Raw genomic sequence first — 53,151 nt, 5'->3', positions numbered from 1 at the left:
TGATCCACTGCGGTATCCAGCACGGATGGCACGAGCATGGCGTCGTCATATTCTTCATAATGGGGGTTGCAGGTGTTGGCGCTGCGGCTCACCAAGTAAACCACATCGTCCACCAGCCGGGAGGAGACATAATCCCCCTGCTGCTCGAATGTGCGCTCGTTCACCGGGTTGGCCGGATCGGAGATATCGTAGACATCCACGCTCACCGCGGAGGTCGTTCGTGTCCCGACCTGTTTGACCCCGTCGGTGTACAGGGCATACCGCGGGAGCTCCGTGAAGTTGTAGGTGTTGGACAGAACCGCCAGCTTGCCGTCGGCCAGGAAGAGATCGATGGGGATGACGTCCGGCTGGATGGAGATGGTCGAAGCGAGCGTCAGATCGTCCGCCGCTAAAATGCTGATTTGCGGTTCCTCGCTGCCCTGGTTGGAGAGGTAATAGATATATTCCCCGTCGGTCTTGACGATGTCCGCCTCATCCACGTCCTGGGTCTGCACATTGGTGCTGTAGACATCGCCGCCGCCCGGCGCGCGTTCCCCGTCCCCGCCGGCGTCGGGGTGGGAATCGGCCGTCATGCCGTTGGCCGCGCCGCTTTCAAAGCCGGTATCTACGCCCACTCCGCCGGTCATCGGGTCCGACTTCTCATTGGCTACTTCTTCTTCCATTGGTTCGGGCTCCCACGCCCGGGGCGCGTCGATCACCAGCTTGAGGGTCTCGCGAACCTGGGCATAATCGCTGGCGTAGTAGGAGCGCATCGCCTCAATGTGTTCGAGCAGTTCCGCGCCGGGGTCATCCTCGGCGGTTGCTGCCGGCGCGCTTTCCAGCATCATGGCGGAATCGCAGGCAGTTGCGGCCGAGGACATCAGCTCCTGCGGCGCAGGGGCCTGTTTCCCCATCTGGTGGCCGATGACCGTCCAATACAGGCCGCCGCCGAGCAGCAGCAGGAATGCCGCCGCATAACCGGCGGCCCGCTGCCAGGTGCGTGGACGCACCACCCGGAGCCTCGGCGATTTTTCATCATTTTCCATGCGCTGTATCAGCCGGGATGCGGTGACCGATTCCGGAACCGGAATTTCCCGATCGATCTGCTGCAACTTTTCGGATATAAAGTTCAGGTTTTCCTGGTCTTGCTCGTAAAAATCAGTCATCGTATCACCCCATTTCTATCATTTTGCGCATCTTAATTAAGGCCCTGTGAAGTTTGGAACTCACAGTGCCGTGCGGGCAGCCCAGCATCTCGGAAATCTCACGGGTGGTGTAACCCTGGATGGCGGAGAGGACGACGATCATCCGCTCCTGGTTGGAGAGCTTACCCAGCGCTCCCAGAACAATAACTTTGTCGGAGGTCTCCCGTTCGATGTCGGTATCTGCAGTAAAGTCGCTTACAAAGTCCTCGATATTCAGCGTGTTTTTGCGTTTGATCAGATCGGCGATCTTCCGTTTCATGCGCACCGAGAGGATGCGGAAAATCCACGCCTTGAACGCGGCTTCGTCGCGCAGGTTGGATATCCCTCTCCAGGCCTCCACAAAGGTGTCGGCCACCGCATCCTCCGCGTCATGCGCGTTGCCAAGTGTGTACAACGCGTACTTGTACAGCTCATCCTGCACCTGCTCATAGAGCAGAGAGAAACTCTCTGAACTGCCGGCCTTCGCGGAAGCAACCGTCTGTAGATCAATATTCAATTCACCACACCACACTTTATGGGTTACACTTACTAGGTGCAACCAGATTGGGAAATTGTTGCAAGGTTATGTACAATTTTTTATAAAATAAATTCGGGCTCGTCCTTTACAAAGCCCGCTCCGCGAAAAACGGCGAAAATCCTCGACACCTTGCTTTTTTTCATTATATCGGAAAAGCTGCGGCAAGTACAAGGCAATCATTTCCTGGGCAGGCGGACGGAAAGAAGAGTATGACCAGTCAGCCATTTGCATAATTTCGGGTGGCGGGGTTTGCCGCGGTTGCCCTGAGTATACGAATTTGCCGAGAAAGGGAAAAAGCGCATTGAATTTGGCGACCGGTATGGTACAATAGAATAGAATTGATTTTAATCAGTGGGGAGGGCGCCGCAATGCTTTTAACGAGCATACACATCGGGTATTGCTATCGGCACAGCGGGTCCCCCTGCGCGCAGAAAAATGCGGACAAGGCGGAGGTGTACCACCTCGGAAATAACAGCATCCTCGGGAGAGGTGCAGGAAACTGGTAACGGTATGGCTGTAAGCAGAGGCGCTTGCAGTCCTTTTTATTTTGGAAAGGAGCAAGAAACTATGGCGGAACAGAAAAAGGTAGCGGTCATCATGGGCAGCGACAGCGACCTGCCGGTGGTAAAGGCGGCGATCGACACCTGCAAGGAGTTCGGCGTCCCGGTGGAGGCGCATGTGATGAGCGCCCACCGAACCCCTGAGCAGGCGTGCAGCTTTGCAAAAGAAGCGCGCGCGAACGGCTTCGGCGCGATCATCGCGGCGGCGGGCAAGGCGGCGCACCTTGCGGGCGTGTTGGCGGCCCACACCACCCTGCCGGTCATCGGCATCCCGGTGAAATCCTCCACCCTCGACGGGCTGGATGCGCTGCTCGCGACCGTGCAGATGCCCAGCGGCATCCCGGTGGCGACTGTGGCCATCGACGGCGCAAAAAACGCGGCGCTGTTGGCGATCCAGATTTTGGCGGTCTCCGATCCGGAGCTGGCGGGCAAGCTGGACGCGATGAAGCGGAGGATGGCCGACGAGGTGATCGCCAAGGACCGCAAGCTCCAGGAGCAGCTTTAATTTAGCTGAATATAAAATTTTAAGATAAAGAAGGATGGAAGATTATGAAAAAATGTGAACTGCTGTACGAAGGAAAGGCCAAAAAGGTCTATACCACCGAGGACCCCGAGCTGCTGATCGTCGATTATAAGGACGATGCGACCGCCTTTAACGGCCTCAAAAAGGGCACGATCTTGGGCAAGGGCGCGATCAACAACCGCGTCACCAACCATCTGATGAAGCTGCTGGAGAAAAACGGCGTGCCCACCCACCTGGTGGAAGAGATCTCCGACCGCGAGACGGTGGTGAAAAAGGTCACCATCGTGCCGCTGGAGGTGATCGTGCGCAACATCGCCGCGGGCTCGCTGGCCAAGCGCCTGGGTCTGGAGGAGGGCTACAAGATGAAGCGCACCGTGCTGGAATACTGCTACAAGGACGATGCGCTGGGCGACCCGATGGTCAACGAGTACCACATCATGGCGATGGAGTACTGCACCAAGGAGGAGCTCGACCTGATCGCCTCCTATTCGCTCAAAGTAAACGAGGTGCTCACCGACTATCTGAAGGACCTCGGCATCGAGCTGATCGACTTCAAGCTGGAGTTCGGCAAGACCAGCGACGGCACCATCGTGCTGGCGGACGAGATTTCGCCGGATACCTGCCGCTTCTGGGACAGCAAGACCCATGAGAAGCTGGACAAGGACCGCTTCCGCCGCGACCTGGGCGGCGTGGAGGACGCCTACCACGAGATCATGAAGCGCCTGCTGGGTGAATAAGTCTGCAAGGGTGCAGGATGCACTTCGGAGAGGATGAAGAAATATGTTTGATACAATTCATGAGGAATGCGGCGTGTTCGGTATCTATGAAAACCACACGGCTGACGTGGCCGCTTCCGCCTATTACGCGCTGTACGCCCTGCAACACCGCGGCCAGGAAAGCTGCGGCATCGCGGTGAACGACGACGGTGTGATCACAGCGCACAAGGACGTTGGGCTCGTGCCGGACGTATTCAACAGCGAGGTGCTGGCCAAGCTGGGCCAGGGCCAGATGGCGGTGGGGCATGTGCGCTACTCCACCACGGGGCTCGCCAGCCGCAGCAATGCGCAGCCGCTGGTGGTGCGCCACATCAAGGGCACGATGGCGCTGTGCCACAACGGCAGCCTGGTCAACGCGCAGGAGCTGCGCGAAAAGCTGGAGCTCTCAGGCGCGATTTTCCACACCACCAACGATTCCGAGGTGATCGCCTACCTGATTACCACTGCGCGGCTCAAGGCGGGCAGCATCGAGCAGGCGGTGGAGCAGGCGATGAACGAGCTCAAGGGCGCCTATTCGCTGGTCATCATGTCCCCCAAAAAGCTGATCGCGGCCCGCGACCCGCAGGGCTTCCGCCCGCTGGTGATCGGTGAGCTCGACGGCAGCTATATCTTTGCCTCCGAGACCTGCGCGCTCGATTCGCTCGGCGCGCACTATGTGCGCGACGTGGAGGCGGGTGAGATCGTGGTCGCGGATGAGAACGGCCTGCGCAGTATCCGCACCCACTGCGGCCAGAAGACCGCCATGTGCGTGTTTGAATTCGTCTATATCGCCCGCCCCGACTCGGTGATCGAGGGCGCGTCGGTCCATCTGGCGCGCCAGCGTGCCGGCGCCTACCTCGCGCTGGAGCATCCGGTGCAGGCGGATGTGGTGATCGGCGTGCCGGATTCCGGCCTGGACGCGGCCATGGGCTACGCCAAGCAGTCGGGTATCCCGTACGGGATCGGCTTCATCAAAAACCGCTATGTCGGCCGCACCTTCATCCAGCCCACCCAGGCCATGCGCGAGCGCGCGGTGCGCATCAAGCTCAACGCGCTGGGCGCCTGTGTCAAGGGCAAGCGGGTGGTGCTGGTAGACGACTCGATTGTGCGCGGTACCACCAGCCGCAAGATCGTCGACCTGCTGCGTGAAGCGGGCGCTACCGAGGTGCACATGCGCGTCTCCAGCCCGCCGTTCCTGCACCCCTGCTACTTCGGCGTGGATGTGGACAGCCGCGACAAGCTGATCGCCTGCCGCATGACCCAGGAGGAGATCGCCCGGGAGATCGGGGTGGACAGCCTGGGCTACCTGAGCGTGGACAACATTACAAAAATTGCGGAGGGTGCGAAGTGTGACTTCTGCGTCGGCTGCTTCACCGGGAAATATCCGATCGATGTCCCCGCAGAGATGCCAAAATGCCGCTTTGAGCAGAAAATTTCGGAGGGAAAACAGCCATGAATAACAGCTACAGCAACTCCTACAAGGAAGCGGGCGTGGATGTGACCGCCGGCTACAAGGCCGTGGAGCTGATGAAACAGCACGTGAAACGCACCGTGACCCCCGGCGTGCTCGACGGCATCGGCGGGTTTGGCGGCCTGTTCGAGCTGGATCTCACCGATATCCGTAAGCCGGTGCTGGTCTCCGGCACCGACGGGGTGGGCACCAAGCTCAAGCTCGCCTTCCTGCTGGACAAGCACAACACGGTCGGCATCGACTGCGTGGCCATGTGCGTCAACGACATCGTCTGCTGCGGCGCGAAGCCGCTGCAATTCCTCGACTACATCGCCTGTGGCAAAAACGTGCCGGAGAAGATCGCTGCGATCGTCTCCGGCGTGGCCGAGGGCTGCGTGCAGGCCGGTTGCGCGCTGGTGGGCGGCGAGACCGCCGAGATGCCCGGCTTCTACCCGGCGGATGAATACGACCTGGCCGGTTTTTCGGTCGGCGTTGTGGATAAAGACAAAATCTTCGACAGCTCCGCCATCCAGGCGGGCGACGCGATCATCGCGCTGGCCTCGTCCGGGGTGCACTCCAACGGCTTCTCGCTGGTGCGCAAGGTGTTCGACATCGAACACTGCGACCTGTCCGCCTACAGCGCCGAGCTGGGGCGCGGCCTGGGCGAGACCCTGCTGACTCCCACCAAAATCTATGTGAAACCCATTCTGGAGCTCGCAAAAGCGGTGACCATCAAATCGGTTTCTCACATCACCGGCGGCGGCTTCTACGAGAACATCCCCCGCGCCCTGCCCGAGGGCAAGCGCGCGGTGGTCGAGCGCGCGGCGGTCCGCGTGCTGCCAATCTTCGACCTGATCGCCAAGGTGGGCGGTATCGACGAGCGCGACATGTTCAACACCTTCAACATGGGTGTGGGCATGTGCGTCACCGTGCCCGCCGCGCAGGCGGATAAGGCCCTGGAGGTGCTCAATGCGTGCGGCGAAACCGCCTATCTGCTGGGCGAAATTCAGGACGGCGAAAAGGGTGTTACGATATGCTGAAGATCGCAGTTTTGGTGTCGGGCGGCGGCACCAACCTTCAGGCGCTGATCGACGCGCAGGGCCGGGGCGAAATCCCGGGCGGAGAGATCGCGCTGGTGGTGGCCTCGCGGCCGGACGCCTACGCGCTGGAGCGCGCGGCGAAGGCGGGCATCGAGCGCGCCGTGGTGCGCCGCAAAGATTTTGACGACCCAGCGGCGTTCGACCACGTCCTGTGCGAGACGCTGCGTTCCCACGGCATCGATCTGGTGGTGCTCGCGGGCTTCCTCTCCATTTTGGGGCCCGAGGTCCTCGCTGAGTATGAACGGCGGATCATCAACGTGCACCCCTCGCTGATCCCCTCCTTCTGCGGGGACGGTTTTTACGGGTTGCGCGTACACGAGGCGGCGCTCGCGCGCGGGGTCAAGGTGACCGGAGCGACCGTCCACTTTGTCAACGAGATCACCGACGGCGGGGAGATCATCCTGCAAAAGGCGGTGGACATCCTGCCGGGCGACACCCCGGAAGCGCTGCAAAAGCGCGTGATGACCGAGGCGGAGTGGGTGCTGCTGCCCAAGGCGGTGGCCCTGTTCTGCGCGGGCGAACTTTGACTAGGGAGGAAAACCGATGAAAACAGAACAGCTTGCAATGCTTCTCAGCGAGAACAGCTACCCCGGCCGCGGCATCGTGATCGGCCGCAGCGACGACGGCGAGCACGCGGTGATCGCCTATTTCATCATGGGCCGCAGCGAAAACAGCCGCAACCGCGTGTTTGTCGAGCAGGGGGACGGCATCCGGACCCAGGCGTTCGACCCCTCCAAGCTCACCGATCCGTCCCTCATCATCTATGCGCCGGTTCGGGTGTTCCGCAATGAGGACACCAGCGTGACGATCGTCACCAACGGCGACCAGACCGACACCATCTACGATGCGTTTGCGGCGGGCAACACTTTTGAGGATGCGCTGCGCACCCGCACCTTCGAGCCGGATGCGCCCAACTACACCCCGCGCATCTCGGGCGGGGTGGAGGGCTTCGACTACAAGCTCTCGATCCTCAAGAGCGCGGACGGCGACCCGTCGAGCACCCGCCGCTACTTCTACGAATACCGCAACCCGCTGGCCGGCCAGGGCCACTTTATCCACACCTACCGCTGCGACGGCAACCCGATCCCATCGTTTGAAGGGGAGCCCGAGCAGGTGGAGCTCGTTGGAGATATCGACGAGTTCACCGACCTGGTGTGGAACAACCTCAACCCCGATAACAAGGTGAGCCTGTTCACCCGGTACATCAACGTGAAAACCGGCGAGGTGCAGACCCGCATCGTCAATAAAAATCAGTAGGAGGCGTTTGGATCAATGGCAAAGGAACTGGAGCTGAAATACGGCTGTAACCCCAACCAGAAGCCCTCCCGCATCTTCATGCAGGAGGGGGAGCTGCCGATTGAGGTACTCAACGGCAAGCCCGGTTTTATCAACTTTTTGGATGCGTTCAACAGTTGGCAGCTGGTGCGCGAGCTGAAGGCGGCCACCGGCCTGCCCTGCGCCGCCTCCTTTAAGCATGTCAGCCCCGCAGGTGCAGCGGTGGGCACTCCGCTTTCTGAGGTGGAGAAGAAAATCTACTTTGTAGATGACCTCGAGCTCTCCCCGCTGGCCTGCGCCTATGCGCGCGCCCGCGGCGCGGATCGCATGTCCAGCTACGGCGACTGGGTCGCCCTGTCCGACGAGTGCGACGAGCAGACCGCCCGGATGCTCGCCCGCGAGGTGTCCGACGGCGTGATTGCGCCCGGCTACACCGATAAGGCGCTGGAGATTTTAAAGACCAAGCGCAAGGGCGGTTACAACGTGGTCAAGATCGACGAAAGCTACGTCCCCGCGCCGATCGAGCACAAGGACGTGTTCGGCGTCACCTTTGAGCAGGGCCGCAACGATCTGAAGATCGACAGCGACATGCTCCAGAACATCGTGACCGACAACAAGGAAATCCCCGAGAGCGCCAAGCGCGACCTGGTGCTGGCCCTCATCACCCTCAAATACACCCAGTCCAACTCGGTCTGCTACGCCAAGGACGGCAAGACCATCGGCGTGGGCGCGGGCCAGCAGAGCCGCATCCACTGCACCCGCCTGGCGGGCAACAAGGCGGATATCTGGTATCTGCGCCAGCACGAGAAGGTGCTGAACCTGCCGTTCAAAGCGGATATCCGCCGCCCCGACCGCGACAACACCATCGACGTGTACATCTCGGACGATTACATGGACGTGCTGGCCGACGGGATGTGGCAGCAGTTCTTCACCGAACAGCCCGAGCCGCTCACCCGCGAGGAGAAGCGCGCCTGGCTGGATACCCTCACCGGCGTGGCCCTCGGTTCGGACGCGTTCTTCCCGTTCGGGGACAACATCGAGCGCGCCCACCGCAGCGGCGTGCAGTATATCGCACAGCCCGGCGGTTCCATCCGCGACGACAACGTGATCGAGACCTGCAACAAGTACGGCATCGCGATGGCGTTCACCGGCATCCGCCTGTTCCACCACTGATCGGCGGCGGATGCCGCACCAATTTTGGAATGGAGGGAATCCCCCTATGAAAATACTGGTAGTCGGCTCGGGCGGCCGCGAACACGCGATCATCCGCAAGCTGAAGGAGAGCCCGCAGGCGCCGGAACTCTATTGCGCCAGCGGCAACGGCGGCATCTCGGCGGACGCTGTGTGCGTGCCGCTCAAGCCCACCGACCTCGACGGGATCACGGCCTGGGCGGAGGAGAACCGCCCCGACCTGGTGTTCGTCGCGCCGGACGACCCGCTGGTGGCGGGCCTTGTGGACCGGCTGGGGGAGCGCGGCATCCCGGCGTTCGGCCCGCGCGCCAATGCCGCTATCCTGGAGGGCAGCAAGGTGTTCTCCAAGGAGCTGATGAAGCGGTATCATATCCCCACCGCCGCCTATGAGCAGTTTGACAACTCCGCCGACGCGATCGGCTACATCGCGCGCGAGAATAAATTCCCGGTGGTCATCAAGGCGGACGGCCTGGCGCTGGGCAAGGGCGTCATCATCGCCCAGACGATGCAGGAGGCGGAGAACGCCGTCGTCAGCATCATGGAGGATAAAATTTTCGGCGCGTCGGGCAACCACATCGTGATCGAGGAGTTCCTCACCGGCCCCGAGGTGTCGGTGCTGGCGTTCACCGACGGCCACTGCGTCAAGCCGATGGTCTCCTCGATGGACCACAAGCGCGCGCTGGACGGCGACGAGGGGCTCAACACCGGCGGCATGGGCACCGTTGCGCCCAACCCGTACTACACCCCGGCGGTCGCCGCGGAGTGTATGGAGCGCATCTTTCTGCCCACCGTGGAGGCGATGAACAAGGAAGGCCGCCCCTTCAAGGGCTGCCTCTACTTCGGCCTGATGCTCACCGCGGACGGCCCCAAGGTGATCGAGTACAACTGCCGCTTCGGCGACCCCGAAACCCAGGTGGTGCTGCCGCTGCTCAAGACCGACCTGCTGGAGATTGTGCAGGCTGTGGTCGAAGAGCGGTTGTCCGACCTGCCCATCGAGTGGGAGGACGGCGCGGCGGCCTGTGTCGTGGCGGCGAGCGGCGGCTATCCGCAGCGTTACCAGACCGGCTATCCGATCTCCGGGCTGGACAAGAACGGCCAGGCGGCGGGCGTCACCGTCTACCACGCGGGCACCGCGCGGGACGGCGATATCTACAAGACAGCGGGCGGCCGCGTGCTGGGGGTCACCGCCAAGGGCGCGACCCTCGAGGAGGCGCTCGAAAAGGCCTACCGCGCGGTGGACAGCATCCGCTTTGAGGGGATGCATTGCCGCACCGACATCGGCAAGCGGGCGCTCGCAGCGTCCAAATAATCCAGCAAGAAATATGCGGCGGAATCCGAAAATCATGCGGATCCCGCCGTTTTTTTGCATATTTTTTGATGCGCTGCCCATGCTAAGCATAAAAAACTGCGGAGGTGTCAGCATGGAAAAACGGGTGATCGCAGTCTTCTGTGCGCTGATCCTGTTGTTCAGCGGGGTGTATTACCGGGTGTTTTCACTCAGTCAGGGGGAAAGCCTCGCCCAGGTGGCGCGCAGCCAGAGTACCTATACGCTGGAGGTGGCGCATACGCGGGGGATGATCTACGACTGCAACCTTGTGCCGCTGGTCAATACGCGCATGGAGTACCGCGCCGCGGTCCTGCCGAGCCCCGAGGCGGTTTCCATCATGCAGCGCCTGATGCCCGACAGGGAGGCGTTTTTGCAGAAGCTGGAGGAGCAGAAGCCGGTGGTGCTGAGGGCGGCCGCTGATACCCAGGCGAACAGTGCGGTGCGGGTATTTGAGGTGCCGCGGCGGTATGCGGCGGTCCCTACTGCGGTGCATGTGATCGGCCATCTGCAGGACGGCGTCGGAGTCTACGGTATCGAGCAGGCGTACAACGATTTTCTGGAGGAAAACGGCGGAGTGATCGAGGTGCGCTACGCGGTGGACGCCACCGGGCGGCCGCTCTCGGGGGAGGCGCCGGAGGTGATCGATACCACGGCCGAGCCGAAGCCCGGCCTGGTGCTCACGCTGGACGAGCGCATCCAGGAGATCGCGGAAAAGGCCGCCAAAAAGCATGTGAACAACAAGGGCGCCGTGGTGGTGATGGACTGCAACACCGGCGCGATCAAGGCGGCTGTCAGCCTGCCTGCCTTTGATCCGGACAACGTGGCGGCGAGCTTTGAAAAGGCGGACACACCGTTTGTCAACAAGGCGTTTTCCCCCTTCAACGTGGGTTCTAGCTTCAAGCTGGTGGTCACCGCGGCCGCGTTGGAGAACGGCATCGAGCCGGGCGCGTTCGAGTGCACCGGACAGATCGACGTGGAGGGCCAGATTTTCCGATGCAACAACCACGATGGCCACGGCTGGGTGGATCTGCCGCGCGCGCTCCAGGTCTCCTGCAACCCTTATTTCATTCATCTCGCCGAGCGGGTGGGGGGAGAAACCCTGCGCGAAACCGCGATGCAGTTCGGTTTTGGACGGTCCAACCAGCTCGCCGAGGGCATCGAAAGCGCGGCGGGCAACCTGCCTGAGCCGGACGAGCTGCTCAACCCGGCCGATGTGGCCAACTTCGGCTTCGGCCAGGGCGTGCTGATGGCCACCCCGGTGCAGCTCGCGCGCATGGTCAGCGTGTTCGCCAACGGCGGATACCTGGTCTCCCCCCGGCTGGTGGAGGGCGTTTCGGACGCCAGCGGGACGGTTGTGGAACAGCCTGCGCCACGCTATGCCTCCAATCGCATCATCAGGGAGGAGACCGCCCGGCGGGTGCGCGAGCTGATGATCACCGTCGTGGAAGAGGGCAGCGGACAGCGCGCCAAGCCCGAGGTGGGCGGCGCCGGCGGCAAGACCGCCTCCGCCCAGACCGGGCAGTATTACGACGAGGAGCGCACCAACGAGATTGTGGAAGCATGGTTTGTCGGATTCTATCCAGCCCAGCAGCCGCGCTACACCATCGTGGTGCTTGCGCAGGGCGCGGACTCGGGCAGCACCTACGCCGCGCCGGTATTTAAGGAGATCGCGGATGGCATCGCAAATATGGATTGAAAAATACGGAGGTTTCCAGTATAATAAAGAACAGTGGCCAGCGGGCGGGTGTCCTGCAAATACGAAAAGAGGCTAAGGGGGTTTCTTCATGGAGAATAACCGGGAATTTATCATCAGCACCGATACCAATTCGGACCTGCCGTTTTCTTTCATAGATGAAAACAATATCAATCTGATGGGGCTGGGCTATACGATGGACGGAGTGACCCGCTTTAGCGACGACCGCACCATCGATCCGCACGATTTTTACGAGCGGATGCGCGCGGGCGGCATGCCAACCACCATGCAGATCAACCCGGAGCAGGCGGAAAAATCGTTCGAGGCGCTGGTGACGCAGGGCTTTGACGTGCTGCACATCGCTTTTTCGTCCGGCCTGTCGGGCAGCTACAACAGCGCTGAGATGGGCGCGGCTGAGGTGCGCGAGCGCTACCCCGAAGCGAAAGTGGTGGTCATCGATTCCTTGTCGGCCTCCTTGGGCCAGGGCCTGATGGTTTATTACGCGGTACAGCTCAAAAAAGCGGGCAAATCGCTGGAGGAAACCGCCGCATGGATCGAATCCCACCGGCAGAACTTCCTCCATTACTTCACGGTGGAGGATCTCAATCACCTCTACCGGGGCGGCCGCGTCTCCAAGGCGACCGCGGTATTCGGCACCATGCTGGGCATCAAGCCGGTGATGTACGTGGATGCGGAAGGGCACTTGGTCCCGATGGGCAAGGTGCGCGGGCGAAAACAGTCGATGCTGGAGCTCATCAACCGCATGGGGCCCAAGATGGAGGGGATGGACAACGAGATCGTGTTCATTTCGCACGGCGATGCGCTGGACGAGGCGAAATTTTGCGCGGAAGAGATTAAGAAAAAATATAAAATCAAGAATTTTCTGTTCAACTACGTTGGGCCTACCATTGGGGCGCATTCCGGGCCGGGCACCATCGCAATTTTCTTTTTAGGCAAGGACCGCACGGAAGGAAAATAACGACACCGCCCGTGTACGCATAGCGTTTTGACAGGGGTTTATACTAGACTGTGTACCGCAGACCTGCCCGCGGCGGGATTTGCGGTGCGCGGTCTTTTCTTTTTTGCAGAGCGGACCGCCATCTCAAACAGGATGGGGGAGAACCTACAATGGAGAGCAAAGTGGAAGCACAGGTGATCGGGATGCGCACCGAAGCGGCGGCCGACCGGGTGCGCGGCCGGCTGGAGTGTATGACCGGCGTGGACCTGGTGGAAACCTGCATCCGCACCGGCCAGGTAAACGTCTACGGGCACGACCTGGAGCGGGACGACGTCTATGACGCGCTGCGCGAAATCGGCTGCGAAACCCTGATTAGGGACTAGGCGCTGCTTGCAAATTCCGGCCTTTTTCTACAAGCGGGGGCGCACTGCGTGAAAACGCCTCGGAATACGGCAAGTGTTCCCGCGTTTTTTGCCTTGCGGTTGCTCGCTGTTTGCGAAAAATCCGTCGATTTCTCTTTTTAAACAGGACATGAGAAAAACCGCTTGTTTTCCGGTTCGGAAGCAAGCGGTTTTTTCATCACTGTTTTATTTGCAGTGGAGGTAGCGCTCCACTTCGTACCACGGCACCGGAAATCCCGCGCCGTGCGAGCAGAATACCGAATCCGAGGGGTTGGCGAGGTCGCGAGTCCGGTCGTAGGCGCGGCGTGCGATGACGTCGTCCGGATTGTGGCAGGGCTCGTACCCGTCCACCCGCAGGCTGATCGATCCGCGTCCGCGGCTGAAGGCGGCCAGGTCGCGGCCATAGCTCATCATCGTGGCCACCGGCGCGCGCCCGCGGATCACCGCCCGGCCGCATTCCAGCTCGGGCGGCTCGAAGCGGCCGGACATCCGCTGGAGGTCGGCGAGGACGCGCCCCACCAGCGTGGTGTCCACCGAGATGACAAAGGCGTAATAGGGCTCCAGCAGCAGACTTTTCTCCTGTTCCAGCCCCTGCCGGATTGCCCGGTAGACCGCCTGCCGGAAGTCGCCGCCCTCGGTGTGCTTGTCATGTGCGCGGCCGGTGAGCAGCACCACCGCGACGTCGGTGAGCGGCGACCCGGTGAGCACCCCGCGGTGCACCCGTTCAAACACGTGCGTCTCGATCAGCCGCTGCCAGTTGAGCGCGAGCAGGTCGGTCGGGCACTCCGAGCGGAAGGTGATCCCGCGGCCGCGCGCACCCGGTTCCAGGCGCAGGTGCACCTCGGCGTAGTGGCGCAGCGGCTCGTAGTGGCCGTATCCGATCACCGGCGCCGCGATCGTCTCCTGGTAGAGAATTTCTGGAGATCCGAACGAGACTTCGGTCCCAAAGCGGTCACACACCAGTTCGCGCAGCACCTCCAGCTGGATTTCTCCCATGATGCGCACCCGGATTTCCTGCAATTCCTCTTGCCATTCCACCGCCAAGGCGGGGTCCTCCTCTTCCAGCAGGCGGAACTGCCCCAGCACTGTGCGCGCGGGCAGGGCGCGGTCGAACTCCACCCGCGCCATCAAGGGCGGCGTGGGGCAGGGGGAGGACCAGGGCGGCTCCGCGCCCAGCGCGTCGCCCGGCCGTACCGACGCGAGCCCTGTGACAGCGCAGAGCTCGCCCGCGCAGGACTGCTGCGCGGGGACGTATTTGGTGCCGTTGTACCTTCGGATTTCGTTGACCTTTTCCGCGCCGACCGCGTCCTTCACCCGGAGCGTGCCGGACGTGACCTTGAGCAGGGCAAGCCGGTCCCCGCGGGCGTCGTGACGGACCTGGTACACGCGCGCGGCAAACGGGGCGTCGGCGTTATAACCGGTGTGGGTGAGCTTGTCCAGCCACTGCAAGAACGCATCGATCCCATCGCCAGAGAGGGCCGCCCCACAAAAGCAGGGAAACAACCGCCGCTCATGAACCAGCTCCCGCGCCGCTTCCAGCCAGGCGGCCTCGTCGAATCCGGCCCCAAGGTAGCGCTCGAGCAGATTGTCGTCCAGCTCGGCCAGCCGCTCGACGAGCGGTTCGGTGAAGCTGGCGGTGAAGTCGCAGACAGCGGGGGAGAACTTGGCCTGCAATTCCCGCTGCACCCGCTCGGGGTCGGCCCCCTCGCGGTCGGTCTTATTGAGGAAGAACAGCGCGGGCACCCGATAGCGCTCCAGCAGTTGCCAAATTGTTTCGGTGTGCCCCTGTACCCCTTCGACACAGCTCACCACCACAATGGCGAAATCCAGTACCCCCAACACCCGCTCCATTTCGGCCGAAAAATCGACATGTCCCGGGGTGTCCACCAGGAAATAACAGTTTCCACCGTAAGAAAAATGGGCCTGGTCTGAGAAGATGGTGATACCGCGCTCCCGCTCCAAGCGGTTGTGGTCGAGAAACGCGTCCCGGTGATCTACCCGGCCGAGGGTGCGGATGCTTTGGGTGCGGTAGAGCAGCTGTTCGGAGAGCGTGGTCTTGCCCGCATCCACATGGGCCAGAATGCCGAGGACCTTGTTCATCGATTCAGATACTCCAGAATCTCCGCGGCATTGGTGTCCGGCTTGGCCCTGGGGAATACCTTTTCAATCGTGCCGCCTTCGTCGATCACGTAGGTGGCGCGCACCACCCCCATGCTCACCTTGCCGTACATCTTTTTCTCCTGCCACACATCGTAGGCCTGGATGGCGGCGAGCTCTGGGTCGGAGAGCAGCACAAACGGCAGCTCATATTTGCCGGCAAAGTTCTGGTGGGATTTCACGCTGTCGCGGCTGATGCCGATGACCGCAACGCCGTTTTCGCGGAAACCGTCGTATGCGTCCCGGAAGGCGCAGGCCTGGCGGGTACAGCCGGGGGTATTGTCGCGCGGGTAGAAGTACAGCACCACCTTTTTTCCCAGAAAATCTGCGAGGCTCACCTCGTTGCCCTGCGCGTCTTGCAGGGTAAACTGCGGGGCCTTGATTCCAACAGCCAGCATATGGCATCGCTCCAATCGTTGTTTTTTCTATCAGATATTTTGCAGCTATTATACCACAAAATGCCTGTGAATCAAACAATCACCGAAGAATCCCGGTCGCCCAGCGGATATCCTCGCGGGTGACACAGGCCGCAAGCCGCAGAAACAAGAGATAGATCGCGGCGGCCAGGGCGATGTGTGCGGCCGCCTCGGTGACAGGCGAAGAAAAGGCCGTCCCCAGCAGGCGCAGCAACAGCCGTGAGGCGGAGGTTGCGCCGGCGACGCCGAACACCGGCTTGAGCACGCAATCCCACAGATTGATGCGGAACTGGGTGACCGAGATCAGGCGGTTGGCCGAAAGCGCGGCGTTGAGCAGTTCGGTAAAAAAGATGGTGATGACATAACCGGGCAGGCCCAGCCAGGGCACCAAAAAGTAGACCAGCACCACGCTGCACGAGGCGTCGATGATGTTGTAGCGCATCGAGCTCACCTGCTCGCCCAGCCCTTTGAGCATCCCGTCCACGGCGGTGTCGAGGTACATCACCGGGATGAGCGGGGCGAGGATGCGCAGATAGCCGGAGGTGTCGGTGTTGCCGTAGATGGCGGTGGCGAGCTCGCCGGAGAAGCTGAACATCGCCCCCGCCACCCCGATGGAGAAGAGCAGGGTGATCTGAAACACCCGCCCGGCGATGTAGTTGATGCGGATCTCGTGGCACTGGGCGCGGCACTCGGCCAGCTCGGGTACCAGCAGGCCGGACAGCGCCTGCAAAAAGGCGGCGGGAAACAGCAGGATGGGCAGTACCATGCCGTGCAGCAGGCCGTAGGAGGCGAGCGCAGCGTCCCCGGTGGCGCCGTGCCTGCGCAGCCCGCGCGGAATCAGCAGGTGCTCGATGGTGACCAGCCCCGAGCGCGCGTAGGCGGAGAAGGCCACCGGCAGGGAGATGCCCAGCATCCGGCGGGTGAGCCCGCCCGCCGGGGGGCGCTCCTTGCAGCGGTAGCGCCGGCTGTCCAGCAGGAACAGGAGCAGCGAATAGGAAAACGACGCGATCTCCGCGAGCGCGCCGCCCAACACAATGGCGAGGCAGGCGTATTCCAGGCCGTCGGGCGCGATCAGGGTGAGCCCCACAATGGTGAGTCCGATGCGTACGGCCTGCTCGAACACCTGTGCGGAGGCGCTTTTGAACACCCGCCGCACCGCGGTGAAGTAGCCGCTCACCGAGGAGGACATCGAAAGGAACGGCATACTGATGGCCAGCGCCCGCAGCGACGTGATGGTGCGCGCGTCCCCCAGCCAATGGGTGCCAATGTACTCCGCATTGCAGAACAGCGCCGCCGCGGTGGCGGTGCCGAATACGAGGCTGTAGCACAGGCAGCGGCGCATCGCCTGTTTGGCGCCGGCAGGGTTGTTCCGCCCCAGCTCCTCGGCCACCAGCCGGGTGGCGGCCAGGTTGATGCCGGAGCAGGCGAGGGTGACCGACAGGCCGTAGACCGACATAATCAGCTCATAGAGGCCCATGCCCGCCGCCCCGATTTTATTGGAGACATAGACGCTGAAGCTGACCCCGACCGTGCGCATCAAAAAGGAGGTGGCCGTGAGCAGCACCGCGTTCCAGAAAAACGCCTTGATTTTCTTCATTGCTTCACCCGCATCCGTTTGGTGTCGGGCCGCCGCCTGCGGCAAACAGGCCCTTTCGAGAATTTATATGCGGGGGAATGCTAGGAAAGAAACAAAGGGACGATCCGCACACACCGGCGCGGGCCGTCCCCTGATCCCAATGAGGTTATTTTAAAGTCTCCTGCTTGACCTTTTTGTCCACCACATGGCGTCCCGCCAGCTCGTCCAGCACGTCGGCCAGGGTGATGCCCTGATGTACCATCAGCACCAGCAGGTGGTAGGCGAGGTCGGCGATCTCGAAGATGGCCTCCTCGTTTTTGCCGCGGGCCGCGTCGTTCATCGCACCGATGATCACCTCGGTGGACTCCTCACCCACCTTTTTGAGGATTTTATCCAAGCCCTTCTGGAACAGGTAGGTGGTGTAGCTGCCCTCCACCGGGCAGGTCTTGCGCCCTGCGATCAGGTCGTACAGCGCGTCCATCGAAAAGGGACTTTTCTCCTCGCTCTGGTAGATCGTGTTAAAGAAGCAGCTCTCCTCCCCGGTGTGACAGGCCGGGCCGCTTTTGACCACCTCGACGGTGAGCGCGTCGCAGTCGCAGTCGGCGGTGATCGAGACGATCTTCTGCACATTGCCGCTGGTCTCGCCCTTGCGCCACAGCTCCTGGCGGCTGCGGCTCCAGAAGCAGGTGCGGCCCTCCTTCATGCTGATCTCCAGGCTCTCGCGGTTCATGTAGGCCACCGTGAGCACCTTCTTGGTGTAATAATCCTGCACCACGCAGGGGATGAGCTCCTGCGCGTCAAATTTGAGTTGTTCGATTCCGGTCATATAATCCAGCCTTTCGATTGTTTGTTACAGGCGCATCTCCACGCCCTGTTCGCGCAGATAGCGCTTGAGGTCGGTGATGACGACCTCCTTGTAGTGAAAGATCGAGGCCGCGAGCCCCGCGTCCACGCCGCTGTGGCAAAACAGCTCGGCAAAGTCCTCCCGCTTGCCCGCGCCGCCCGACGCGATGATCGGGATTTGCACCGCCGCAGCCATCGCGTCCAGCATTTCCAGGTCAAAGCCGCCCTTCACGCCGTCGGTGTCGATCGAGTTGACCACCAGCTCGCCCGCGCCGCTCGCCTCGCCCCGCTTGGCCCACTCGATCGCGTCGATGCCGGTGTCCTCGCGCCCGCCCTTGGCGAAGATGCGGAACATGCCGTCCACCCGTTTGACGTCCATCGAGAGCACCACGCATTGGTTGCCGTATTTGCGCGCCGCCTGCCCGATGAGGTCCGGGTTGCGGATCGCGCCCGAGTTGACGCTGACCTTATCCGCGCCGCATTTGAGCACCCGGTCGAAATCCTCCACGGTGTTGATGCCGCCGCCCACCGTGAGTGGGATGAAAATCTGGCTGGCGACCCGGCGCAGCACATCGGTGAACAGGCCGCGTCCCTCCACGCTGGCGGTGATATCGTAGAACACCAGTTCGTCCGCGCCGGTCTCGTTGTAGTAGCGGGCCAGCTCCACCGGGTCGGATACATCCTGGATGCCCTCGAAGTTTTTGCCCTTGACCACCCGCCCGTCGCGCACGTCCAGGCAGGGGATGATCCGTTTTGATATCATACGCACACCTCCGCGTCGGCCAGCCCGATGGCGCGCCTGAGGTCGATTGCGCCGGTGTACAGCGCCTTGCCGATGATCGCACCGTACATGCCAATCGAGGTGAGCTCGGTGATCTCGCGCTCGAACGACACCCCGCCCGACGCGATGATGCGGCAGCTCACGTCCTGCTTGAGCTGGCGGTAGAGCTCCAGGTTGGTGCCGGACATCGCGCCGTCGCGGGCGATATCGGTGTAGATGATGGTGGCCACCCCCATGCCCGCGAGGTCGCGGCAAAACTGCACCGAATCCACATCGCTGATCTCCAGCCAGCCGCGCACCGCCATCCGGCCGTCCCTGGCGTCCACCCCCACCGCGATGTGGGAGCCGAACTTGGCGAGCATTTTGGCGAGAAACGGCCGGTCGAGCGCGGCGGTGCCGAGGATCACCCGGTCCACCCCCAGGTCGAGGTAGCGGCGGATGCGCTCCTCGTCGCGGATGCCGCCGCCCACCTGCACCGAGAGGCCGCCCACCCGCAGGATGTCGCAGATGCTGTCGTAGTTGGAGAGCGCGCCGTCCTTGGCGCCGTCCAGATCGACAACATGTAGGTTGCGCGCCCCCTGCGCCAGAAAATCCCTCGCCACTTCGGTGGGCGAGGAGGAATAGACCGTCATCTTTCCGTAGTCGCCCTGGTGCAGGCGCACCACCTGACCGCCGCGCAGATCGATCGCGGGAAACAATTCCATACCGTCAACCTCCTATCTCGCTGAATGCCTTGAGAATCCGCAAGCCGGTCTCTCCGCTCTTTTCCGGATGGAACTGGGTGCCCATCACGTTGCCCCGCACCACCGCGCCGGTGATGGGGATGCCGTATTCGCTCACAGCCGCCACGCTGTCCGCACAGTCGCGGGCGTAGTAGCTGTGCACATAGTAGACATAATCGCCGGTGCGGCTGTAGCGCAGCAGGGGACAGTCCCGCACGATCTCCAGCCGGTTCCAGCCCATATGTGGGATTTTGAGCGCCGCCCGGTCGGCGGGGGACAGATCGTCTAAAATCGGCGCCACTCGGCCGGGGATCAGCCCCAGTCCCCTGTGCTCGCCGTATTCCAGGCTGGTGTCGAACAGCACCTGCATCCCAAGGCAGATGCCCAGAAGCGGTTTGCCCGCCTCTGCCTGCCCGGTCACCACCTCGTCCAGCCCCGTCTGGCGCAGCTTTGCCATCGCGTCGGCAAATGCGCCCACACCCGGCAGGATGATCCGGTCGGCGGCCCCAATCTTTTCTGCATCACCGGTCACTTCGGCGTCGAGGCCGAGGTAGCGCAGCGAGCTCACTAGGGAAAACAGGTTCCCCACGCCGTAGTCGATCACAGCGATCATACCTTTTTTGCCTCCTCGCGTTGCTGCAGCAGGGCGTTCAGCTTTTGCAGCATCTCTTCGATCCTATCATTTTTGAATTTAAAGCTGGATTTGTTTGCGATGAACCGCGCTGAAATCGGCACGATATCGGTGATGACCTTCAGGTCGTTTTCCTTGAGGGTGCTGCCGGTCTCCACGATGTCCACGATCACATCGGACAGCCCCAGGATGGGGGCCAGCTCGATCGAACCGTTGAGCTTGATGATCTCGATCTCCCGGTTGATCCCGGCATAGTAGTTTTTAGCGATGTTCATATATTTGGTGGCGACCCGCAGCACGCGGTCGGGCTGCTCGACATAGCCATTTTTCGCAGCCACCGCCACGCGGCATTTGCCGATGCCCAGGTTGAGCAGCTCGTACACATCCGGCGAGCTCTCCAGTAGGATGTCCTTGCCCACCACGCCGATGTCGGCCGCGCCGTGCTCCACATAGATGGCCACGTCGGACGGCTTTACCAGCAGGTAGCGCACCCCGTTTTCGGCGTTTTCAAACACCAGCTTGCGGTTATCCTCGTAGATGGCGCGGCAGTCGTACCCGATCTGAGAGAACATCTCATAGACCTTGTCGCCCAACCGCCCCTTGGGCAGCGCAATGTTCAGCATGTCGGCACCTCCCCAATCAGCGCGCCGTTTTGATAGTGCAGAATCTGTTTACAGCGGAAGCCCGGCGGCGCGGTGCGCTCCAACCGCACCCGCATCCCGGCCGAGATTTTTTCCTCCACCAGCGCGGTGAATGCGGCGTAGTCATCGATTTGGTCGTAGAGGATCAGCAGATCGGCGTCGTCTTCCGCCTCGCGCTGATAGAAGTGTTCCAGCTCATCCAGGTAGATGGCAAAACCCATGGCGCCCTTCTCCTTGCCGAACTTGTGCAGCAGGTTGTCGTACCGCCCGCCGGTGAGCACCGCGCGGGGGATGCCCTCGACATAGCCCTGGAAGATCAGGCCGTTGTAGTAGTCGAGGTCGTTGACCACCGAGAAATCGATGTTCAGCCTCTTGGCCAGCGGCGTGCCCGCAAAGGCAGAATAGAGGGTCTCCAGCTCGTCCAACGCGGCATTCATGCCGTCGGTCACAGCCAGCGCGCGGGCGGCGGGTAGCACCTTGGCGAAGCTTCCGTACAGCAGCGGAATCTGCATCAGGCGCTCACAGCAATCCGCAGGCAGGCCCGCGCGGCGCAGGAGCAGCCCCAGCTCAAAGCGGTCTTTCTGGCGGATGCAGCGGGCGATCTCCTGCTTCAGCTCCTGGTCGATCTCCAGCGGCTCGAGCAAGCCGGCCAGAAATCCCATGTGCGACAGGTCCAGCAGGTAGCGGTCGTCCACCGCCGAGAGACTTTCCGCGGCCAGCCGGATCACTTCGATCGCGGCACAGGCATCCAGATCGCCGATGCACTCCAGCCCGATCTGGCTGATCTCCTTGTAGGAGTGGGTCTGCCGCGACAGGCGGTAGACCTTTTCCATGTAGTAGAGCTTCTCAAAGCTGCCGTTCTTGTGGGCGTCCAGATTTTTGACGATCGAGAGAGTCACGTCCGGGCGCAGGGCGAGCAGCTTGCCGTCCAGGTCCATAAAGGTGATGATATTTTCGGTCTTGAGAAAATTTTTATTGTCTATATAGAGGCTGTACTCCTCGAATTTATGGACGCGCACCTTCTTATAGCCGTGCTGCTCGTACAATCCGCGCAGCGCAAAGGTCACGCGCTCTTCGTCCTTCAAGCGGTCCAGAAACAAATCCATGCCCACCATCCTTTTTTGTTTTTATCTACTATAGCACGCTTTACTATGGTAGTCAAGTAAAGCGGCTCGAAAAGTGGAAAGGGCGCATTCCGCGCCCATCCGCCTTATAGCTCAATCTTGGTCCATTTGTTGCTCGCAAAACGCAGCACCACCAGCACCAGACGGCAGACCTGATCCACCGCGAGGCCGATCCAGGCGCCCACCAGGCCGAGCCCCAAGGGGATGCAGAGCAGCCAGGAGACGAACGGGCGCAGGATGCCGATGCTCACAAACGAAACCACAGCGGTGTAGACCGTGTCGCCCGCGCCGCGCAGGCAGCCTGAGAGCAGCACAGTGGTGATCTGGCCGAGGGTGACGAACGCAATAATGATCATAAGCGGGCGGCCCATCTCAATAATTTGGGGATCGTTGGAAAAAAGCGAGACAAAAAATGTATTCCCTGCAGTAAAAAGGATAAAAAGAGCCACCGATATGGTGAAGGCAAAGCGTTGCCCCACTTTGGCGTAGATGATGGCCACATCCGGCCGCTTGGAGCCCAGGCTCTGCCCGACCAGCGACGAGGCGGCGATGCCGAGGCCGTCGCCGAACGAAAAGGAGATGTTGATGATATTCATACAGATTTGATGGGTGGCGAACGCCACGGAGCCCAACCCGGCCACAATTTTGGCATAGCTGAAGAACCCGAACCGCATAAACACCTGCTCGACCATAGCGCTTGCCGCCACCTTGGAGACGCTCTTGATGGTGCGCAGGTCGAAGCGCCACCCCTTGCAGACAGATAGCCTCAGGTAGCTGTCGCGGTGCAGCACCGATACCATCGAGATGACAAATCCCACGATGTTGCCGATGGTGGTCGCCACGGCAGCCCCCGCCACCCCCCACGCGGGGAAGCCGAAGTTGCCGCCGATGAGCAGGTAGTTGAACACCAGGTTGACCCCGTTGGCTGCCAGATTGGTGCGCATCGATATCTGGGTGTGGCCGATGCCCCGCTGCGCCGCGTTGATGGTGAGGCTCAGCGAGGAAAAAAAGTTGCCGATCAAAATAATGCGGAAATAGATCACAGCGTTTTCAATGATGTCATCTTGCGCACCCGCAAACAGGATAATTTCGTCGGCATAGACAAAGCCGAAGATGGTGAGCAACAGCGAGAACAGAGCACAGATCAGGATGCCCTGCTTGAGACAGCTCACTGCGCCCTCGCGGTCGTTTTCGCCCTTGAGCCGCGCCACCAGGGCGGTGATACCGATGTTGAGCGAAAGGATCACCGACAGGATGATAAACTTGGGCTGTGTGGTGATGCCGACCGCTGAAATGGCCTGCGGACCCAGCACGCCCACCATGATGGTATCGACAGATGCGATCAACGAGACCAGCACCGCCTCCACAGCGGAGGGCCACGCGACGTTAAAGTTGATTTTATAAGCTTGTGCGGTGGAAGGTATTTTTCCCAGCGCCTGACCGGGCTTCAACATCCGGTCAGTGGTATAAAAACGTTCCAACAGCTTGACCATGGCGTTAAAAATCCTTCTTTCCTGAACAAGTTAATATTTTCAGGCCGCCGGTTTCTTCGCCCTTCCGGACCCTTTCTTCAGCCCAAAGGGCCGTTCTGCCTTGGCTGCGACCTGGGAATTCTTCCTATCATAACTATAGCATATTCGGCCCTTCGGCACAAACCCAAACGATATGTTTGGTGTGCATTCACAGTTTATTAGCAATTCTAACAAAATGTTTATTTGATTTTTGGGCGATTTCACGTTATACTAAGCGAAGTCGGCGGAAACACACCGCCGCCGGTCCCAAATGAATTTGATTTTAAAGGAGTCTTTTTCCATGAAAAAAATTATGACCTTTCTGATCGCTGCGGCTCTGGCTGCCACGATGGTGGCTTGCACCGCCAATAATCAGAGCAGCTCTTCCTCTTCGTCCGAGCCGTCCAGCTCGATTTCCGAGTCCTCCGAACCGTCCGAGGACGAATCCTCGGAGAGCGAGCCGGAGGTTGAGGTGCCGGAGGCGAACAAAGCGCTGGGTGACGTCATCACCGCCGCCCGCGACCAGGAGATCAACGATGCGTTCGGCATCATCATGAGCAAGGATGACCCGCAAGCCCAGATGATCGGCGAGATGCTGGGCGTCAGCTACGACGACATGGAGGCGTTCGCGCTGAGCGTGTCCCCCATGAATGTCAAGGCGTATGGCGTAGCCATCATCAAACCCGTCGAGGGTAAGGGCGAGGCGATCGCCACCGCGCTGAAGACCTGGGTGGAGAATCAGCAGAAATCGTTCGAAAATTACCTGCAGGATCAGTATGAGATTGCCAAAGCGGCCACTGTGGAGACCCTGGACGACGGCACGATCGTTCTTGTGATGAGCGAGAACGGCGCCGATGTGCAGTCCGCCATCGTAGAAGGGCTGAAAAAATAAGCACCCCCGCCCAAAAATGGGCGCACAAAAACGGGAACCCACCGCATCGCCGGTGGGTCCCCGTTTTTTTATGCTCTGCGCGCTGTATCCATCAGGACGAGGATTTCCGCCTCGATGGGCATCGCGCGGATCGCCCCGCGCTTGGTCGTGACCAGGCTGGCGGCTGCGTTGGCAAACAACAGCATGTCGTCGAGCTGCCCCTCGGTCAGGTTGCCGATGCCGTATTCCAACAGCTTGGCCAGGCAGCACCCGCAGAAGGTATCGCCCGCGCCGGTGGTGTCGATGGTGTGCAGCTCTGTGAAGGCTGCACGCTGCGCCCTGAGCTCGCCGCAGTAGGCGTGCGCACCTTGTTTGCCCCGCGTCACAAATAGGATGCGCACCTGCGGGAAGCAGGCGCGCAGCGCGGCCTGGCCGGCCTCCAGATCGTCCAGGCCGGTGAGAAACGCGAGTTCTTCCTCCGCCACCTTGAGGATGTCGCACTGGGCCGCACCCCAGAGCATCTGCTCCCTGGCTTCGTCCAACGAGCGCCACAACGGTTCGCGCAGATTGGGGTCGAAGCTGATAAGCGCCCCCGCGGCCTTCGCCTCAGCCACCGCACGGACAGTGGCGCTGCGCGCGGGTTCGTCGGTCAGCGAAAGCGAACCGAAGTGAAAGATGCGGGTTCTGTGCAGCGCATCCAGGTCGAGTTCCCCGGGGGTCAGCTGGGTGTCCGCACCGGGGTTGCGGAAAAAGCTGAAGTCGCGGTCGCCGTCCGGCGCTGTCTGCACAAACGCCAGCGTGGTGTTGGCCTCCGGGTCGTCTACCAAGCCATGGCTGTCGATGCCCGCGCCCTCGATAGCTGCGCGGAGCATCCGGCCGAACAAGTCATCCCCAACCTTGCCGAGAAAAGCGGTTTTCCGCCCCAGCTTGGAGAGCATGGCGAGCATGTTGCAGGGGGCGCCGCCGGGGTTGGCCTCGAACAGGGGATTGCCCTGTTCGCTGCTCCCGTTGCTGGTAAAATCAATCAGCAGTTCGCCCAGGGCGACCACATCATAGCGCATCTTCATGAGAAAAAAGCCACCTTTCGGTTGAATACATATCCTGTAGCTCCATCATACGCCAATTTTTGTCCGTTGAAAAGAGGGGCGGCGGTAGGTCAGCGGATATGGAGCGCAAAGCGGTTGCGGTGAAAGGATAACACCCCTTCCTCGCGCAGCTTGCCCAGCACCGCCGACATGGCGCTGCGCTCCACGCAGAGATAATCCGCCAGCTCCTGGCGGCTGAACGGGATGGTGAAGGTGTCGCTGCCCTGCGCGGCCGCCTGTTCCAAGAGGTAGGAGAGCAGCTTTTCCCGGGTGGTGCGATTGGAAAGATGACCCATTCTCCGGTTGAGCAGGAGGTTTTTGTTGGCAAGCACCGCCAGCATGTTCTGGATCATCTGCGCGTGGAACGGACAGGAGGAGGGGCAGGTTTGGATCATCCTCCGGTAATCGATCGTCAGAACCGAGCACTCAGATACCGACAGGACGGTGACGGGGAGGGCCTTTACGCCCGCACAGACAAACGCTTCCGCGAACATCTCGCCGGGAACAAGCTCGGTCAGAATGGTGCGGCTGCCGGAGAAGTCCTCGCGGATCACCTGAGCGCGCCCGGCCAACAGGATACCGATCGTTTTTACCGGCTGCCCCGCCAAAAGAATGAGTTCCCCCGCGGCGTAGCGCTGCTGCCGGGCCTCCAGGCAGGCGAGCATCTGATCCCGTTCCGCGTCGCCAATGCCGCCAAAGAGCGGGACTTTTCGCAAAATTTCCTCGTAATTTTTCATCAGAACCTCCGATGTGTTGGAAATACAACAGACATGTTCCTCTTATTATAGGATAATAGGGACAGAAAAAACAAGGGAGGATCACATTTATGAAACGAAAAATCATTAAGATTGATGAAGAGCTTTGCAACGGCTGCGGTTTGTGTGCCCAGGCTTGCCACGAGGGCGCCATCGGTATGGTCGGCGGCAAGGCGAAGCTGCTGCGCGAGGATTATTGCGACGGCTTGGGCGACTGCCTGCCCGCCTGCCCCACCGGGGCGATCAGCTTCGAGGTGAGGGAGGCCCCCGCGTACGACCAGGCCGCTGTTGAAGCGGCGCAGCGCGCCAAAAAAGAGAAGTTGCCCTGCGGCTGCCCCGGCACGCAGGTGAAGACCATCGCGCGCAAAGAGCGCGTCGCTGTGGAACCGGCCGCCTCGGTGCAAAGCGAGCTCAACCAGTGGCCGGTGCAGATCAAGCTGGTGCCGGTGAACGCCCCATACTTTGATGGCGCGCGCCTGCTGATCGCGGCCGACTGCACCGCCTACGCCTACGCCGATTTTCATCGGAGGTTCCTGCGGGGCCACATTGCGCTGATCGGCTGCCCCAAGCTGGACGAGGGTGATTACGCCGAAAAGCTCACCGCAATCCTGCGGGAGAACGAGATCAAAAGCGTCACCGTCGTCCGCATGGAGGTGCCCTGCTGCGGCGGGATCGAAAACGCGGTGAAACGCGCCCTTCAGGCGAGCGGGAAGATGATCCCGTGGCAGGTGTGCGTGGTCTCCACCGGCGGCGACCTGATGGAAGAGTAAAGATAAATACACAGCAAAAACCGCATGAACAAGCTATTGCAGGCCTGCTCATGCGGTTTTTATTGATTTCCGTTATGACTATGTCAGAAAAAAAGCGCCGGATCTTCCGGCGCCCTTGCAGTCACACATCATTGTTTTTAATCGATTTTTTCTTTGCATTTTTGTTCTGATTCTGATTTTCACGGGTGATGGGCGTCTGCCCATTCGCTTTTTTCTCCCGGACGCCTTTCGGGTCCGGCTGGCTGTCCTTCGGCATAGAACCCCTCCTTATCGTTTGGTATTGGGGCCGAGCCCCTCTTTTTTGCTGTTGTGCTGTTGATTCGGGTTTTGGTTCTTCAGCTGCTGATTTTTCTCAGCCTTCTCGTTGGAGGATGTTTGAACCGGTTTTTCCTGCATATTCTGCCTCCTACATCACATGGTTTTCTAGCCTCTGATCGAGAATTTTATAGCCCATCTGTTCAAGCTGCTTTCCGATTCGCGCCGTTTGGACGCCGGTGGTGTCAAAATCCACCGCCACACGGTTGGTACTCTCGTTGACACTGACAGAGATCACCCCGGGCAAGGCGTCAAGCCCCCGTTTCATTTGCTTTACATCATGCTTGCCGTCCACCTTGTTCACGGTGAAATAAATGCTGGCCTTAGACATCGTCATCACCTCGGGATTAGTATAAGCACAAGTTGTCCAATTATGATTGTTCACCGCTTGGGCAGTACAAATCCAGCTTATGCCCCGGGTTTTACCCCCAAGGTTGTGCCGTTTTATGGAGACGAGAGCGGGGTAAGTTTAACCGCATTCAGATGGTGGATGGTCTATCGCAGGATTTTTATATTATCTTCGCTCCATTTCGCAACCTGTCCAAGCATGTCTCAATATATAAAAAAACCGCATGAACAAACCGATTTTGGCTTACTCATGCGGTTTTTCTAGTGGCGGAGATGGAGAGATTCGAACTAACATGAAATGACGTAATAATGCGAAAAAATAGCATGTCTACATGATTACTGCATTATACAAATCTTTTAGGCAATATCCACGTCCAGTAGTTTATCTCTCACTGCTTTCTTCCGCGTTTCCCGGATATGGGTATAGATGTCTTTGGTGGTGGATATTTGCGCATGGCCGAGCAGCTCCTGCGCGTCGGATTCAGAGATATCGTTCTCGAACAACATGGTCGCGTATGCGTGGCGAAGCTGGTGTGGTGTGCAGGACACGCCGCTTTCTTCACAATACTTTTTCCATTGATCGTCAAAAAACGAAGAGGTCATATGTTTACCGTCCGGGCCGGGGAAGACGGGGCCTTTTTGGGTTTTGAGCTTTTCTTCTAGCCTTGCCATGAGTGGCACAGTGCGAATTCCACTCTCAGTTTTTGGCGCTTTAATCATGGGTTTGTTGCCGTCAAAATAAACGCTTTTAGAGATGGTAATAGTTTTGTCGGCGGTACTCACGTCCGACCAATCCAGCGCGAGCAGCTCTCCGCGCCTCATGCCGGTATAGAGCGCCCAAAAGGCAAACATCCCGAATGTGCAGGTTGTCGAATTCTTTACGCGCGTGATATCGTCATCTGACGGCATGTCCCGTTTCGCTTTCGGCAAGTCTTTGGGGACAGTCAAATCCCGCGCTGGGTTTGTATCACAGTATCCGTTCGCGACAGCATACTTGAAGATTAGGTTCACTACCATGAGCTGTGTCCTGGCGGTCTTATCTGCGGCGTGCTTTTCTTTCACAAAGTCTTTGATGAACCGGTTGATATCCGCCGGCCTGATTTGAGCGATGCGTGAGGCTGCGAAACGCTCCTTCGCACGGACGTAAGCGGGTTTGTAGTTCTTGGTGGAGTTGAAGGACAAGGAGGGCTCGGCTTCCTCCCACCACTCATCCGCGACGGTTTCAAACATTGCTCCCAGCTCTTTTTCTTCTCGATACTCGGCGATCTTTTTAAGTACCTCCTGCTTGGTTTTTCCGTAGAAAAATTTTTGTTTTTTCACTCCGTGCTCCGTCACGGTCATTTGCTGCTGCCACAGACCATCTTTGCGGCGCGTCATTGTGAAAAACCTCCTTTGGGCATACTTTATATGTCATTTCTTTTTAGTCGTATAAAAAAGAAATGTGAGCACAAAATATTTTTGGAAAATAACGAATTTGTTATCGACATATTATAACGAATATGTTATAATATAATCACAGTAAAGGGGATGAACAAAATGCCGGAGTTATGCAGATTTTTTAATATTGTGATTAAGATGATTTTCAGCGACAACGACCAGCACCACAAACCGCACTTTCATGTGTACTATGCTGAATATGAAGCGTCTGTGGGGGTTGACGGCGAGTTGTTAGCCGGAAGCCTTCCAGTAAAACAATTAAAGCTCGTACAGGCATGGGCTGTAATTCATGAAGATGAGTTATATGCCGCTTGGAATAACGCAGTTAGAAATATACCGTTCGGCAAGATTGAGCCGTTAAGATAGGAGTGCGCATAAATGTATATTAAAAATGGGATCGCATATGCTGGGGAACAAAAACAGCCGCTAAAAATAAGCGGTGTGCGCCCCCTTGAAGATTACAAGCTGTGGATAAGATTTAGCAATGGAGAAGTAAAAATTTTTGATTTTTCAAAGGAGCTTAATTCTCCTGCGTTTTCCCCATTAAAAGATAAAGCCGTTTTTAACTCCGTTTATATAGATTATGGCGTAACTGTTTGGAACAACGGCGATATTGATATTGCCCCCGAATACCTTTATGAAAACGGTGAATCTATAGGGGGTGCTTCTATTGCCTGATAATTGTATTGCCATCATTGACGAACTTATAGAGCTTAGAAAAGCGAAAGGGCTTACACAAAGACAATTAGCCGAAGCCGCAAACCTCGCTCAGCCCGCTATAGCTCGACTTGAGAGCAAAGCAGCTATCCCTCAGCTCGACACACTTCTAAAGGTTGCTGCCGCTCTGGATTTTAAGATTGAGCTTGTGCCTGCTTCCGAATAAGATTGACACTCCCCCCGGCTTTGGCTGGGAGGAGTGTCAACTCATCATAAAAGACGAAGAATATTCATCATGCAGATACATTAACTTTTTTATACCATTTTTGATAATGAAATTCAATAGAAAATAGATAAATATTAAAAATCAAAATAATTTGCTATGTTTCTTGAGCTGATGGTTTTACCATCGGCTCTTTTTTATGTATATCGTTCCCCAAAGCGGTTCCAGCGCATTTCAGCCACGACCAAAAAGCGGGGAAAAAGAAAGCCGCCACGGAGGGCGGCAGGTGCGACTTTTTACTATTCGATTTTTCCCGCTCGTAATGTGCCCAGCAGTCCAATTGCGGTTCCTATGTAATAGGCGATCCGATAATCGTATAACCAGCAATGAACAGCTATAGCGGTTGCAACTAAAATTATACTCCAAATAGATATGGTTATAGTTGTTAACACTGGCCCCCTAACCGCTGCTTGTTGGATACTGCCAACAATTTGGCAAAATCCCCAAACACCAATAAAGAATGAGCCGATGAAGACTAAAAACATCCATACATAAACCATAATGATCCTTCTTTCAAATTTTTGAGATTCAGTAATTGCCTAAAACGATATCCCAGTATGGAAGCTGCCGTTCAAAATGGTAACGGATTTTCCAAACAGCTTGATTACCGGTGTATCTTCCGTTCTTCTCAGTAACAGTAACCCGATGGGTGATATCAAAATTGGGTAAATCGTTGGAAGAGTGAGAATCTGATTTTGTCCCAATATCTGAATAACTTGCGTCGTATTCGGTGACCTTACTGCTTATTTTTATAGGTTGCTTGATGTTGATGGGCATGGTACAGTCTTCGCCTTTGTCCAAGTCTTTTCCGTTTACCTTACATTCAAAAGACCATTCGTTACCAACTGAATTATTGGAAACTAATTCGGTGTCGTAGGAAACTTTCATATCGATCACACCGGATTCTGGTATATGCTTCAGCGCATCATCTTTATTGCTTATGTATACCAAATGAGAAATGCCAAAAAACATCACAATCAAGCAAAATATTGCAAAAATTACTGCAAGAACTTTATGCTCAGCCAAAAAGTTACGAAACTGCATCTTGATCTCCTTCCTGTTGAGAAAGCATTCTTGCAAGTTTCTTTTTACTGCGGATGGCGGAGCAGATAGCGACAACAGCTACAATCACAAGCGCGCATATTCCGGATTGTTGGTTTTGAATTGTCTTTTCAGCCTTCTGGAGCTTGGGAGTAAAGACGTTTGTCGCAATTTCTTCACCACGTGAAATTCCATCTTCATATCCTGTAGCCTTTCCCTTTGCATATCCATCGTTGTACCATTTTCCATAAGTGGAGTCGAAATTTTCTTGAAATTCCTCTGCGATTTCCAACGGGTCTTGCGGAACTGGATTATCTAAGTAGACAGTTGGACGATCATTATCTGACGAAATTCCAAGAATTTCATTAAAGCGTTCCCTGCTAATGCTAGGCTGATAATCCTCTCCACTCAAAATTTTGTCAAATTCTTCCCTGGTTATGTGCGGGGCATCGATAGATGGCGAGTAATTATTACCGGAATTCGATGAAGAATCATCAATGTTTGTGATACCAACCCCGGTGTCAAAGGGGCAAACCCCACCCGGATGAAGGTGGGCTTCATACCCATGATGATAGTGGTATGGGCCGAGGCCGCTGACGTTATTATTATCTTTGTGTCCACCGCTGGCATCTGTCCGGCCTGAGTGTGCGGAAATTGGCGTTGCCAAAAAAATTGCACATAGAAACAAAAGAAATGCTTTTTGGAATTTTTTCAAAATATCTCCTCCTTGCCCATAAAGTAGCATAAATGGAAAGGGGGATAATGGGGAAACGTGTCTAAAAAATAAAAAAATCGCTGACAAACATCGAAGTACAGGAGCAACGATGCACAGCAGCGTCAATGAAATGTCGAGTTATGTCGAAATAAATAAAAAAACCGCCCAGAAGGCGGCGAAAAATATGTTATAACTACGTTAAACATATTTTATTGAGGTTGTCCTTGACAACCTCAATAATTCCCTCTACTTGGCAGACAATAAACCTTAGCTGGAAAATCATACCAATTTTGTAGTAAATAAAACGGCTGAAACATTCAACAAGACGAATCAAGTTTGGTTGAATGTCTGTTCTATTGGCCATGTCAGATCATTTATTTATTTCTGGTTTGTCGGTACGGCCGAGGAGGTAGTCAACCGAACAGTCAAGGTAGTCGGCAATGCGGGCGAGGCTGATACAGGATAGTTGTTTGCCTTTCCCAAATTCCGAAATGGCGTTGATATTCATCTCGCAATCAGCAAGCATGGTTTTTATGGCGATTTTTTGAACCTTTGCACGATTTTTGATTCTTAATGCAATATCTTGTGTAATGTACATAAAAGAAATTCTCCTTTTTGTGCAAAACATAAAAAATCAAGTTAAAACATGAAAATCTATTGAAAATCAAGCTATAGCATGATATAATATAACTATGTTAAGGAACTACCTTAACAATACCACAAAAAGGAGGCAAGCACAATGAGCAGGAAAAAGAAAAACCGTAATCAGAACGACCCGAACAAAGTCATAATCTTGATTACGGTTATCCTCCAACTCATCACCGCGCTGATCAATCTGATCGGCAGGCTGATGGAGTAGAGCAAGGGGGAGGAAACTCCCCTTGCTAAAAGGATACCTTTTCCCAAGCTTGTTGTCAAGATAGAAGGAGGGAAAGTTATGCTAGGCGTTATCGTGGATATTCTCACGATTACAGTGGATATCATCCTGATTGGGATGATTATAAGGAGGTGGAAGAATTGAGCGTAGGCGCGAATATCCGGCGTATCCGCGAAGAGCGGGGACTGACGCAGGCATATCTGGCAGAAAAGGCGGGAATTTCTCAAGCGATGCTCTGCCAGATCGAGCGGGAGACCAAAAATCCGTCTTTGCAGGTGAGCGTAGAAATTGCAGCTTTACTGGACTGCGATGTGAAAGATTTATGCGATAACGGCCGCGCAGCCGGGTAAGATCGGTTGAGCGTGCAAAAGAAAAGCCGCCCGGAAGGGCGGCAGGAAGAGGAAGTCGGATTATACGGGTAAAGGTTCGTTTCCCATTTCCATCTGCTCTATGAGGTTACCGAACTGAATGAGGAAGCGGGAGACTTCCTCGGGCGGCAACAAGAGCAGAAAGAAAGCGAATGTAGTAGCGGAAAAGCTGTAATCTCCGTTTTCCATCGCACAATAGGCGCGCGGTGAAATGTGCAGAAGTTCAGCCATGGCCTCTTGCGTCAGTCCGTGGCCGATGCGATATTGGATGGCTACCACCTGAACATGCTGTTTAAAAATTTCTTTGTATTCACGCATGATAAAACCTCCTAGCTTTGAGAGAAGATAGGAAAATTTTACCTGTAGGTGAAGAACGCTACCATGAAGTTTACTTCTCAGAAAAATGACGAATTTTTATAAATTATACACTTTTAATAGACAAATAGAGGAAGAATAGCGTCGAAACATGAAGAAGATTGTGAAAAATAAAACACCGCCCATGGAGCAGGACGGTGGTAATGTAATCAAAACGAAAGAGGAAGGAGCGGAAATAGATGGAAAAAGAAAATTTCCATGAAAATTTAACCGCATTGCATGAGCGGTTCGGCAAAGAAACTGTATTCATCAACCTATCGCACGCTGCGAAATACTGCGGAATCGACCCAAGAACCCTATTGGCGGACAGAACGTTTCCGCGTAAAAAGATGGGCCGGTACTATAAAGTAGCGCTTATCAGCTTTGCGCGATGGCTGTCGTGAGAGGAGACGAGAACAGAATGAGCGAGCGGGAGCGGATTGAGAAGTGGATCAAAGGGATGGAACGGCTGCTTGTAGAATGGGACAGGCCGGATATCCAGAGATGGCGCAAGGTGCTGCAAGAGGAGGCCAAACGCGCAGGACGGAAGGAGGAGGCAACGTGACAAGGGCGGCACTGAGCATCATAGGGATATGGATTGGCCTGCCGATGACCGGCAGCTTACTGGACGGTGGGCAGACCTGGGCAGGCATCATCGCGGGTCTCGCAAGCCTAATCCTGATCGCCGGCGGAGTTATGACAGAGGACGGTGACGCAGATGCTTGACCTGGGAATCGTGCGGTTTGAGGGCGTGGCGGGAGCGCTGGAGCTCATGGGCCTGGTGTGCAGTCTCCTGCTGGGCTACGCGCTGGGACGGTGCAGGAAGGGGAGATGACACAGATGCGAGAAAGACTGATCGCGCAACTGAGGGAAACTGGTAAGTACATAGCGGAAAGCTGCGGCGAAGATCGCTACGGGCTGCTGGAGGCGGCCTATGAGCTGGAGCGGGATGCGGAGCAGATCGCAGCATACAAAGAGATGCAGGCGGATAGCGGCTACCAAATCAAGCTGCTGGAGCGGGAGGTCGCCCGGCTCAGCGCAGAGCTCGAAGGACAAAAAAAGAACGCCCGCCGGAGCTATGAACTCCAGACGAGCGCAAGGAAAGGATAAAAATAGATTATCCATATTATAACAGAAACCGGAGGAAAAAGCAATGACCATAGCGGAAAATAATCGCTACAGCGAGGCGGAACGGTCGTGGCTGGAGGAACCGGAATACAACCCCTACGAGGACGACGGCCCGGACCCGGATGAGGAGTACGAGAGATGGAGGGACGAACGCCTTGGCATTGGTGCAAATTGAAACAATGGACTATGTGTCCATGACAATCAGGATGATAGAACAGCAGGAGGAGATCGACGATCTGAAAAAGCAGCTAAATGCAGCGCTGGAGCACAACGCGCTGCTGGAAAAGGCGCTGCGGGACAACCGGGAGGAGATGAAGATGTGGGCGTAAAGAACGGGGCGTCGTATTACACGGATGCGGAACTGACCATAACGATCCATTTTCCGGAGGATAAGGTGTGCTGTCTGTATTGTCCGCTGTGTGTGAAAGACCCGGACAACTATGGCCGGATGATCTGTTTTGAAACGCGGGAGATACTGTTTTATCCGAGCGTGACCATCGGATCAAATTGCGCAATTAAAATGAAGGAGGCGCGGCAGGATGGAGAAGCCGAGACTGCTCAGTGCGGATGAAATCGAAGTTAAGGTGAAAAAGGTGACGGAGAAGGGGGTTGTCGCCCTGCTGTACAAGACGGCGCGGGTGGATATGGATATCCTGGACGAAACCTATGGGCCGGAGAACTGGCAGGACGATTATAAAGAGATCAAGGGGAACCTGTACTGCGGCATCGGGATCAACGAAGTGTGGAAATGGGACTGCGGGATTGAGAGCCGGGAGGACGACGAGGGCAACCAGAAGAAGGGGGAGGCGTCGGACGCATTCAAACGCGCGGGTTTCCGCTGGGGAATCGGGAGGGAACTGTACAGCGCGCCTTTTATCTGGATACCGGCGGAAAAGGCCGGGGTAATGAAAGCGCAAAACGGGCGGGTTTACACCAACGACAAATTTACGGTGGAAAAGATCGTATACAACGAGGCGCGAAAAATCTCCGGCCTGTCGATCATCAATACAACACGAAAGGAGCGGGTGTTTGTGTGGCAAAGAGCATAATGCAGGATCAAAAAGCATGTTACATCACAGGGCTGACAAGAGGCTTACATAAGCACCATATCTACTTCGGAAACGGGCTGCGTCAGGTGTCGGAGGAGAACGGGCTGTGGGTGTGGTTGGTCGGAGCGCTGCACAACCTGTCCGACGCAGGGGTGCATTTTGACCGCGCGCTGGATTTGCGATTAAAGCGGGAATGCCAGCGGAAATATGAAGAAACACACAGCCGGGATGAGTTTATGGAGCTGATCGGGAGGAGCTACCTATGAGCGGGCAGGAGATATATTTGGAGCTCCAGGACCGCGTGGCGCTGCTGGATAAGGCGCTGGGCGCGCTGGGAAACCGCGGGCGGGCGGCGGCGCAGGCGGATCACGATTACCGCGTAGCGCTGGGGCAGAAGATACTGATGGAGCGCGACAAGGGGACGCCGGCGACGATTATGTCGGACGTATGCAGAGGAGACCGCGAGATAGCAAAACTGCGGTTGGAGCGTGATATTGCGGATGTGGTATATAAATCCGCGATGGAGGCGATCAACTGCTATAAGTTGCAGATCAAGGTATTGGAAAATCAGATTGACAGGGAGTGGAGAAACGCATGAATCGAGTGATCTTACTGGGGCGCCTGGCGCGCGACCCGGAACTGAGGCAGACGGTGAACAATGTTGCGGTGGCGTCGTTTGCGGTGGCGGTGAACCGGTCGTATCAGAAGGAGAAGGAGCAGCTGGCAGACTTCATCGAGTGTGTGGCGTGGAGAGGCACGGCGGAATTCGTGGCGCGGTACTTTGCAAAGGGCGACCCGATCGCGCTGGAAGGGCGCTTGCAGGTGCGCAGCTACGAGGACAAGCAGGGCAACAAGCGCAGGGCATACGAGGTGATCTGCGAGAATGTGGAGTTCACCGGGTCCAGGGAGCGCAGACAGACCGACGACGCCCCGCAGGAGCAAACCTACGATGCGAGCGACTTTGAAGAGGTCGATAGCGACGGCGATCTTCCGTTTTAAGGCGGTGAGCCTGTGAATTACATAACCGAAATCAAAGCATTTTATGATCTGCTCGAAACAAATCCGCTGCCCTCATCCGCCATCGCCGTATGGCACGCATTGATGCACATAGCGAATAAAACGGATTGGCAGCAAGAGTTTGCGGTAGCGGTATCGGTGCTGGAGGTTAAAACCGGGCTCAACGCAAAAGCGATCGAACGTGCAAGAAATAAACTGGCGCAGGCCGGCCTCATCACATGGAAGAAGAGAATCGGGAATCAGTCGGCGGTGTACACCATGGTCTCGTTGGATCGGGCGAAAATATTAACAAATTGTGAAAATGTCGCACAAAGTGTCGTGCAAAGTGTCGCACAAAGTGTCCTACAAAGTGTCGCACAACCTGTCGCACAAAGTGTCGGTATTAATAAAACTAAACGAAACGAAACTAATTACTCTCTTATTGCGGAGATGTACAACGAAATCTGTTCGTCGTTTCCCAAACTGACTGCGCTATCCGATGCACGGAAGAAAGCGATTCAGGCGAGGATGAACAGCGGGCGAAGCGAGGAAGACTTTAGGCGCTTGTTTGAAAAGGCACAGGCTAGCAGCTTTTTGCGGGGAAAGAACAACCGCAACTGGAAAGCGACGTTCGACTGGCTGATAAAAGACGCCAACATGGCGAAGGTGCTGGATGGGAATTATGACGACGGCGACCTACCGGAGAAGCAGCGGGGGAGTGCGCAGAAATCATCCTACAACATTGACGAACTGGAAGAATATCTGAGAAACAGTTCCCCAAAGGGAGGGGGTACATGTTGATGAAATTTACAATCCCGCTGAGGCCGGTGACGAAGAAGAACCACCAGCAAATCAGGAGGAATCATAAAACAGGCAATCCGTACATAGCGCAATCGGATGCATACCAGGAGTATGAGCGGCAGTGCGAGCTGCTGATCCCGGCCGAATACAAGCAGCAGATCGACCGGCCGGTGATCGTGAAGGCGGTGTATTACATGCCGCAGGCGCGGCGTGTGGACATAACCAACCTCGACAGCGCCCTGCACGACGTGCTGGTGAAGGCTGGGGTGCTCAAGGACGACAGTTCTTTGTCCCCGCGGATCGTGGTAGGGACGGACGGGAGCCGCGTGAAGGTTGACCGTAACCGCCCCCGGACAGAGGTGGAGATCACGGAGGCGGGAGAATGAACTGCATCGTGTGTGGGGCCAAACTGCACGGCAAGCAGCAAATCTATTGCAGCAAGGCGTGTCGAAGCAGGGCGATGTACGCAAAACGGAGGACGCCTGGGCGGGAATACTGCAAATATTGCGGCGCAAAGCTCGATTCAAAGAGCGCAAAGCGCGTGTTTTGCGGGGACAGATGCAGACAAAATTATTATTACCGGGAGAGGCATATGGAGAGCCGCGCAGAGGCGCAGCAAGAAACCACAGAGCCACGCGAGATCACTCCGACGACGGTATATCTGGTGCACAAGTATGCAGCGGAGGGGATGCCGGCGGGGGTGATCGCGCAGACGCTGAATCGCTGCATGGACGACGTAGGCAAGGCACTGGCACAGCCGATCACGAGGGAGCAAGCGGAGGCGATCCGGGAGTGTTTTGTGCAGTATAAGCCGAGGAGGGCTGAGTGATGCAATACCAGACAAGCCTGACCCGCGGCCAACCAGATGACGAAGCGGTGAAGCTGCTGCAATATTACGAGCACATGGCAATCGAATACGATCCCCGCGGATATTGCGTGAGCACGAGCGAGGGGAAGGACAGTCGCGTAGTGGGACATCTGATGCGCCGCGCCGGGGTGAGGCACTATTACCTGCACAACATCACCGGGATTGACCCGCCGGAGCTGATCTATTTCCAGCGCCGGAACTTCCGGGCTTATGAAGATGCGGGACACCTTACATACGACGTGATGTATGACAAATCCATGTGGACCCTGATGCTCGAGAGAGGCGTCCCGCCAATGCGCCAAATGCGGTACTGTTGTCTGAGCCTCAAGGAGAGATATGTGCCGGAGCAGGGCCGGGCGATCATGGCCATGGGGGTGCGCAAGAGCGAGAGCGCCGGCCGGGCGAAAAAGAGGGATGAGTTGGAGATCGTCGCCAACGGACGCAAGGGCAAAAACATCATCATGCCGTGGGACGACGACGAAAACCGGAGAACTTTCGAGGCGTGTCAAAAATTTGCGGAGCGACGCGTCAATCCGATTGCATATTGGACGACAGCGGATGTATGGGCATACAGCGAGGATGTACACCTGGAGCAATGTCAACTATACCAGGAAGGGTTCCGGCGACTGGGGTGTATCGGGTGCCCAAATGCATCCAGGCGGGAGCGGGAGATGCAGTTTGCCCGGTGGCCGAAATTTCGGGAAGCCTACCTCCGGGCATTACAACGGATGATTGCCGCGCGGACAGACAAAGGGTTGCCGCTCTATCCACACCACCGCAGCGCGGAGGACTGGTTTGCGTGGTGGATAGAGGACAGGACGCAGGAGACAGCCGACGAAGATCAAATTGCGTTGGAGGGATGGTGACGAATGAAAAGCCATATCAGGTGGCAATACACGAACCGGCAAAAGCAGATGGCAGCGGAACTGTGCGACCAGGTGATCCATGATGCAATTGTTAAGGCGCAATGGCTGATGTGCATTGCGATGAATGACGCGCTGGGAATCGGGGCGAAGCGGATGCAGAGGATGTTTGAGCGTTATGAAACGCTGACGGAAGAATACAAGGAAGCGCAGGCGGATGATGTGGCGGACGAACTGCTCCGGCGCCGGGTGGTGCAGATGGGACTGACGGTAAGGGAGGATGCAAAATGAAACGCATTACGATTGAGATTCCAGACACAACGTGGGCGGTTGGAATGGATGTTGTCTATGTCGATGAAGATGGTATAAATAACTTTGCAGGGTTTTCGCTAGACAAAGAAAATCTGGAAGATGGATTTGTCACCAAGTGGGGGGATGCGGAATGACTGACAGCGGTGTGGAACAGGAGGGCAGACAATGCGGGGGGAGCTCGAGAAAGCAATCCAAGAATTTGAGGACGATGCATATCACCGCAATATGCGCCCGAAGATCAGCGAAGAGGCTAAAGCGATTGCGCTGGCGTCTATGAAAGAAAAGCTGGAACGGGCGACGGGGCCCGAATGCAAATGGTGCGAAATATTTAGAAAAAACAAGGGATGGTCTGCGTATGTCGGAGACGGGCGATATGAACACATCAAATATAAGTTTTGCCCAGTTTGTGGGAGAATGATAGATTGAGAAAAATGGGCGGTCACCAATAAACAATGTGCCGGGTATATACCCGGCACATTGTTTGCTGTTACATTCTGTTTGTCTGAATTTTTGTCATGAGGGCTTCCTGCAAAACCTGGGAAAAGTTGATATTGCGTTCCAGCGCCGCAGCATTGAGCCATGCAGGCAATGTCACAGTGCGATTAACAGACCGGTTAACTTTCGCCATGCGGATAGAGGGCATATATACATCGACCAGCACAGCCCGTTCGTTTTTGGCGGTTGTTATATCAGACAGCGGCGTAGGTGTGGGGATTTCCTCGTTATCCTCCTCCATGCCGTAGAGGGCACAGCCCAGCAGTTCTCTTGCAGATAACAGCGCATCGTTGTCATCTACGCCGCTGGTAGCAACATCCAAGTCAGGAAAGACAACGGCGATTTCCTGACCAGCATCATAGGTGAATACAGCGGGATAAATATAGCGTTCGGTTTTCTTCATAAACAAAGCCTCCTGTTAAAATTAAGGGGAGGGAGTCGGGGCTTACCTGAATTTAAGCCCCGACTGTCGTTCGATACTGTCAAGTGTTTTGCGGGGGATATCCTTGTCTGGATGTTTTACCGTTGTCCGCCCTTTTTTGGTTGGGTGCTTGAACTGGTGGTGACTTCCGGTCACGTCCACTTCATACCATCCATCCGCTTTTAGTATCGCGATAACTTCCCTTGATGAATAGCTTTTCATGTACTTTCCTCCCGACGATATCATAATAACACATATAAAAGTATTTGTCAACAGAAAAACAAATATTTTTACATGTGCAAACATGAGAATATAGAAACAACAATACCCCAGGTTCAAGCCCGGGGCATTGTTGTTGAGGTTTTAACTTTTGTATCACAGTTGTGGTATAATAAATATGAGAAAAATCGATCGGTTGAAAAGTTATGGAACATATGATATACTAGAGGTATAAAGATGGCCGATGGAGCGGAAAGATACAGCAAGATGCTGGATGAAATTCTACAGATTGTAAAATCCGGCGACACGGCGGAAGTGAAAAGGGAACACGGCCAAATTGTGGTCGTGCGGATCAAACGAAAAGTGAAAAGTAAGACGCCTATAATTGGGTAGGCGGATACAGCCAACAGGGGCTATGAGCAGAGATGCTTGTGGCCCCTGTTTGTTTTTTTGCAGGAGAGAGCGGGATGTATGATCTAATCCGGGAGTACCAAGAGGAGATAACGGCGCTGGAAGGTAGGCGGCGAGAAATCCACAAACGCAAAAATTGGTATAGGATCAGCGCGCTGGTGCGCCGGGATATGCTATTGCATCTTGAGCAACAAGAGCTCTTGCAGACGATCCGCGATATGATGGACAACATGAGCGGACGAATTCAGTTTTGAGGAGGTGATAGCGTGGCGCGAGAAAGCACAGAGAAGCATCCGGGCGGCAGACCGACAAAATATCAGGCGGACTATTGCGAAAAAATCGTCGATTATTTTCGGGTGGAACCGCAGCGGGTGGAATATAAACGCACCTATTATGCAGATGGGGGCGTCAAGAGCGAGGAGCCGGTCACAGTTGGGATACAGTTTCCGACCTTCCAAGGATTCGCGGATTCCATCGGGGTGGATATGTCCACATTGACAGAATGGCGCGGAAAATACGCAAGGTTTTCCGCAGCATATTCACACGCGAAAGAATTACAGGAAAAAATATGGCTCGTCAATGGTATGGGTGGACAGTATAACGCGCAATTCGCGCAGTTTTTCGGGAAGAACTGCCTCGGATATAAGGACAAGCAGGAGACCGAACACAGCGGCGGGATCACTGTGGAATTTGTGGACGAGGCGGACGCATGGGCGGAATAACGATCAAGATACCCAAGCCATACCCCAAGCAGATCGAATTTTACAAGGCAAAAACCAGATATATCGCATACGGCGGGGCGCGCGGCGGCGGGAAAAGCCATGCGGCGAGAACCAAGACGGTGCTGCTTGCGCTGCGGTATCCGGGCTTACAGATATTGCTTCTGCGACGGACGCTGCCGGAGTTGCGGGAAAATCACACCATTCCACTGCTCAGGATGCTGAGCGGGGTGGCGAGATATAAGGAGCAGAGCAAAGAGTTTGTCTTTGAAAACGGAAGCCGTATCGTGTTGGGCTACTGCGCGGCGGAACGGGACGTGCTGCAATACCAGGGGCAGGCATACGACGTGATTTTTATGGAGGAGGCCACGCAGTTCACCGAGTTCCAGTTTCAGGCGCTCACGGAATGCAACCGGTCGAGCGGGCTGTGCAGGGAGGCGTTTTCACCGCGGATGTACTTTACCTGCAACCCGGGCGGCGTGGGGCACGAATGGGTGAAACGGCTGTTCATCACCCGAGACTACCGGCGGTCTGAGCGAGCAGAGGACTACACCTTCATTCCGGCGAAGGTATACGACAACGATTTTCTGATGAAAAACTCCCCCGACTATGTGCGGACGCTGGAAAATCTGCCGGAAAAGCGCCGCAAGGCGATGCTGGACGGAGATTGGGATATCTTCGACGGGCAGTATTTCAGCGAGTTTAACCGGGATATCCACGTGATGGAGCCGTTTCCAATCCCGGCGGACTGGCGGCGGTATTTCGCTATGGACTACGGTTTGGACATGCTGGCGGGCTACTGGATCGCGGTGGATCACCAGGGTCGGGCATATGTGTATCGGGAGCTATACGAGGGCAGGGACAACGAGCGGGGCAAAAACGGGGCCGGTCATATCATCCGGGACGCGGCGGCGCGCATCCGGGAGCTGACGCCCCAGGGCGAGAAAATCTACCAGTATATCGCCCCGCCCGACCTGTGGAACCGCCGGCAGGACAGCGGCAAGAGCGCGGCGGAACTTTTTGCGGAGCACGGGGTGAATCTGGTCAAGGCGGACAACGACAGGGTGCAGGGGTGGCTTAACCTGCACGAGTGGCTGGCGCCGGACACGGACGAGCGGGGGAACCCATGCGCAGGGCTGAGGATATTTGCGAATTGCGTCAATCTCATCCGCACACTGCCCGCGCTGCAATTTGACGACAAGGACCCCAACGACTGCGCAGACGAGCCGCACGAGATCACCCACGCGCCGGATGCGATCCGCTACTTTGTGGCGGGCCGCCCAGCGCCGGGCAGAAGGCCGAAACCGGAGAAGCATTACAACTTTTCGTGGGAAAAGCCGAAAAAGAACGCGACAGGGAGAGGGGACAAGGTGAAAGTGGTATGACGACGGAACTGGTTATGGCGATATTGCTGGTGGCGACCCCGGTCATGGTGCTGTTGGCCTACCGGCAGGGGACGATAGACGGACGGCGGACGGCGCGGGACGAACCGGGGGCGTCTGTTGTAAGGAGGCCGAAAAGGCGCGTGAGGTCAAACAAGGTGAATCGGCCCGGAGGGCCGAGAGAGGGCCCCCTGGGGGGCGCGGAGCTACAACGCTGGACGCAGATTGAGAGCAACATCCAGGCGTATAACGGTACGAGCCAGGGCCAAAAGAAGGTGAAATGATATGGATTGGCAAAACGAAGCCTGCACAGAAATTTGGAAGCTATACCAGAAAGGCGTGGACTACTTCAACCGGCAAAATCTGTACAGCAAAACAGAAGAGGCGTACCGGTTTTTCCTGGGGGATCAGTGGCACGGGTTGGAGAGCGGCGGCGAGCGGATGCCTGTTATGAACGTGATCCAGCCGACGGTGGAATACAAGGTTGCAACGGTGGCGCAGAACAACATGTCCATCCACTACAGCAGCATGAGACCGGGCAGCGGCGAGGAGGAACGGGAGGTCTGCGAACTGCTGGACGCCAACGCGGCGCGCCAGTGGGAACTGCGCAAGATGGACCGAATGTGCTGGGATGTGGTCAAAGACGCCTGCATCTCCGGCGACGCGTATGTGTTTTTCTACGACGGAGAGGGCAACGCCCAGCTCATCGGCAACACCGACGTGTACCTGTCGGACGAGCAGTGCCCGGATCTACAGAAACAGAAATATATCATCCTTGCAGAGCGGAGATTTGTGTCTGAGCTGCGGGAGGAGGCGAAGAAAAACGGGCTGACAGAGGATGAAATCGACCTGATCCAGCCGGACGAGCCGGAACACCGGACCAGCGACGAAGAGCGCCGCGAGGTGGGAGAGGACGAGAAGTGCACCAGCCTGCTCTATATGGAGAAGAAGGACGGCGTGGTGCATATTTGCAGGGCAACCCGGAATGTGATCTATCAAAAGGACACCGCGGTGCAGTCGGAGGACGCGGAGGGGAATATCGCGGGCAAATTGACACAATACCCGATCGCAAGCCTTGTGTGGAAGCGCGGAAGAAACAGCGCCCGCGGCATGGGCGAGGTCAAGGAGCTGATCCCCAACCAGATCGAGGTCAACCGCCTGCTGGCGCGCCGCCTCATCAACGCCAAGATCACCGCCTTTGCGCGGCTGGTGTACAACGGGCAGATGGTGGAGAACATCGACCAGCTCGACGAGGTGGGCGCGGCAATCGAAGTGCAGGGCGGCGTCTCCAATGTGCGCGACATGGTGACCTACCTCAACCCCGCGCCGATGTCGGGCGACGCCAAGGAGTTGACCGATGAGCTGATTACACAGACGCGGGAACTGGCCGGGGCGGGCGATGCGGCGACCGGCCAGGTGGACCCGACACAGGCGAGCGGCGCGGCGATTGTGGCGGTGCAGGAGCAGGCGGCGCTTCCGCTCAACGAGCAGGTGGCGGCGTTCCGGCAGTTTGTGGAGGACGTTGCGAGCGTGTGGTTCGCCATTTGGGCCGCGTACAACCCCAACGGCCTGGAGGTGGAGATCGAGCGGGACGGGATGAAGCAGGTGGAAGTGATTCCAGCTGAAGTTTTGCAGCAGATGCGGGTGTTTATCCGCATCGACGTCTCCCCAAACAACCCCTACAGCAAGTTTGCGCAGGAACAGGCGATCCAAGCCCTGTTCGATTCCGGGGCGATCACCTTTGAGGAATATGTCGAGGCGCTGGACGACAACGCCAGTGCACCGAAGGCAAAGCTACAGGAGATCATAGAAAAAAGGCAGCAGGCCCAGGAGGATCAGTTGCAGCAGGCGATTGGGATTATTCAGCAGCAGCAACAGACTATCCAGACCATGCAGCAGGCAATGGGAGGAGGTGCGGGAAATGCTGTGCCCGTTTTGCCGCAATGAGATGCAGATCAACCGGGTGGATCAGGAGGACAACCCGGAATACGGGTGCTGGAACCGGCAGTGCCCGAATTATCAACCGCCGGAAGCAGAACAAATAGAAGAAAAGGAGCAGTGAAGCGATGGAAGAGTTAAATCCTGATAGCATTCTCAGCACAGAGGATGACGCGGGACAGGAGCCGGTCGTGGCGGCTCAGGAACCCGCCGCAGAGGATGGCGCAACCGCCGGGGAACAGACGACGGAACCCGGCCCGCAGGCACCCGCCAAGCCTGCGCAGACGGCGGAGGAAAACGCCAGGTTCGCACAGTTTCGCCGGGAGGCCCAGGCGGCGCGCCGGGAAGCGGAACAGGCCAGGGCGGCAGCCCAGCGCGCCCAGAATGTCCTGAACCGGTACGGGTACCAGGGCGACAACCTGGACGAAGTTCTCGACACGCTGGAGGCGGCCCAGAGGAACATCAGCGTGTCTGAGCTCAGACAGGAGCGGGCAGCGGAGGAAGAGCGGTTCCGGCAGGCGATGCAAAACGCGCCGGAGGTCGTACAGATGAGGCAGCAGCTCGCGGAGTACCAGCGGCGCGAGGACCAGCGGATTTTAGACGATGACCTGGGGGAGATCAAGCGGCTGAATCCGGGGGAGACGGCAAAAAGCGTGTTGGATTTGGGGCCGCAGTTCCTCGCCCTACGCGCGGCCGGGGTGGATACGCAGACCGCTTACAACGCAGTTAGCCAGACGCGGCAGCAGAACACCAAGCCTGCGCCGCCCGAGATTGGCGCGGTGAACACCAGCACCCCGAAGGAAAAGGACTACTATTCCCCCGAGGAGGTGGACCGGTTGTCCGAAAAGGACTTGGAGAATCCGCGCGTGATGGAAGCGGTGCAGCGGTCAATGACAAAATGGAGATAAGGAGTGATTTGAGGTATGGCATATTCAAATTTTAAACCCACAGTGTGGAGCAAGCACATTCAGTTGGAGCTGCCCAAGTTCACCGTATTCAAACAGGATTGCGACTACAAGTTTGAGGGTGAGGCAAAACAGGGCAAGCGTGTGAAGATTCTCGGCGTGAGCCGCCCGACCATCAAGAAATATGTGCCGGAGACGGACATCGACGCGCCGGAGACCCCGCCCGACACCAGCGTGTTCCTGGATATCGACCAGTACGACTATTTCAACTACGGGATCGACGACATCGACAAAGCGCAGGCGACGCCTGGCCTCATGCCCGCGCTGTCTGAGGAGACCACGCGCGGCCTGGCGGAAGCGGAGGACACCTTCCTCGCCAAGGTGTTGGCCCTGGGAGCCGGCTTCACCAGCAATTCCACCAGCATCACCACGGCGGACGCGGCCAAAAAGGCGATTGACAAGCTGTTTGTCAAGCTGTGGGACAACGGGGTATCGACCAAGGACAAGGTGACGATCTATCTGACGCCCTGGTTCTACGACCTGTTTTCCGACCGCCTGGTGGAGCTCAAGACCGACAACGACGGCCTGATTGCAAAGGGCGTGCTCGGCCTGTACAAAAGCGCCCGTGTGAAGATGTCCAACAACATCTACAACGACGGCACCGACGATTACATCATCGTCAAGACCTCGAAGGCCGCCGCATACTGCAACGGCATCGACAAGTTGGAAGCGTATCGCCCGGAGAAGCGCTTTTCGGACGCGATCAAAGGACTGAACACCTACGGTGGCAAGGTGGTGCGGCCCAAGGAATTGGCCGTGCTCAAATGCCACAACAGCTAAGGAGGGGTAACCTATGGCAGCGACAGCAATTGTAAACACCGTTCTTTCCAGAAATACGCCCGCAGCGTACACCGCACCCGCGGCGCTGAATGCATCGGACGGCGCGCTCATCACCGCGGCGGCGGATGAAAAGATGCTGATTATCCTGGAGGCCACAGCGGCCGGCAGCGCGGTCATCAAGGCGGGCAACGGCCTGCAGGGCGTCAAGGATTTGACGGTGACCTTCTCGGCGGCCGGGACACAGTGCGTCAACCTGGAGAGCGGCGCGTTTGTCAACGTTTCCGGCGAAAATAGAGGGAAAATCCAAATCACCGGACCGGCTACCATCAAGGCGGCCTGTGTGGTTTTGCCGTGACGGAGACAACATCCAAAGGGCGGGGCATTGCTCCGCCCTTTTTTGAAAGGAGGAGAACGGTATGACATTGGGAGAAGCAAAGGATAAGGTCATCAAGCTGATGGACGAATACTCCTCGGGGGGAAACAAGACAATCGACAAGGATATCAACCTCAAGATGAACGCGTTTTTCGACGCTGCACAACGGAATATGGCGACCATCAAGCGCATCCAACGCCGGTATGTCGTGCCGATCCACCCTCCTGATAATGACGAGAAGTACATCGAGTACCCCGCGCCGGACGACTTTTATATGCCGCTGCGGCTGTGGGCTGACTATGAGACCATCGGCATTGGAAAATGGATCGGGAAATCGCTTGTTTTGCCGGCGGACGAAACCAGGCGCGTGGAGCTGGAATACTTCGCATATCCCGCGCCGATCACCGAAGAGACGCCGGACAGCTACGAGTTTGAGATCGACCCCGATGCACAGGAGTGTATGCCCTACTGGGTGGCGGCACAGCAGCTTGTTGTGGACCTGGTGGTGGATTATCGCTCGCTGCTGGCGCTTTACGACAGAATGGTGGCCACTCTTAATACAGCGATTCCCGGACCGATGGCGACGGTGAAGGCGAGGTGGTAGCATGGCGAAGATTTATACCACCGTGTATTCCAATTTCAAGGGCGTGGACATGGCGAGCGACCCGACCAAGATAGACAATTCGCGCTCTCCCTATGCGCCCAACCTGGTATCGGACAACGACAACTTCCCGGAGAAGCGGGTGGGATGGCGGCGGTTGCACCAGGTGGATTCACCGGTCAATGGGATTTTCTACGCCAAGCTGAAGGGCGAGAAGTATTATTTTGTTCACGGCGGCACGAAGCTCTACCGATGGAACCTGTCGGATGCGCCGCAGGAGATCGAGGGCGTTCAAATTCGCAACGGGAAGTCGAGCGGCTTTGTGTTCAATGATAAATTTTACCTTCTCACCGGGGCGGAATATCTGGTCTGCGAGGCGGTGGAGGGCGAAGCTGAGGGAGAATATCAGATCAATGTGAAGGACGCGACCGAGGACGCTTATGTGCCGACGGTGGTGATCGGGCGCGCACCGAGCGGAGGCGGGACGCCGCTTTACAGCGTGAACCTGCTGCAAAAGAAACGGACGAATTCGTTTTTGGCGGATGGAGAAGCGACGGTGTACCAGCTCACCAGTGACGACATCGAAAGCGTGGACAAGGTGATGGTGAATGGAGAGGAAGTAGAAAACAGCGATACAACGACGAAGTACACGGTGGACGCCCCGGCGGGCAAGGTGACGTTCACGACTGCGCCGGGAAAGCCGACTGTGACGGGCCAGGACAATGTGCAGATCACCTTTACCAAGACGACGAAGGGTTACCAGAACCGGATTCTGGGGTGCACCATCTGCACCCAGTACGGATACGGAAACACCGACCGCGTGATTGTTTCGGGAAACCCGGACTATCCGAACACCGACTGGATTTCAAACATCAACGACCCGACCTACTTCCCGGACATGAATTATTCCAACGTGGGCGTTTCGGGGACGGCGATTATGGGCTATGCGCGCGTGGGCGAATACCTGGCGATCATCAAGGAGGACAACGCGCAGGATTCCACCATCTTTTTCCGCAGCGCCTCCTACGACGGGACCACGATCACCTTTCCGCTCAAGCAGGGGATCGCGGGCATCGGGGCGATTGCTCCGGGGAGCTTCGCCACCATCGACGACGAGCCGCTGTTTTTGGCCCGCACCGGCGTGTATGCGATCACCTCCAATCTGATCAACGCGGAACGCACCGTGCAGAACCGCAGCTATTATGTCGATCCGGCATTGACCAAGGAGCCCAATTTGGCGGGGGCGATTGCGGTGAACTGGAACAACAAGTATTTGGTGTGCGTCAACAACAACTGCTATGTCCTCGACGGGAACCAGCCGAAATCGTATGTATCAAAGACGAACGGGGACTACATCTATGAATGTTACCACTGGAACAACATACCGGCTGTCTGTTTCTTTGAACACGATGGCGACCTGTACTTTGGCAAGGCGGACGGATGGATTTGCCGATTTAACAACGATTTGGCGATGAGTGAGCGCCCGATGGAGGCATACAGCGACAACTGGCACGCTGATGAAACAAAAGATAACAGCGAGGCGATCTACTGCCAATGGGCCACCAAGGCGGACGATGACGGGGATTTTATGACCCTCAAGACCATGCCGAAGAAGGGCAGCGGCATCCAGATCAAGCCCTATCAGCGCAGCAGCGTGGAGATTTTGGTGCGCACCGACCGGGACACGCTTGAGCAATCGATGACGAGCGCCTATATGGACATCTGGAACTGGAGCGATATCGATTTTGAACGCATCAGCTTCAACAGCAACGACGCGCCGCAGGTGGTTCCGATGAATTTTAAGGTGAAGAAGTACAAGACGCTGCAATTCATCGTCCGAAACAAGGCCAAAAACGAGGGCTTTGGCATTTTGGGCATCATCAAGCGGTATGTAAAGGGCAACTATGCAAAGGGGTGATCGATTGATTACAGATAAAAAGATAACGGCGGCCGACTACGCCGATAAAGACGTGGTCAGCGCGCCCGACAGGCTGACCGGAACCGCGCAGGAAAACAAATACGTATTTGACCGCGCGGTGAAGGAGGTCGTACAGCCAAAATACAACGCGCTGATCGACGAGCTGGACACTGAGTTGGGCAGCAGGATTGTGTCGGACGACATTCTGAAGATGCGCCTGGACGAAAACGGCGTGGTGGAGTATTCCGCAGACGGAACCAATTATGTCAAGATGATCGGCCGCCACGGAGCAAAAGGGGACGGGACGCCCGCAACTGGGGCGGAAATATTTAACGTTCCGGACAATGTGGCGAGCGGATCTTATTCTCATGCGGAGGGGATCAACACAAATGCATCCGGTCGTGCAAGCCATGCGGAGGGCAGTAACACCTTAGCTTCTGGCTACATATATGGGTTTTCTCATGCCGAGGGAAGCTTTACCAAGGCGACAGGAGATTACTCTCACGCAGAGGGTTATATGACTGATGCAACCGAAAAAGGGGCTCATGCGGAAGGCTTTGGGACGAGCGCAACGGGCGAATGGTCTCATGCGGAAGGGAAAATATCTTCTGCTTCAGGAGTTTGCTCACATGCAGAAGGAACATCAAGTGCTCGTGGAGATCATGCACACGCTGAGGGCACTAGCACGAGTGCATCTGGTAACGCGAGCCATTCCGGAGGAAACCACACTATAGCAAGCGCAGAGAATCAGTTTGCAATCGGAAAATTTAACGAAGAAGACACAAATGCAGCGGTAATCGTCGGTAACGGAGAATCAGAAGACGCGCGTTCCAATGCGATGACGCTGGACTGGAACGGAAACCTGAAACTCGCGGGAGACGTCACCTTTTCGGGAGACCGCTCGCTCACAGACGAGTTGAGCAATCTGACTGCGGAAGATGTGGGGGCGGCACCAGCTGTCCACACGCATACCGCAGACGATATTTCGGGTTTAGACCCTGTTGCAACGTCTGGTTATGTAAGTGTTGGACGAAGAGATGGAACGATTGTTGGAGCAGAATCAACAGCGGAAGGTAAAAATACAATAGCGAGTGGCAAAACTGCACATGCGGAGGGAGATTCTACAGAGGCCAGCGGGTCTTATTCTCATGCGGAAGGGAAATCCACAAAAGCCACCGGTTACGTTGTCCATGCAGAAGGATACGATTCAGAGGCTAGTGGGTCTTATTCTCATGCGGAGGGAAAATCCACAAAAGCCATCGATTATGCTGCTCATGCAGAAGGAAACTATTCAGAGGCAAGCGGAAACTGCTCTCATGCAGAGGGCACCGAAACAAAAGCAATCGGATACGCCGCTCATGCAGAAGGAAGTTGTACGGAGGCTAGAGGGGATTATTCCCATGCAAGGGGATATTATACGCTTACAAACTCAAATTGCCAATCTGCTATCGGTAAGTATAATGCAGAAGACATAACTGCAGCATTGATTCTTGGAAATGGCACGTCAACATCGAATCGTTCCAATGCAATGACAGTGGATTGGAACGGAAATCTGAATCTTGCAGGAGATATTACGTTCTCAGGAAATCGCTCGCTTACAGAAGAGTTAAACAATATTACCATTCCCATCGCAGGAGACGAGCTAGGTGGAGTCAAAAACGGCGGCAACGTAGTGGTGAACTCTGACGGCACCATGACCGCCCCGGACGCCGGCGCAAAGCTGAATCGCACCGACTTTACCGAAACTGACGCGAGGTGGTCGGCGCTGACCGACGGGAGATACACATTGACATTATCTCTTGAGGATCAAAACCCCATCTGTGTATTCCGCAAGGACGGGGATAAATACAAGCTGTCGGTCTGCGACATTGAATCGCTTAACGGAACAGTCAGCGCAATCTCATACGACAAGTTTGCGGGCTATCTGCTCACTGCAGAGGACGGCGAAGGCGGCGGATCATCCAGCGGCGGTGTGGTGCGGTCTATCAATGGGGTATTCCCCAATGGGGAAGGCGCGGTCACGCTTACTGCGAGCCAAGTAGGCGCGGCTACGAATAGCCATACGCATACATATACGCAAGTGGGCGCGGCTGCGGCGAGCCATACCCATTCCTATACGGCGATCACCGGCCTGGGCAGCGCGGCGACAAAGAATGTGGGAACCGGAGCGAGCAATGTGGCGGCGGGTAACCACAGCCACGCAGCGTCGGCCATTGGGATTTCTGCGATTTCCGGGATGCAGGCCACCACCGTACAGGAGGCGCTGGAAGAAAATTTTCAATCTGTCGCTAGTGGAAAGCAGCTCTTGGAAACCGCCATTAGCGACGGTGGCGGAACGGTTTCCAAGGAGGATGATGTGGCGACCTTCCAGGAGTTGGCGGACGGGGTCGATGACATCCTCACAAAAATAGTGGATCGATCATTTAAGACATTTACAATCCCTGATGGGACACAGGAAATCGGGACGGGTGCATTCTATAATTGCGTCAATCTCCATACGGTTGCGATACCGGCCAGCGTCACGTCTATTAAAAGTTCAGCATTTGCATATTGCGGTAGCCTTACGTTGAATGAACTGCCCGCTGATTTGACCAATATCGGAAACAATGCATTTCTATATTGTAGAAACCTTGCGCTGACTGCGTTACCTGCCAGTTTGACCAGTATTGGCTCCAATGCATTTGAGGGATGCGACAAACTTGCACTGACTGAATTACCCGCCGGATTGACCAGTATTAACTTAAGTGTATTTAAGTACTGCGCAGGCCTTGCGCTGACTGAGTTGCCGCCCGGTGTGACCAGCATCGGCACCAGTGCATTTGAAGGCTGTACGAGCCTCGCACTGACTGAGTTACCAGACAACTTAACTTTAATCGGCATTACCTCATTTAAGAATTGCACGAGCCTCGCGCTGACCGAACTGCCATCCGGCCTGACCGACATCAGCTTTAATGCATTTAATGGATGCACCGGCTTGACGAGACTGAGGCTGGGCAATGCGCTGAAATCGATAGCAACAAACGCATTTACCGACTGCACCAACCTGACCCAAATTACCTGCGACTTTGCGCAGGGGGCGGTATCGGGCGCGCCGTGGGGTGCGACCAATGCAAATATTACCTATCTGCGGTAACGAAATCCAATTCTAAAACATTAGAGAGGAGTGGTGAAGATTTGGACAAGATCACAGAAAAGACTACGCCAATCGCTGTGACAGACAAGGTAAACGAAATCATTGATGAAATATCGCTGAAGGGCGCAGTGTCCAGCGTGAACGGAAAAACGCCTGATTCGAGCGGAAATGTGACTATCACAGCCGAAGATACAGGGGCGCGGCCGGATAGCTGGACGCCCACAGCGGCGGAGGTAGGCGCGGCAACCTCGGGGCACACCCACAGCGCAGCCACCACCAGCGCAGGGGGGTTCATGTCTGCCGCAGACAAAACCAAGCTCAACGGCGTCGCCACAGGGGCCAACAACTATGTCCTGCCGGTTGCGGGGACCGCGCTCGGCGGCGTCAAAAACGGCGGAAACGTCACTGTCAATGCGGACGGCACCATGACCGCACCGGAGGGCGGCGGCAGCGGCGGAGCGGTGGAATCGGTGAACGGCAAGACCGGCGCGGTGACGCTGACCGCGGCCGACGTGAGTGCGTTGAGCAAAACAGCGCAAGCAGTGACCAACTGGGACACCGCTACCA

73 protein-coding genes (1 of these 73 only partly in view) are annotated in these 53,151 nt (G+C 56.8%); 48 read left to right on the top strand and 25 right to left on the bottom strand.

What is annotated here, in order from left to right; translation table 11 throughout:
* Together H8711_RS10155 and H8711_RS10150 are read right to left on the bottom strand one after the other, a co-directional pair.
* On the bottom strand, positions 1-1,145 hold the beginning of the coding sequence (locus tag H8711_RS10155; RefSeq protein ID WP_249283362.1) for a beta-propeller domain-containing protein. It extends 1,285 nt beyond the left edge of the window; the window shows 1,145 of its 2,430 coding nt (coding positions 1-1,145); its start codon is at positions 1,143-1,145; its stop codon lies beyond the left edge, outside the window.
* 4 nt (positions 1,146-1,149) lie between these two features.
* Positions 1,150-1,680, bottom strand: a complete 531-nt coding sequence (locus H8711_RS10150) for an RNA polymerase sigma factor (RefSeq protein ID WP_249283361.1) — start codon at positions 1,678-1,680, stop codon at positions 1,150-1,152.
* Between the two features lie 588 nt (positions 1,681-2,268).
* Here H8711_RS10150 and purE point away from each other — a divergent pair.
* The 11 genes from purE (at position 2,269) to H8711_RS10095 (ending at position 12,916) form a co-directional block, all read left to right on the top strand.
* A complete protein-coding gene (gene purE / locus H8711_RS10145; RefSeq protein WP_249283360.1) occupies positions 2,269-2,766 on the top strand; it encodes a 5-(carboxyamino)imidazole ribonucleotide mutase in 498 nt (165 codons plus the stop codon).
* A 44-nt stretch (positions 2,767-2,810) separates the two neighbouring features.
* Complete coding sequence (purC, locus tag H8711_RS10140; RefSeq protein WP_249283359.1) at positions 2,811-3,521, top strand: phosphoribosylaminoimidazolesuccinocarboxamide synthase; 711 nt, start codon at positions 2,811-2,813, stop codon at positions 3,519-3,521.
* A gap of 43 nt (positions 3,522-3,564) precedes the next feature.
* A complete protein-coding gene (purF, locus tag H8711_RS10135; RefSeq protein ID WP_249283358.1) occupies positions 3,565-4,995 on the top strand; it encodes an amidophosphoribosyltransferase in 1,431 nt (476 codons plus the stop codon).
* Positions 4,992-6,029 carry a phosphoribosylformylglycinamidine cyclo-ligase gene (gene purM, locus H8711_RS10130; protein WP_249283357.1) on the top strand — a complete coding sequence of 346 codons (1,038 nt, stop codon included), beginning with the start codon at positions 4,992-4,994 and terminating at the stop codon, positions 6,027-6,029. The genes purF and purM overlap by 4 nt, the downstream gene beginning before the upstream one ends.
* Entirely contained in the window at positions 6,023-6,616 is a 594-nt protein-coding gene (gene purN, locus H8711_RS10125) for a phosphoribosylglycinamide formyltransferase (protein WP_249283356.1), read from the top strand. Before purM ends, purN begins: the two co-directional genes overlap by 7 nt.
* A 16-nt stretch (positions 6,617-6,632) precedes the next feature.
* Positions 6,633-7,346: an IMP cyclohydrolase gene (locus H8711_RS10120; RefSeq protein WP_249283355.1), complete on the top strand. Its 714-nt coding sequence runs from the start codon at positions 6,633-6,635 to the stop codon at positions 7,344-7,346.
* Positions 7,347-7,361: 15 nt separating this feature from the next.
* Complete coding sequence (locus H8711_RS10115; RefSeq protein ID WP_249283354.1) at positions 7,362-8,537, top strand: phosphoribosylaminoimidazolecarboxamide formyltransferase; 1,176 nt, start codon at positions 7,362-7,364, stop codon at positions 8,535-8,537.
* A gap of 46 nt (positions 8,538-8,583) precedes the next feature.
* Complete coding sequence (purD, locus tag H8711_RS10110) at positions 8,584-9,864, top strand: phosphoribosylamine--glycine ligase (protein WP_249283353.1); 1,281 nt, start codon at positions 8,584-8,586, stop codon at positions 9,862-9,864.
* A gap of 112 nt (positions 9,865-9,976) precedes the next feature.
* A complete protein-coding gene (locus tag H8711_RS10105) occupies positions 9,977-11,578 on the top strand; it encodes a peptidoglycan D,D-transpeptidase FtsI family protein (protein WP_249283352.1) in 1,602 nt (533 codons plus the stop codon).
* An 88-nt stretch (positions 11,579-11,666) separates the two neighbouring features.
* On the top strand, positions 11,667-12,554 hold the full coding sequence (locus tag H8711_RS10100) for a DegV family protein (protein ID WP_249283351.1): 888 nt from the start codon (positions 11,667-11,669) through the stop codon (positions 12,552-12,554).
* A 149-nt stretch (positions 12,555-12,703) separates the two neighbouring features.
* Positions 12,704-12,916 carry a hypothetical protein gene (locus H8711_RS10095; protein ID WP_249283350.1) on the top strand — a complete coding sequence of 71 codons (213 nt, stop codon included), beginning with the start codon at positions 12,704-12,706 and terminating at the stop codon, positions 12,914-12,916.
* Between the two features lie 204 nt (positions 12,917-13,120).
* Here the strand turns inward: H8711_RS10095 and H8711_RS10090 are convergent, their stop codons facing one another.
* The 10 genes from H8711_RS10090 to H8711_RS10045 all read right to left on the bottom strand — a co-directional run bounded on the left by H8711_RS10090 (position 13,121) and on the right by H8711_RS10045 (position 23,318).
* Positions 13,121-15,034, bottom strand: coding sequence for an elongation factor G (locus tag H8711_RS10090; protein WP_249283349.1), 1,914 nt, complete (start codon positions 15,032-15,034; stop codon positions 13,121-13,123).
* A complete protein-coding gene (bcp, locus tag H8711_RS10085; RefSeq protein ID WP_249283348.1) occupies positions 15,031-15,489 on the bottom strand; it encodes a thioredoxin-dependent thiol peroxidase in 459 nt (152 codons plus the stop codon). The genes H8711_RS10090 and bcp overlap by 4 nt, the downstream gene beginning before the upstream one ends.
* Before the next feature lie 79 nt (positions 15,490-15,568).
* Complete coding sequence (locus H8711_RS10080) at positions 15,569-17,104, bottom strand: oligosaccharide flippase family protein (protein WP_249283347.1); 1,536 nt, start codon at positions 17,102-17,104, stop codon at positions 15,569-15,571.
* Between the two features lie 145 nt (positions 17,105-17,249).
* Positions 17,250-17,909, bottom strand: coding sequence for a bifunctional phosphoribosyl-AMP cyclohydrolase/phosphoribosyl-ATP diphosphatase HisIE (gene hisIE, locus H8711_RS10075; RefSeq protein ID WP_249283346.1), 660 nt, complete (start codon positions 17,907-17,909; stop codon positions 17,250-17,252).
* 24 nt (positions 17,910-17,933) lie between these two features.
* Positions 17,934-18,689, bottom strand: coding sequence for an imidazole glycerol phosphate synthase subunit HisF (gene hisF / locus H8711_RS10070; protein WP_249283345.1), 756 nt, complete (start codon positions 18,687-18,689; stop codon positions 17,934-17,936).
* Positions 18,686-19,411, bottom strand: coding sequence for a 1-(5-phosphoribosyl)-5-[(5-phosphoribosylamino)methylideneamino]imidazole-4-carboxamide isomerase (gene hisA, locus H8711_RS10065; RefSeq protein WP_249283344.1), 726 nt, complete (start codon positions 19,409-19,411; stop codon positions 18,686-18,688). The genes hisF and hisA overlap by 4 nt, the downstream gene beginning before the upstream one ends.
* Positions 19,412-19,415: 4 nt before the next feature.
* Entirely contained in the window at positions 19,416-20,042 is a 627-nt protein-coding gene (gene hisH / locus H8711_RS10060) for an imidazole glycerol phosphate synthase subunit HisH (RefSeq protein ID WP_249283343.1), read from the bottom strand.
* The gene (gene hisG, locus H8711_RS10055) at positions 20,039-20,683 is read right to left on the bottom strand and encodes an ATP phosphoribosyltransferase (protein WP_249283342.1); all 645 of its coding nucleotides are present in this window, start codon (positions 20,681-20,683) and stop codon (positions 20,039-20,041) included. The genes hisH and hisG overlap by 4 nt, the downstream gene beginning before the upstream one ends.
* On the bottom strand, positions 20,677-21,807 hold the full coding sequence (locus H8711_RS10050) for an ATP phosphoribosyltransferase regulatory subunit (RefSeq protein ID WP_249283341.1): 1,131 nt from the start codon (positions 21,805-21,807) through the stop codon (positions 20,677-20,679). The genes hisG and H8711_RS10050 overlap by 7 nt, the downstream gene beginning before the upstream one ends.
* Positions 21,808-21,911: 104 nt before the next feature.
* A complete protein-coding gene (locus H8711_RS10045) occupies positions 21,912-23,318 on the bottom strand; it encodes an MATE family efflux transporter (RefSeq protein ID WP_249283340.1) in 1,407 nt (468 codons plus the stop codon).
* A 319-nt stretch (positions 23,319-23,637) separates the two neighbouring features.
* On the opposite strand from H8711_RS10045, the gene H8711_RS10040 reads away from it, so the two are divergent.
* A complete protein-coding gene (locus H8711_RS10040) occupies positions 23,638-24,228 on the top strand; it encodes a DUF4358 domain-containing protein (protein ID WP_249283339.1) in 591 nt (196 codons plus the stop codon).
* 68 nt (positions 24,229-24,296) lie between these two features.
* Here the strand turns inward: H8711_RS10040 and H8711_RS10035 are convergent, their stop codons facing one another.
* Both H8711_RS10035 and H8711_RS10030 read right to left on the bottom strand, forming a co-directional pair.
* Positions 24,297-25,274, bottom strand: a complete 978-nt coding sequence (locus H8711_RS10035) for a PfkB family carbohydrate kinase (protein ID WP_249283338.1) — start codon at positions 25,272-25,274, stop codon at positions 24,297-24,299.
* 89 nt (positions 25,275-25,363) lie between these two features.
* Complete coding sequence (locus H8711_RS10030) at positions 25,364-26,029, bottom strand: Crp/Fnr family transcriptional regulator (RefSeq protein WP_249283337.1); 666 nt, start codon at positions 26,027-26,029, stop codon at positions 25,364-25,366.
* An 89-nt stretch (positions 26,030-26,118) separates the two neighbouring features.
* Here H8711_RS10030 and H8711_RS10025 point away from each other — a divergent pair, with 89 nt between their 5' ends.
* Positions 26,119-26,817: an ATP-binding protein gene (locus tag H8711_RS10025; RefSeq protein WP_249283336.1), complete on the top strand. Its 699-nt coding sequence runs from the start codon at positions 26,119-26,121 to the stop codon at positions 26,815-26,817.
* Between the two features lie 121 nt (positions 26,818-26,938).
* On the opposite strand, the gene H8711_RS14055 is transcribed toward H8711_RS10025, so the two are convergent.
* From H8711_RS14055 to H8711_RS10015, 4 genes are all read right to left on the bottom strand, one after another.
* Positions 26,939-27,073: a hypothetical protein gene (locus tag H8711_RS14055; protein ID WP_283245924.1), complete on the bottom strand. Its 135-nt coding sequence runs from the start codon at positions 27,071-27,073 to the stop codon at positions 26,939-26,941.
* An 11-nt stretch (positions 27,074-27,084) separates the two neighbouring features.
* Positions 27,085-27,213, bottom strand: a complete 129-nt coding sequence (locus H8711_RS14050; RefSeq protein WP_283245923.1) for a hypothetical protein — start codon at positions 27,211-27,213, stop codon at positions 27,085-27,087.
* 10 nt (positions 27,214-27,223) lie between these two features.
* Positions 27,224-27,463: a heavy-metal-associated domain-containing protein gene (locus H8711_RS10020; protein WP_249283335.1), complete on the bottom strand. Its 240-nt coding sequence runs from the start codon at positions 27,461-27,463 to the stop codon at positions 27,224-27,226.
* 374 nt (positions 27,464-27,837) lie between these two features.
* Complete coding sequence (locus H8711_RS10015; RefSeq protein WP_249283334.1) at positions 27,838-28,857, bottom strand: tyrosine-type recombinase/integrase; 1,020 nt, start codon at positions 28,855-28,857, stop codon at positions 27,838-27,840.
* Positions 28,858-29,016: 159 nt separating this feature from the next.
* On the opposite strand from H8711_RS10015, the gene H8711_RS10010 reads away from it, so the two are divergent.
* Genes H8711_RS10010 through H8711_RS10000 form a run of 3 tightly spaced genes read left to right on the top strand, consistent with a single transcriptional unit; the run spans position 29,017 to position 29,800 of the window.
* Positions 29,017-29,283 carry a DUF4160 domain-containing protein gene (locus tag H8711_RS10010; RefSeq protein WP_249283333.1) on the top strand — a complete coding sequence of 89 codons (267 nt, stop codon included), beginning with the start codon at positions 29,017-29,019 and terminating at the stop codon, positions 29,281-29,283.
* A 12-nt stretch (positions 29,284-29,295) separates the two neighbouring features.
* Complete coding sequence (locus H8711_RS10005) at positions 29,296-29,595, top strand: DUF2442 domain-containing protein (RefSeq protein ID WP_249283332.1); 300 nt, start codon at positions 29,296-29,298, stop codon at positions 29,593-29,595.
* A complete protein-coding gene (locus H8711_RS10000) occupies positions 29,588-29,800 on the top strand; it encodes a helix-turn-helix domain-containing protein (RefSeq protein ID WP_249283331.1) in 213 nt (70 codons plus the stop codon). The genes H8711_RS10005 and H8711_RS10000 overlap by 8 nt, the downstream gene beginning before the upstream one ends.
* 296 nt (positions 29,801-30,096) lie before the next feature.
* Here the strand turns inward: H8711_RS10000 and H8711_RS09995 are convergent, their stop codons facing one another.
* The 4 genes from H8711_RS09995 to H8711_RS09980 all read right to left on the bottom strand — a co-directional run bounded on the left by H8711_RS09995 (position 30,097) and on the right by H8711_RS09980 (position 32,211).
* On the bottom strand, positions 30,097-30,357 hold the full coding sequence (locus tag H8711_RS09995) for a hypothetical protein (RefSeq protein WP_249283330.1): 261 nt from the start codon (positions 30,355-30,357) through the stop codon (positions 30,097-30,099).
* 28 nt (positions 30,358-30,385) lie between these two features.
* Positions 30,386-30,901 (bottom strand): hypothetical protein, encoded by a 516-nt coding sequence (locus H8711_RS09990; RefSeq protein WP_249283329.1) that lies wholly within the window; start codon positions 30,899-30,901, stop codon positions 30,386-30,388.
* A complete protein-coding gene (locus H8711_RS09985; RefSeq protein ID WP_343253061.1) occupies positions 30,888-31,613 on the bottom strand; it encodes a YHYH domain-containing protein in 726 nt (241 codons plus the stop codon). The genes H8711_RS09990 and H8711_RS09985 overlap by 14 nt, the downstream gene beginning before the upstream one ends.
* Before the next feature lie 370 nt (positions 31,614-31,983).
* On the bottom strand, positions 31,984-32,211 hold the full coding sequence (locus tag H8711_RS09980) for an XRE family transcriptional regulator (protein ID WP_249283328.1): 228 nt from the start codon (positions 32,209-32,211) through the stop codon (positions 31,984-31,986).
* 419 nt (positions 32,212-32,630) lie between these two features.
* On the opposite strand from H8711_RS09980, the gene H8711_RS09975 reads away from it, so the two are divergent.
* Positions 32,631-32,840 carry a helix-turn-helix domain-containing protein gene (locus H8711_RS09975; RefSeq protein WP_249283327.1) on the top strand — a complete coding sequence of 70 codons (210 nt, stop codon included), beginning with the start codon at positions 32,631-32,633 and terminating at the stop codon, positions 32,838-32,840.
* A gap of 60 nt (positions 32,841-32,900) precedes the next feature.
* Here H8711_RS09975 and H8711_RS09970 read toward each other — a convergent pair whose 3' ends face one another.
* Positions 32,901-33,176 (bottom strand): helix-turn-helix transcriptional regulator, encoded by a 276-nt coding sequence (locus tag H8711_RS09970; protein WP_249283326.1) that lies wholly within the window; start codon positions 33,174-33,176, stop codon positions 32,901-32,903.
* Positions 33,177-33,412: 236 nt separating this feature from the next.
* Here H8711_RS09970 and H8711_RS09965 point away from each other — a divergent pair, with 236 nt between their 5' ends.
* The 17 genes from H8711_RS09965 to H8711_RS09885 all read left to right on the top strand — a co-directional run bounded on the left by H8711_RS09965 (position 33,413) and on the right by H8711_RS09885 (position 39,655).
* Positions 33,413-33,616 carry a hypothetical protein gene (locus tag H8711_RS09965; RefSeq protein ID WP_249283325.1) on the top strand — a complete coding sequence of 68 codons (204 nt, stop codon included), beginning with the start codon at positions 33,413-33,415 and terminating at the stop codon, positions 33,614-33,616.
* Between the two features lie 17 nt (positions 33,617-33,633).
* Entirely contained in the window at positions 33,634-33,777 is a 144-nt protein-coding gene (locus H8711_RS09960; protein ID WP_249283324.1) for a hypothetical protein, read from the top strand.
* 275 nt (positions 33,778-34,052) lie between these two features.
* Positions 34,053-34,322, top strand: a complete 270-nt coding sequence (locus H8711_RS09955; protein ID WP_249283323.1) for a hypothetical protein — start codon at positions 34,053-34,055, stop codon at positions 34,320-34,322.
* Between the two features lie 43 nt (positions 34,323-34,365).
* The gene (locus H8711_RS09950; RefSeq protein WP_249283322.1) at positions 34,366-34,515 is read left to right on the top strand and encodes a hypothetical protein; all 150 of its coding nucleotides are present in this window, start codon (positions 34,366-34,368) and stop codon (positions 34,513-34,515) included.
* Entirely contained in the window at positions 34,496-34,669 is a 174-nt protein-coding gene (locus H8711_RS09945) for a hypothetical protein (protein WP_249283321.1), read from the top strand. Before H8711_RS09950 ends, H8711_RS09945 begins: the two co-directional genes overlap by 20 nt.
* Positions 34,660-34,911 (top strand): hypothetical protein, encoded by a 252-nt coding sequence (locus H8711_RS09940; protein ID WP_249283320.1) that lies wholly within the window; start codon positions 34,660-34,662, stop codon positions 34,909-34,911. The genes H8711_RS09945 and H8711_RS09940 overlap by 10 nt, the downstream gene beginning before the upstream one ends.
* On the top strand, positions 34,880-35,389 hold the full coding sequence (locus H8711_RS09935; RefSeq protein WP_249283319.1) for a hypothetical protein: 510 nt from the start codon (positions 34,880-34,882) through the stop codon (positions 35,387-35,389). The genes H8711_RS09940 and H8711_RS09935 overlap by 32 nt, the downstream gene beginning before the upstream one ends.
* A complete protein-coding gene (locus H8711_RS09930) occupies positions 35,374-35,655 on the top strand; it encodes a hypothetical protein (protein ID WP_249283318.1) in 282 nt (93 codons plus the stop codon). The genes H8711_RS09935 and H8711_RS09930 overlap by 16 nt, the downstream gene beginning before the upstream one ends.
* On the top strand, positions 35,652-35,987 hold the full coding sequence (locus tag H8711_RS09925) for a hypothetical protein (protein ID WP_249283317.1): 336 nt from the start codon (positions 35,652-35,654) through the stop codon (positions 35,985-35,987). The genes H8711_RS09930 and H8711_RS09925 overlap by 4 nt, the downstream gene beginning before the upstream one ends.
* Complete coding sequence (locus H8711_RS09920; protein WP_249283316.1) at positions 35,984-36,388, top strand: single-stranded DNA-binding protein; 405 nt, start codon at positions 35,984-35,986, stop codon at positions 36,386-36,388. The genes H8711_RS09925 and H8711_RS09920 overlap by 4 nt, the downstream gene beginning before the upstream one ends.
* Positions 36,389-36,400: 12 nt before the next feature.
* Positions 36,401-37,186, top strand: a complete 786-nt coding sequence (locus H8711_RS09915) for a helix-turn-helix domain-containing protein (protein ID WP_249283315.1) — start codon at positions 36,401-36,403, stop codon at positions 37,184-37,186.
* Positions 37,186-37,572 carry a RusA family crossover junction endodeoxyribonuclease gene (locus H8711_RS09910; protein ID WP_249283314.1) on the top strand — a complete coding sequence of 129 codons (387 nt, stop codon included), beginning with the start codon at positions 37,186-37,188 and terminating at the stop codon, positions 37,570-37,572. The genes H8711_RS09915 and H8711_RS09910 overlap by 1 nt, the downstream gene beginning before the upstream one ends.
* A complete protein-coding gene (locus tag H8711_RS09905; protein ID WP_249283313.1) occupies positions 37,569-38,015 on the top strand; it encodes a hypothetical protein in 447 nt (148 codons plus the stop codon). Before H8711_RS09910 ends, H8711_RS09905 begins: the two co-directional genes overlap by 4 nt.
* Positions 38,015-38,920 carry a phosphoadenosine phosphosulfate reductase family protein gene (locus tag H8711_RS09900; protein WP_249283312.1) on the top strand — a complete coding sequence of 302 codons (906 nt, stop codon included), beginning with the start codon at positions 38,015-38,017 and terminating at the stop codon, positions 38,918-38,920. The genes H8711_RS09905 and H8711_RS09900 overlap by 1 nt, the downstream gene beginning before the upstream one ends.
* A gap of 3 nt (positions 38,921-38,923) precedes the next feature.
* Complete coding sequence (locus H8711_RS09895; RefSeq protein ID WP_249283311.1) at positions 38,924-39,208, top strand: hypothetical protein; 285 nt, start codon at positions 38,924-38,926, stop codon at positions 39,206-39,208.
* The gene (locus H8711_RS09890; RefSeq protein ID WP_249283310.1) at positions 39,205-39,363 is read left to right on the top strand and encodes a hypothetical protein; all 159 of its coding nucleotides are present in this window, start codon (positions 39,205-39,207) and stop codon (positions 39,361-39,363) included. Before H8711_RS09895 ends, H8711_RS09890 begins: the two co-directional genes overlap by 4 nt.
* 31 nt (positions 39,364-39,394) lie before the next feature.
* The gene (locus H8711_RS09885) at positions 39,395-39,655 is read left to right on the top strand and encodes a hypothetical protein (RefSeq protein ID WP_249283309.1); all 261 of its coding nucleotides are present in this window, start codon (positions 39,395-39,397) and stop codon (positions 39,653-39,655) included.
* 61 nt (positions 39,656-39,716) lie between these two features.
* Here the strand turns inward: H8711_RS09885 and H8711_RS09880 are convergent, their stop codons facing one another.
* Together H8711_RS09880 and H8711_RS09875 are read right to left on the bottom strand one after the other, a co-directional pair.
* A complete protein-coding gene (locus H8711_RS09880; RefSeq protein ID WP_249283308.1) occupies positions 39,717-40,127 on the bottom strand; it encodes a type II toxin-antitoxin system HicB family antitoxin in 411 nt (136 codons plus the stop codon).
* Positions 40,128-40,169: 42 nt separating this feature from the next.
* Entirely contained in the window at positions 40,170-40,367 is a 198-nt protein-coding gene (locus H8711_RS09875; RefSeq protein ID WP_249283307.1) for a type II toxin-antitoxin system HicA family toxin, read from the bottom strand.
* A gap of 234 nt (positions 40,368-40,601) precedes the next feature.
* Between H8711_RS09875 and H8711_RS09870 the strand changes: the two genes are divergently transcribed.
* The 14 genes from H8711_RS09870 to H8711_RS09805 all read left to right on the top strand — a co-directional run.
* Positions 40,602-40,757 carry a hypothetical protein gene (locus H8711_RS09870; protein WP_249283306.1) on the top strand — a complete coding sequence of 52 codons (156 nt, stop codon included), beginning with the start codon at positions 40,602-40,604 and terminating at the stop codon, positions 40,755-40,757.
* A 74-nt stretch (positions 40,758-40,831) separates the two neighbouring features.
* On the top strand, positions 40,832-41,029 hold the full coding sequence (locus H8711_RS09865) for a hypothetical protein (protein WP_249283305.1): 198 nt from the start codon (positions 40,832-40,834) through the stop codon (positions 41,027-41,029).
* Between the two features lie 12 nt (positions 41,030-41,041).
* The gene (locus H8711_RS09860) at positions 41,042-41,497 is read left to right on the top strand and encodes a DNA-packaging protein (RefSeq protein WP_249283304.1); all 456 of its coding nucleotides are present in this window, start codon (positions 41,042-41,044) and stop codon (positions 41,495-41,497) included.
* The gene (locus H8711_RS09855) at positions 41,485-42,879 is read left to right on the top strand and encodes a phage terminase large subunit (RefSeq protein WP_249283303.1); all 1,395 of its coding nucleotides are present in this window, start codon (positions 41,485-41,487) and stop codon (positions 42,877-42,879) included. The genes H8711_RS09860 and H8711_RS09855 overlap by 13 nt, the downstream gene beginning before the upstream one ends.
* Positions 42,876-43,160, top strand: a complete 285-nt coding sequence (locus H8711_RS09850) for a hypothetical protein (protein ID WP_249283302.1) — start codon at positions 42,876-42,878, stop codon at positions 43,158-43,160. Before H8711_RS09855 ends, H8711_RS09850 begins: the two co-directional genes overlap by 4 nt.
* Position 43,161: 1 nt before the next feature.
* A complete protein-coding gene (locus H8711_RS09845; RefSeq protein ID WP_249283301.1) occupies positions 43,162-44,823 on the top strand; it encodes a hypothetical protein in 1,662 nt (553 codons plus the stop codon).
* Positions 44,798-44,938, top strand: coding sequence for a hypothetical protein (locus H8711_RS09840; protein WP_249283300.1), 141 nt, complete (start codon positions 44,798-44,800; stop codon positions 44,936-44,938). The genes H8711_RS09845 and H8711_RS09840 overlap by 26 nt, the downstream gene beginning before the upstream one ends.
* Positions 44,939-44,942: 4 nt before the next feature.
* Complete coding sequence (locus tag H8711_RS09835; RefSeq protein WP_249283299.1) at positions 44,943-45,722, top strand: hypothetical protein; 780 nt, start codon at positions 44,943-44,945, stop codon at positions 45,720-45,722.
* Between the two features lie 15 nt (positions 45,723-45,737).
* The gene (locus H8711_RS09830) at positions 45,738-46,559 is read left to right on the top strand and encodes a hypothetical protein (RefSeq protein WP_249283298.1); all 822 of its coding nucleotides are present in this window, start codon (positions 45,738-45,740) and stop codon (positions 46,557-46,559) included.
* Between the two features lie 13 nt (positions 46,560-46,572).
* On the top strand, positions 46,573-46,914 hold the full coding sequence (locus H8711_RS09825) for a hypothetical protein (RefSeq protein ID WP_249283297.1): 342 nt from the start codon (positions 46,573-46,575) through the stop codon (positions 46,912-46,914).
* 61 nt (positions 46,915-46,975) lie between these two features.
* Complete coding sequence (locus H8711_RS09820) at positions 46,976-47,536, top strand: hypothetical protein (RefSeq protein WP_249283296.1); 561 nt, start codon at positions 46,976-46,978, stop codon at positions 47,534-47,536.
* A 1-nt stretch (position 47,537) separates the two neighbouring features.
* On the top strand, positions 47,538-49,451 hold the full coding sequence (locus tag H8711_RS09815) for a hypothetical protein (RefSeq protein ID WP_249283295.1): 1,914 nt from the start codon (positions 47,538-47,540) through the stop codon (positions 49,449-49,451).
* Positions 49,452-49,455: 4 nt separating this feature from the next.
* Positions 49,456-52,584 carry a leucine-rich repeat protein gene (locus H8711_RS09810; protein WP_249283294.1) on the top strand — a complete coding sequence of 1,043 codons (3,129 nt, stop codon included), beginning with the start codon at positions 49,456-49,458 and terminating at the stop codon, positions 52,582-52,584.
* A gap of 41 nt (positions 52,585-52,625) precedes the next feature.
* Positions 52,626-53,151 (top strand): hypothetical protein (locus H8711_RS09805; protein WP_346728203.1); only part of this gene is annotated, 526 nt, incomplete at its 3' end.

Origin of the sequence: Ligaoa zhengdingensis (assembly GCF_014384885.1) — a bacterium.
GTDB classification, from domain to species: domain Bacteria; phylum Bacillota; class Clostridia; order Oscillospirales; family Ruminococcaceae; genus Ligaoa; species Ligaoa zhengdingensis.
This window is presented reverse-complemented; position numbering and strand designations above follow the sequence as displayed.

What these genes read in the sequence shown, in the direction of transcription:
- H8711_RS10020 (WP_249283335.1), bottom strand. Translation starts at nt 27,463, where the DNA reads ATGTCTAAGGCCAGCATTTATTTCACCGTGAACAAGGTGGACGGCAAG.
- H8711_RS09825 (WP_249283297.1), top strand. Translation starts at nt 46,573, where the DNA reads ATGGCAGCGACAGCAATTGTAAACACCGTTCTTTCCAGAAATACGCCC.
- hisA (WP_249283344.1), bottom strand. Translation starts at nt 19,411, where the DNA reads ATGGAATTGTTTCCCGCGATCGATCTGCGCGGCGGTCAGGTGGTGCGC.
- H8711_RS10035 (WP_249283338.1), bottom strand. Translation starts at nt 25,274, where the DNA reads ATGAAGATGCGCTATGATGTGGTCGCCCTGGGCGAACTGCTGATTGAT.
- H8711_RS10040 (WP_249283339.1), top strand. Translation starts at nt 23,638, where the DNA reads ATGAAAAAAATTATGACCTTTCTGATCGCTGCGGCTCTGGCTGCCACG.
- H8711_RS09935 (WP_249283319.1), top strand. Translation starts at nt 34,880, where the DNA reads ATGGAGAAGCCGAGACTGCTCAGTGCGGATGAAATCGAAGTTAAGGTG.
- H8711_RS09830 (WP_249283298.1), top strand. Translation starts at nt 45,738, where the DNA reads ATGGCATATTCAAATTTTAAACCCACAGTGTGGAGCAAGCACATTCAG.
- H8711_RS10120 (WP_249283355.1), top strand. Translation starts at nt 6,633, where the DNA reads ATGAAAACAGAACAGCTTGCAATGCTTCTCAGCGAGAACAGCTACCCC.
- H8711_RS09875 (WP_249283307.1), bottom strand. Translation starts at nt 40,367, where the DNA reads ATGAAAAGCTATTCATCAAGGGAAGTTATCGCGATACTAAAAGCGGAT.
- H8711_RS09840 (WP_249283300.1), top strand. Translation starts at nt 44,798, where the DNA reads ATGCTGTGCCCGTTTTGCCGCAATGAGATGCAGATCAACCGGGTGGAT.
- purC (WP_249283359.1), top strand. Translation starts at nt 2,811, where the DNA reads ATGAAAAAATGTGAACTGCTGTACGAAGGAAAGGCCAAAAAGGTCTAT.
- H8711_RS09865 (WP_249283305.1), top strand. Translation starts at nt 40,832, where the DNA reads ATGTATGATCTAATCCGGGAGTACCAAGAGGAGATAACGGCGCTGGAA.
- H8711_RS09855 (WP_249283303.1), top strand. Translation starts at nt 41,485, where the DNA reads ATGGGCGGAATAACGATCAAGATACCCAAGCCATACCCCAAGCAGATC.
- H8711_RS10045 (WP_249283340.1), bottom strand. Translation starts at nt 23,318, where the DNA reads ATGGTCAAGCTGTTGGAACGTTTTTATACCACTGACCGGATGTTGAAG.
- H8711_RS10080 (WP_249283347.1), bottom strand. Translation starts at nt 17,104, where the DNA reads ATGAAGAAAATCAAGGCGTTTTTCTGGAACGCGGTGCTGCTCACGGCC.
- hisH (WP_249283343.1), bottom strand. Translation starts at nt 20,042, where the DNA reads ATGATCGCTGTGATCGACTACGGCGTGGGGAACCTGTTTTCCCTAGTG.
- H8711_RS14055 (WP_283245924.1), bottom strand. Translation starts at nt 27,073, where the DNA reads ATGCCGAAGGACAGCCAGCCGGACCCGAAAGGCGTCCGGGAGAAAAAA.
- H8711_RS09815 (WP_249283295.1), top strand. Translation starts at nt 47,538, where the DNA reads ATGGCGAAGATTTATACCACCGTGTATTCCAATTTCAAGGGCGTGGAC.
- H8711_RS09960 (WP_249283324.1), top strand. Translation starts at nt 33,634, where the DNA reads ATGAGCGAGCGGGAGCGGATTGAGAAGTGGATCAAAGGGATGGAACGG.
- H8711_RS10050 (WP_249283341.1), bottom strand. Translation starts at nt 21,807, where the DNA reads ATGGATTTGTTTCTGGACCGCTTGAAGGACGAAGAGCGCGTGACCTTT.
- H8711_RS09925 (WP_249283317.1), top strand. Translation starts at nt 35,652, where the DNA reads ATGAGCGGGCAGGAGATATATTTGGAGCTCCAGGACCGCGTGGCGCTG.
- H8711_RS10010 (WP_249283333.1), top strand. Translation starts at nt 29,017, where the DNA reads ATGCCGGAGTTATGCAGATTTTTTAATATTGTGATTAAGATGATTTTC.
- purD (WP_249283353.1), top strand. Translation starts at nt 8,584, where the DNA reads ATGAAAATACTGGTAGTCGGCTCGGGCGGCCGCGAACACGCGATCATC.
- H8711_RS09835 (WP_249283299.1), top strand. Translation starts at nt 44,943, where the DNA reads ATGGAAGAGTTAAATCCTGATAGCATTCTCAGCACAGAGGATGACGCG.
- H8711_RS10115 (WP_249283354.1), top strand. Translation starts at nt 7,362, where the DNA reads ATGGCAAAGGAACTGGAGCTGAAATACGGCTGTAACCCCAACCAGAAG.
- H8711_RS09900 (WP_249283312.1), top strand. Translation starts at nt 38,015, where the DNA reads ATGCAATACCAGACAAGCCTGACCCGCGGCCAACCAGATGACGAAGCG.
- H8711_RS09880 (WP_249283308.1), bottom strand. Translation starts at nt 40,127, where the DNA reads ATGAAGAAAACCGAACGCTATATTTATCCCGCTGTATTCACCTATGAT.
- H8711_RS09950 (WP_249283322.1), top strand. Translation starts at nt 34,366, where the DNA reads ATGACCATAGCGGAAAATAATCGCTACAGCGAGGCGGAACGGTCGTGG.
- H8711_RS10030 (WP_249283337.1), bottom strand. Translation starts at nt 26,029, where the DNA reads ATGAAAAATTACGAGGAAATTTTGCGAAAAGTCCCGCTCTTTGGCGGC.
- purM (WP_249283357.1), top strand. Translation starts at nt 4,992, where the DNA reads ATGAATAACAGCTACAGCAACTCCTACAAGGAAGCGGGCGTGGATGTG.
- H8711_RS10005 (WP_249283332.1), top strand. Translation starts at nt 29,296, where the DNA reads ATGTATATTAAAAATGGGATCGCATATGCTGGGGAACAAAAACAGCCG.
- H8711_RS09820 (WP_249283296.1), top strand. Translation starts at nt 46,976, where the DNA reads ATGACATTGGGAGAAGCAAAGGATAAGGTCATCAAGCTGATGGACGAA.
- H8711_RS10100 (WP_249283351.1), top strand. Translation starts at nt 11,667, where the DNA reads ATGGAGAATAACCGGGAATTTATCATCAGCACCGATACCAATTCGGAC.
- H8711_RS09965 (WP_249283325.1), top strand. Translation starts at nt 33,413, where the DNA reads ATGGAAAAAGAAAATTTCCATGAAAATTTAACCGCATTGCATGAGCGG.
- H8711_RS10025 (WP_249283336.1), top strand. Translation starts at nt 26,119, where the DNA reads ATGAAACGAAAAATCATTAAGATTGATGAAGAGCTTTGCAACGGCTGC.
- H8711_RS09870 (WP_249283306.1), top strand. Translation starts at nt 40,602, where the DNA reads ATGGCCGATGGAGCGGAAAGATACAGCAAGATGCTGGATGAAATTCTA.
- H8711_RS10105 (WP_249283352.1), top strand. Translation starts at nt 9,977, where the DNA reads ATGGAAAAACGGGTGATCGCAGTCTTCTGTGCGCTGATCCTGTTGTTC.
- H8711_RS10015 (WP_249283334.1), bottom strand. Translation starts at nt 28,857, where the DNA reads ATGACGCGCCGCAAAGATGGTCTGTGGCAGCAGCAAATGACCGTGACG.
- hisF (WP_249283345.1), bottom strand. Translation starts at nt 18,689, where the DNA reads ATGATATCAAAACGGATCATCCCCTGCCTGGACGTGCGCGACGGGCGG.
- H8711_RS09970 (WP_249283326.1), bottom strand. Translation starts at nt 33,176, where the DNA reads ATGCGTGAATACAAAGAAATTTTTAAACAGCATGTTCAGGTGGTAGCC.
- H8711_RS09995 (WP_249283330.1), bottom strand. Translation starts at nt 30,357, where the DNA reads ATGGTTTATGTATGGATGTTTTTAGTCTTCATCGGCTCATTCTTTATT.
- H8711_RS09990 (WP_249283329.1), bottom strand. Translation starts at nt 30,901, where the DNA reads ATGCAGTTTCGTAACTTTTTGGCTGAGCATAAAGTTCTTGCAGTAATT.
- H8711_RS09885 (WP_249283309.1), top strand. Translation starts at nt 39,395, where the DNA reads ATGCGGGGGGAGCTCGAGAAAGCAATCCAAGAATTTGAGGACGATGCA.
- H8711_RS10090 (WP_249283349.1), bottom strand. Translation starts at nt 15,034, where the DNA reads ATGAACAAGGTCCTCGGCATTCTGGCCCATGTGGATGCGGGCAAGACC.
- H8711_RS09890 (WP_249283310.1), top strand. Translation starts at nt 39,205, where the DNA reads ATGAAACGCATTACGATTGAGATTCCAGACACAACGTGGGCGGTTGGA.
- purE (WP_249283360.1), top strand. Translation starts at nt 2,269, where the DNA reads ATGGCGGAACAGAAAAAGGTAGCGGTCATCATGGGCAGCGACAGCGAC.
- H8711_RS09910 (WP_249283314.1), top strand. Translation starts at nt 37,186, where the DNA reads ATGAAATTTACAATCCCGCTGAGGCCGGTGACGAAGAAGAACCACCAG.
- H8711_RS09850 (WP_249283302.1), top strand. Translation starts at nt 42,876, where the DNA reads ATGACGACGGAACTGGTTATGGCGATATTGCTGGTGGCGACCCCGGTC.
- H8711_RS09845 (WP_249283301.1), top strand. Translation starts at nt 43,162, where the DNA reads ATGGATTGGCAAAACGAAGCCTGCACAGAAATTTGGAAGCTATACCAG.
- purN (WP_249283356.1), top strand. Translation starts at nt 6,023, where the DNA reads ATGCTGAAGATCGCAGTTTTGGTGTCGGGCGGCGGCACCAACCTTCAG.
- H8711_RS09920 (WP_249283316.1), top strand. Translation starts at nt 35,984, where the DNA reads ATGAATCGAGTGATCTTACTGGGGCGCCTGGCGCGCGACCCGGAACTG.
- purF (WP_249283358.1), top strand. Translation starts at nt 3,565, where the DNA reads ATGTTTGATACAATTCATGAGGAATGCGGCGTGTTCGGTATCTATGAA.
- H8711_RS09895 (WP_249283311.1), top strand. Translation starts at nt 38,924, where the DNA reads ATGAAAAGCCATATCAGGTGGCAATACACGAACCGGCAAAAGCAGATG.
- H8711_RS09980 (WP_249283328.1), bottom strand. Translation starts at nt 32,211, where the DNA reads ATGTACATTACACAAGATATTGCATTAAGAATCAAAAATCGTGCAAAG.
- bcp (WP_249283348.1), bottom strand. Translation starts at nt 15,489, where the DNA reads ATGCTGGCTGTTGGAATCAAGGCCCCGCAGTTTACCCTGCAAGACGCG.
- H8711_RS09905 (WP_249283313.1), top strand. Translation starts at nt 37,569, where the DNA reads ATGAACTGCATCGTGTGTGGGGCCAAACTGCACGGCAAGCAGCAAATC.
- H8711_RS09955 (WP_249283323.1), top strand. Translation starts at nt 34,053, where the DNA reads ATGCGAGAAAGACTGATCGCGCAACTGAGGGAAACTGGTAAGTACATA.
- hisIE (WP_249283346.1), bottom strand. Translation starts at nt 17,909, where the DNA reads ATGACCGGAATCGAACAACTCAAATTTGACGCGCAGGAGCTCATCCCC.
- hisG (WP_249283342.1), bottom strand. Translation starts at nt 20,683, where the DNA reads ATGCTGAACATTGCGCTGCCCAAGGGGCGGTTGGGCGACAAGGTCTAT.
- H8711_RS14050 (WP_283245923.1), bottom strand. Translation starts at nt 27,213, where the DNA reads ATGCAGGAAAAACCGGTTCAAACATCCTCCAACGAGAAGGCTGAGAAA.
- H8711_RS10095 (WP_249283350.1), top strand. Translation starts at nt 12,704, where the DNA reads ATGGAGAGCAAAGTGGAAGCACAGGTGATCGGGATGCGCACCGAAGCG.